Annotated in this window: 45 protein-coding genes, 1 tRNA gene, 1 other RNA gene and 1 riboswitch; of the genes, 32 read left to right on the top strand and 15 right to left on the bottom strand. The window is 62.2% G+C overall.

Features of this window, described 5'->3' with window-relative positions; genetic code table 11:
* Positions 1-16: 16 nt before the first annotated feature.
* Complete coding sequence (locus ACCAA_RS07360) at positions 17-2,923, bottom strand: Ig-like domain-containing domain (RefSeq protein WP_186406584.1); 2,907 nt, start codon at positions 2,921-2,923, stop codon at positions 17-19.
* Between the two features lie 190 nt (positions 2,924-3,113).
* On the opposite strand from ACCAA_RS07360, the gene ACCAA_RS07355 reads away from it, so the two are divergent.
* From ACCAA_RS07355 to ACCAA_RS07335, 5 genes are all read left to right on the top strand, one after another.
* The gene (locus ACCAA_RS07355; protein WP_186406583.1) at positions 3,114-4,244 is read left to right on the top strand and encodes a helix-turn-helix transcriptional regulator; all 1,131 of its coding nucleotides are present in this window, start codon (positions 3,114-3,116) and stop codon (positions 4,242-4,244) included.
* A 208-nt stretch (positions 4,245-4,452) separates the two neighbouring features.
* Positions 4,453-5,595 carry a glutamine-hydrolyzing carbamoyl-phosphate synthase small subunit gene (carA, locus tag ACCAA_RS07350; protein WP_186406590.1) on the top strand — a complete coding sequence of 381 codons (1,143 nt, stop codon included), beginning with the start codon at positions 4,453-4,455 and terminating at the stop codon, positions 5,593-5,595.
* Positions 5,588-8,794, top strand: a complete 3,207-nt coding sequence (gene carB / locus ACCAA_RS07345) for a carbamoyl-phosphate synthase large subunit (protein ID WP_186406582.1) — start codon at positions 5,588-5,590, stop codon at positions 8,792-8,794. The genes carA and carB overlap by 8 nt, the downstream gene beginning before the upstream one ends.
* Before the next feature lie 74 nt (positions 8,795-8,868).
* The gene (greA, locus tag ACCAA_RS07340) at positions 8,869-9,345 is read left to right on the top strand and encodes a transcription elongation factor GreA (RefSeq protein WP_186406581.1); all 477 of its coding nucleotides are present in this window, start codon (positions 8,869-8,871) and stop codon (positions 9,343-9,345) included.
* Between the two features lie 20 nt (positions 9,346-9,365).
* Complete coding sequence (locus ACCAA_RS07335) at positions 9,366-9,830, top strand: DUF4149 domain-containing protein (protein WP_186406580.1); 465 nt, start codon at positions 9,366-9,368, stop codon at positions 9,828-9,830.
* Positions 9,831-9,878: 48 nt separating this feature from the next.
* Here the strand turns inward: ACCAA_RS07335 and ACCAA_RS07330 are convergent, their stop codons facing one another.
* A complete protein-coding gene (locus ACCAA_RS07330; RefSeq protein WP_186406579.1) occupies positions 9,879-10,241 on the bottom strand; it encodes a YhbY family RNA-binding protein in 363 nt (120 codons plus the stop codon).
* Positions 10,242-10,287: 46 nt separating this feature from the next.
* Between ACCAA_RS07330 and ACCAA_RS07325 the strand changes: the two genes are divergently transcribed.
* The 4 genes from ACCAA_RS07325 to glmM all read left to right on the top strand — a co-directional run bounded on the left by ACCAA_RS07325 (position 10,288) and on the right by glmM (position 15,271).
* On the top strand, positions 10,288-10,908 hold the full coding sequence (locus tag ACCAA_RS07325) for an RlmE family RNA methyltransferase (RefSeq protein ID WP_186406578.1): 621 nt from the start codon (positions 10,288-10,290) through the stop codon (positions 10,906-10,908).
* A gap of 121 nt (positions 10,909-11,029) precedes the next feature.
* The gene (gene ftsH, locus ACCAA_RS07320) at positions 11,030-12,913 is read left to right on the top strand and encodes an ATP-dependent zinc metalloprotease FtsH (protein WP_186406577.1); all 1,884 of its coding nucleotides are present in this window, start codon (positions 11,030-11,032) and stop codon (positions 12,911-12,913) included.
* 113 nt (positions 12,914-13,026) lie between these two features.
* Positions 13,027-13,800 (top strand): dihydropteroate synthase, encoded by a 774-nt coding sequence (gene folP / locus ACCAA_RS07315; RefSeq protein WP_245754482.1) that lies wholly within the window; start codon positions 13,027-13,029, stop codon positions 13,798-13,800.
* Positions 13,801-13,903: 103 nt separating this feature from the next.
* Positions 13,904-15,271 carry a phosphoglucosamine mutase gene (glmM, locus tag ACCAA_RS07310; protein ID WP_186406575.1) on the top strand — a complete coding sequence of 456 codons (1,368 nt, stop codon included), beginning with the start codon at positions 13,904-13,906 and terminating at the stop codon, positions 15,269-15,271.
* Between the two features lie 64 nt (positions 15,272-15,335).
* Here the strand turns inward: glmM and ACCAA_RS07305 are convergent, their stop codons facing one another.
* From ACCAA_RS07305 to acs, 5 genes are all read right to left on the bottom strand, one after another.
* A complete protein-coding gene (locus ACCAA_RS07305; RefSeq protein WP_281193175.1) occupies positions 15,336-15,593 on the bottom strand; it encodes a DUF4212 domain-containing protein in 258 nt (85 codons plus the stop codon).
* On the bottom strand, positions 15,590-17,629 hold the full coding sequence (locus ACCAA_RS07300) for a sodium:solute symporter family protein (RefSeq protein ID WP_186406574.1): 2,040 nt from the start codon (positions 17,627-17,629) through the stop codon (positions 15,590-15,592). The genes ACCAA_RS07305 and ACCAA_RS07300 overlap by 4 nt, the downstream gene beginning before the upstream one ends.
* Positions 17,630-17,643: 14 nt before the next feature.
* On the bottom strand, positions 17,644-18,402 hold the full coding sequence (locus tag ACCAA_RS07295) for a PolC-type DNA polymerase III domain-containing protein (protein WP_186406573.1): 759 nt from the start codon (positions 18,400-18,402) through the stop codon (positions 17,644-17,646).
* A 2-nt stretch (positions 18,403-18,404) separates the two neighbouring features.
* Positions 18,405-20,312, bottom strand: a complete 1,908-nt coding sequence (locus ACCAA_RS07290) for a putative nucleotidyltransferase substrate binding domain-containing protein (protein WP_186406572.1) — start codon at positions 20,310-20,312, stop codon at positions 18,405-18,407.
* Positions 20,313-20,500: 188 nt separating this feature from the next.
* Positions 20,501-22,465, bottom strand: coding sequence for an acetate--CoA ligase (acs, locus tag ACCAA_RS07285; protein WP_186406571.1), 1,965 nt, complete (start codon positions 22,463-22,465; stop codon positions 20,501-20,503).
* Positions 22,466-22,726: 261 nt separating this feature from the next.
* Here acs and ACCAA_RS07280 point away from each other — a divergent pair, with 261 nt between their 5' ends.
* From ACCAA_RS07280 to ACCAA_RS07225, 12 genes are all read left to right on the top strand, one after another.
* Positions 22,727-23,284, top strand: a complete 558-nt coding sequence (locus ACCAA_RS07280) for a TIGR00645 family protein (RefSeq protein WP_186406570.1) — start codon at positions 22,727-22,729, stop codon at positions 23,282-23,284.
* A gap of 49 nt (positions 23,285-23,333) precedes the next feature.
* On the top strand, positions 23,334-24,854 hold the full coding sequence (locus ACCAA_RS07275) for a fumarate hydratase (RefSeq protein ID WP_186406569.1): 1,521 nt from the start codon (positions 23,334-23,336) through the stop codon (positions 24,852-24,854).
* A 128-nt stretch (positions 24,855-24,982) separates the two neighbouring features.
* Complete coding sequence (locus tag ACCAA_RS07270; RefSeq protein WP_186406568.1) at positions 24,983-25,327, top strand: RidA family protein; 345 nt, start codon at positions 24,983-24,985, stop codon at positions 25,325-25,327.
* Positions 25,314-26,129, top strand: coding sequence for a glutamate racemase (murI, locus tag ACCAA_RS07265; protein WP_245754481.1), 816 nt, complete (start codon positions 25,314-25,316; stop codon positions 26,127-26,129). Before ACCAA_RS07270 ends, murI begins: the two co-directional genes overlap by 14 nt.
* A gap of 2 nt (positions 26,130-26,131) precedes the next feature.
* A complete protein-coding gene (locus tag ACCAA_RS07260; protein WP_186406567.1) occupies positions 26,132-27,469 on the top strand; it encodes a TIGR03862 family flavoprotein in 1,338 nt (445 codons plus the stop codon).
* Complete coding sequence (locus tag ACCAA_RS07255) at positions 27,466-28,476, top strand: AI-2E family transporter (RefSeq protein ID WP_186406566.1); 1,011 nt, start codon at positions 27,466-27,468, stop codon at positions 28,474-28,476. Before ACCAA_RS07260 ends, ACCAA_RS07255 begins: the two co-directional genes overlap by 4 nt.
* Positions 28,473-29,504 carry a YncE family protein gene (locus tag ACCAA_RS07250; protein ID WP_245754480.1) on the top strand — a complete coding sequence of 344 codons (1,032 nt, stop codon included), beginning with the start codon at positions 28,473-28,475 and terminating at the stop codon, positions 29,502-29,504. The genes ACCAA_RS07255 and ACCAA_RS07250 overlap by 4 nt, the downstream gene beginning before the upstream one ends.
* Positions 29,504-30,265 carry a polysaccharide deacetylase family protein gene (locus ACCAA_RS07245; protein WP_186406586.1) on the top strand — a complete coding sequence of 254 codons (762 nt, stop codon included), beginning with the start codon at positions 29,504-29,506 and terminating at the stop codon, positions 30,263-30,265. The genes ACCAA_RS07250 and ACCAA_RS07245 overlap by 1 nt, the downstream gene beginning before the upstream one ends.
* Entirely contained in the window at positions 30,262-31,233 is a 972-nt protein-coding gene (locus ACCAA_RS07240) for a sterol desaturase family protein (RefSeq protein WP_186406565.1), read from the top strand. The genes ACCAA_RS07245 and ACCAA_RS07240 overlap by 4 nt, the downstream gene beginning before the upstream one ends.
* A gap of 8 nt (positions 31,234-31,241) precedes the next feature.
* Positions 31,242-31,754, top strand: a complete 513-nt coding sequence (locus ACCAA_RS07235) for an HD domain-containing protein (RefSeq protein ID WP_186406564.1) — start codon at positions 31,242-31,244, stop codon at positions 31,752-31,754.
* A gap of 66 nt (positions 31,755-31,820) precedes the next feature.
* Positions 31,821-33,443, top strand: a complete 1,623-nt coding sequence (locus tag ACCAA_RS07230) for an ABC-F family ATPase (RefSeq protein WP_186406563.1) — start codon at positions 31,821-31,823, stop codon at positions 33,441-33,443.
* Between the two features lie 8 nt (positions 33,444-33,451).
* Positions 33,452-34,102: a response regulator gene (locus tag ACCAA_RS07225; protein WP_186406562.1), complete on the top strand. Its 651-nt coding sequence runs from the start codon at positions 33,452-33,454 to the stop codon at positions 34,100-34,102.
* Between the two features lie 33 nt (positions 34,103-34,135).
* Here ACCAA_RS07225 and ACCAA_RS07220 read toward each other — a convergent pair whose 3' ends face one another.
* Positions 34,136-35,947 carry a PAS domain-containing protein gene (locus ACCAA_RS07220; RefSeq protein WP_186406561.1) on the bottom strand — a complete coding sequence of 604 codons (1,812 nt, stop codon included), beginning with the start codon at positions 35,945-35,947 and terminating at the stop codon, positions 34,136-34,138.
* Positions 35,948-36,258: 311 nt separating this feature from the next.
* Here ACCAA_RS07220 and ACCAA_RS07215 point away from each other — a divergent pair, with 311 nt between their 5' ends.
* Positions 36,259-36,897 carry a tetratricopeptide repeat protein gene (locus ACCAA_RS07215; protein WP_186406560.1) on the top strand — a complete coding sequence of 213 codons (639 nt, stop codon included), beginning with the start codon at positions 36,259-36,261 and terminating at the stop codon, positions 36,895-36,897.
* Between the two features lie 41 nt (positions 36,898-36,938).
* Positions 36,939-37,619 (top strand): ankyrin repeat domain-containing protein, encoded by a 681-nt coding sequence (locus ACCAA_RS07210; RefSeq protein ID WP_186406559.1) that lies wholly within the window; start codon positions 36,939-36,941, stop codon positions 37,617-37,619.
* A gap of 72 nt (positions 37,620-37,691) precedes the next feature.
* Here ACCAA_RS07210 and ACCAA_RS07205 read toward each other — a convergent pair whose 3' ends face one another.
* On the bottom strand, positions 37,692-38,282 hold the full coding sequence (locus tag ACCAA_RS07205) for a hypothetical protein (protein ID WP_186406558.1): 591 nt from the start codon (positions 38,280-38,282) through the stop codon (positions 37,692-37,694).
* 225 nt (positions 38,283-38,507) lie between these two features.
* Here ACCAA_RS07205 and thrH point away from each other — a divergent pair, with 225 nt between their 5' ends.
* The 5 genes from thrH to ACCAA_RS07180 all read left to right on the top strand — a co-directional run bounded on the left by thrH (position 38,508) and on the right by ACCAA_RS07180 (position 44,300).
* Positions 38,508-39,128 carry a bifunctional phosphoserine phosphatase/homoserine phosphotransferase ThrH gene (thrH, locus tag ACCAA_RS07200; protein WP_186406585.1) on the top strand — a complete coding sequence of 207 codons (621 nt, stop codon included), beginning with the start codon at positions 38,508-38,510 and terminating at the stop codon, positions 39,126-39,128.
* A gap of 12 nt (positions 39,129-39,140) precedes the next feature.
* Positions 39,141-40,013: a formyltetrahydrofolate deformylase gene (purU, locus tag ACCAA_RS07195; protein WP_186406557.1), complete on the top strand. Its 873-nt coding sequence runs from the start codon at positions 39,141-39,143 to the stop codon at positions 40,011-40,013.
* Between the two features lie 118 nt (positions 40,014-40,131).
* The gene (locus ACCAA_RS07190) at positions 40,132-42,084 is read left to right on the top strand and encodes an ABC-F family ATP-binding cassette domain-containing protein (protein WP_186406556.1); all 1,953 of its coding nucleotides are present in this window, start codon (positions 40,132-40,134) and stop codon (positions 42,082-42,084) included.
* Between the two features lie 39 nt (positions 42,085-42,123).
* Positions 42,124-42,549: a bacteriohemerythrin gene (locus ACCAA_RS07185; RefSeq protein ID WP_186406555.1), complete on the top strand. Its 426-nt coding sequence runs from the start codon at positions 42,124-42,126 to the stop codon at positions 42,547-42,549.
* Positions 42,550-42,578: 29 nt separating this feature from the next.
* Positions 42,579-44,300: a diguanylate cyclase domain-containing protein gene (locus tag ACCAA_RS07180; protein WP_186406554.1), complete on the top strand. Its 1,722-nt coding sequence runs from the start codon at positions 42,579-42,581 to the stop codon at positions 44,298-44,300.
* A 48-nt stretch (positions 44,301-44,348) separates the two neighbouring features.
* Here the strand turns inward: ACCAA_RS07180 and ACCAA_RS07175 are convergent, their stop codons facing one another.
* From ACCAA_RS07175 to ACCAA_RS07165, 3 genes are read right to left on the bottom strand one after another with little or no spacing between them, the layout of a single operon-like run.
* On the bottom strand, positions 44,349-45,128 hold the full coding sequence (locus tag ACCAA_RS07175; RefSeq protein WP_186406553.1) for an ABC transporter ATP-binding protein: 780 nt from the start codon (positions 45,126-45,128) through the stop codon (positions 44,349-44,351).
* A 1-nt stretch (position 45,129) separates the two neighbouring features.
* On the bottom strand, positions 45,130-46,119 hold the full coding sequence (locus ACCAA_RS07170; protein ID WP_186406552.1) for a FecCD family ABC transporter permease: 990 nt from the start codon (positions 46,117-46,119) through the stop codon (positions 45,130-45,132).
* Between the two features lie 8 nt (positions 46,120-46,127).
* Positions 46,128-48,011 carry a TonB-dependent receptor domain-containing protein gene (locus ACCAA_RS07165; RefSeq protein WP_186406551.1) on the bottom strand — a complete coding sequence of 628 codons (1,884 nt, stop codon included), beginning with the start codon at positions 48,009-48,011 and terminating at the stop codon, positions 46,128-46,130.
* A 136-nt stretch (positions 48,012-48,147) separates the two neighbouring features.
* A riboswitch (cobalamin riboswitch) is annotated at positions 48,148-48,352 on the bottom strand.
* Positions 48,353-48,505: 153 nt separating this feature from the next.
* Between ACCAA_RS07165 and ACCAA_RS07160 the strand changes: the two genes are divergently transcribed.
* From ACCAA_RS07160 to ssrS, 3 genes are all read left to right on the top strand, one after another.
* Positions 48,506-48,706 (top strand): hypothetical protein, encoded by a 201-nt coding sequence (locus tag ACCAA_RS07160; protein ID WP_186406550.1) that lies wholly within the window; start codon positions 48,506-48,508, stop codon positions 48,704-48,706.
* 13 nt (positions 48,707-48,719) lie between these two features.
* Positions 48,720-49,052, top strand: coding sequence for a cell division protein ZapA (locus ACCAA_RS07155; RefSeq protein ID WP_186406549.1), 333 nt, complete (start codon positions 48,720-48,722; stop codon positions 49,050-49,052).
* A 45-nt stretch (positions 49,053-49,097) separates the two neighbouring features.
* Positions 49,098-49,280: non-coding RNA, 6S RNA (ssrS, locus tag ACCAA_RS07150), on the top strand.
* A gap of 101 nt (positions 49,281-49,381) precedes the next feature.
* On the opposite strand, the gene ACCAA_RS07145 is transcribed toward ssrS, so the two are convergent.
* Positions 49,382-50,014 (bottom strand): MarC family protein, encoded by a 633-nt coding sequence (locus ACCAA_RS07145; protein ID WP_186406548.1) that lies wholly within the window; start codon positions 50,012-50,014, stop codon positions 49,382-49,384.
* A gap of 125 nt (positions 50,015-50,139) precedes the next feature.
* Here ACCAA_RS07145 and ACCAA_RS07140 point away from each other — a divergent pair, with 125 nt between their 5' ends.
* Complete coding sequence (locus ACCAA_RS07140; protein WP_186406547.1) at positions 50,140-51,024, top strand: DMT family transporter; 885 nt, start codon at positions 50,140-50,142, stop codon at positions 51,022-51,024.
* A 110-nt stretch (positions 51,025-51,134) separates the two neighbouring features.
* Here the strand turns inward: ACCAA_RS07140 and ACCAA_RS07135 are convergent.
* Both ACCAA_RS07135 and ACCAA_RS07130 read right to left on the bottom strand, forming a co-directional pair.
* Positions 51,135-51,208, bottom strand: a tRNA-Gly gene (locus ACCAA_RS07135).
* A gap of 194 nt (positions 51,209-51,402) precedes the next feature.
* Positions 51,403-53,086 (bottom strand): copper-translocating P-type ATPase (locus ACCAA_RS07130; RefSeq protein ID WP_186406546.1); only part of this gene is annotated, 1,684 nt, incomplete at its 5' end.

The following is a 53,086-nucleotide window of genomic DNA, read 5'->3' as shown; positions in this document are numbered from 1 at the left end:
TCTCGTGAAACGCCGGTCACGCTTTGGTGAAATCACCGGTCACGATGGCGTGAAATACGCAGTAGTAGTCGGTTCCTGGCAGCAGGTCGGCTTTGGGGTTGAGGAGTACGCTACTGCCGTTGAAGCTGAGCGAACCGCCTGCCTCCCCCACTCCGGTCGCGACGTTGAAGCTTTCCACCACGGTCCCGTCGGCCTGGTACAGCCGGATGGTGCCGGTGCCGGCGTGGATGTTCTCGGAGAAGTACAATGACAGGCTCTGATCGACCTCCATGGTCCCGTTGTCTGACGGGTTGGACCCGTTGAGCGTTGGTACCGAGTCGACAGCCTTGAAGTTCAGGGTCGTATTGTCGCTAATGCCGGCATAGCTGTGGTCGGTACTATCCTTCAGCGCAGTCGGGTCGATCTGAAGGTAGTAGTCGGTTCCCGGCAGCAGGTCGGCTTGGGGATTAACAGCGACGCTCAAGCCTTGGAACATGACCGAGCCGCCTGCACCTCCAATTCCGGTCGCGACATCGAAGCTTTCTACCACTGTGCCGTCCGCCTGGTACAGCCGGATGGTGCCGGTGCCGGCGTGGATGTTCTCTGAGAAATGCAGGCCGATGTCCCGATTGAACTCCAGGGTCCCGTTGTCTGACGGGTCGGACCAGGAGAGCGTTGGCACCGAGTCGACCGCCTTGAAGTTCAGGGTCGTATTGTCACTGATGCCGGCATAGCTGTGGTCGGTACTGTCCTTCAGCGCAGTCGGGTCGATCTGAAGGTAGTAGTCGGTTCCCGGCAGCAGGTCGCCCTTGGGGTTAATATCGACCGACGAGCCGTTGAAGCTGAGCGAACCGCCTGCCCCTCCCAAACCGGTAGCGACATCGAAGCTTTCTACCGGGGTGCCGTCGGCTTGGTACAGCCGGAGGGTGCCGGTACCCGCGTGGATGTTCTCGGAGAACCACAGCGACAGGTTCCGATCGAACTCCATGGTCCCGTTGTCTGACGGGTCGGACCCGGAGAGCGTTGGTACCGAGTCGACCGCCTTGAAGTTCAGGGTCGTATTGTCACTAATGCCGGCATAGCTGTGGTCGGTACTGTCCTTCAGCGCAGTCGGGTCGATCTGAAGGTAGTAGTCGGTTCCTGGCAGCAAGTCGGCGCCGGGATTCACATAGATGTTCCCGCCTTTCCCAGGGAAGTTCCAGAAGGCGACCGTCCCGCCCGCCCCTCCCATTCCGGTAGCGACATCGAAGCTTTCCACGAGGCTGCCGTTCGCCTGGTACAGCCGGAGGGTTCCGGTGCCGGCGTAGATACTCTCGGAGAACCCCAGCGACAGGCCCTGATCGAACTCCATCGTTCCGTTGTCCGATGGATGGGACCCTGTAAGCGTCGGCGCCGGATCAGGCACAGGTCCCGGCTCGGGCACCGGATCAGGTCCCGGTCCCGGCTCGGGCACGGGATCAGGTCCCGGTCCTGGCTCGGGCACGGGATCAGGTCCCGGTCCTGGCTCGGGCACTGGATCAGGTCCCGGTCCAGGGACCTGCTGTCCGTGAACGATTTCGCCCACTTCCGCTGTGTGGATGGCGTCGGTCAGCGCCTTGCCGGTGAAACTGGCGAGCACGCCCGCCAGGCCCTGGCCACCTTCGATCGCCTGCACCAGCGCGTCCAGTGCGTTTCCTTGCGCGATCACGGCGCTTTGCGCCAGAGTCCGGATGTCGGCGGCCCCCTCGGCCGCGTGGTTGCTGCCGGCGATGAGGCTGGCGATGTCGCTCGCCTGGTCAATCAGGCTACTGGCGCCAGCGGTGGCAATGGCCACCTGAATCCGGTCGGTGAGCAGTGCATGGTCAGCCAGATCGATTGCCTTCCCGCCCGTCATCGCAGCGGCAAGCGCCTGGGTGACGGCGCCGGTGGCGGCCAGCAGGTCGATGTTGGCGCTGCTGGCGTTAATCGCGCTGCCGGCGATGGCGATGATGTTGGCCACCTTCAGCGCGGCCCGCTCGACGAGCAGCGCGGCTGCCTTGTCCTGCGTAGTGGCGTTGGCGTCGGCGAGCACAGCGATGGGGTCGTAGGAAAGCAGGTTGATGTCGACCGGCAAACCGAGCGCCTGCTGAACCGACGCGGCGGCGCCGGCGACGCTCGCGCCGCCCGCCACCAGGTTCTCGATTAGGGTCGTCAGCGGATTCACCACGGTGGAACCCGACGGAGCGGTGAAAGCACCATGGAATTCCTTGCCGGTCAGGATGTCGACGCCGCCATTGGCGATCAGCGTGCCGCCACTAGTCGTCGCAGGCAGGAGGAAGTTGCCGGACGCATCGGTGGTGGTGGAAAACTCGCCAGTGCTGAACTTTCCATCGCCATTGGCATCGACAAACACGGTGGCGCCGGCGATGTACCCATCGACAACCGAGGTTTTGATGCCGCTTGCCGACAGACGGGTAGTCAGCGCTTCCAGACCCTTTTCGCCGGTGGCAAGACTCTGCGCGCTGTCGCTGATTCCCTGAAGTAGATTGTGGACGGCGTCATTGACGGGGGAACCTGTAAAGTAGGCGCTCTTTCCTGCGGTAGACAGGTCGGCCAGGAATTGATGCGCTGCTTCGGCACGGTTGTCGAGCGTTTGGCCGAGCTCATCGGTCCAGTTCATCACGATGACAAAAACGTCCGCCCACTTCATTTGTCCCGAATCAATCAGCGGCGCGAGCCCGGCGGCGTCGCTGTCGCTCAAGGTCAGGCCGAGGCCGTTCAGGGCCAGCGTCTGGAAGGTCGCGGCCGTACCGTGTGCAGCAGCCTGATCAGTCATGTAGGCGTTGACCACGTCGATCAGCGGCGCCCAGTCGCCATTCGAGCCCGACCAGCCGCCCAGCATCTCCATCTCGTTACTGTTTGCACCCCGGCCAGTGGCAAGGATGAAGACTTCCTGAAGCGCTTTCTGTACCGATACGTCAAGCATGGCGGGCCCCCATTTTCCAAGTGAACGGTGAGAACAACAGGCAGCAGATTTCGGCATGGCCTGAAGATTCTTGTGGTCGCAAAAATACTATGCCCAGATACCAGCATGGTCTATCCTACAAAAGTAGTGTTCTTGCGGACGGCCACCGTTATATCAGTGGCCCGGGCGACTCTCTGTAGGGGGAAGAGCGATGAACAGATCGTACGGTCAAGGCGAGCGGCTGCTGCAGATCATCGAGATGGCCTACGCGGCGAGCGACGACGGCGAGATGGTGCGCTCGGTGTTCACGGCGCTGCGCGAATTGATGTCGTTTGCGAGCGGGGTCTTCATGCCGGTGAACCCGGAGACGCTGGAACTGCAGCCGGGGCTGTGCTTCGATTGCAGTGCCGCGGACATGGAAACCTATCTTGCGCACTATGCGCCACTGGATCCCTTCGTGCAGCAGCAGCCGGGCCCGGCACTGCTCAATCGCACCATGCGCTTCTCGGACGTGATCACTACCGGCGATGTCGGGCGCAGCGAGTTCAGTACGTTCTTGCGGCAAGTACCCTACCATCACGCGCTTGGCATACTCACCGGCCTGGCACAACAACCCGTTGCCGTCTTCAGCGTACACCGGCAAAGACACGAGCGCGATTTCAGCGCCGACGAGCAGGCGCTGCTCGACTGCGTCGGCCCGCACCTGGCGCGGGCGATCCACCTGCGTCGCCAGGTGAGCGATCCGACGCGACGCGCCGAAACGGGGATACTGGTGTTTGGCAGCGCAGGACAGGCCCTGTACCTCAATGCCCCAGCCCAGCGCTTTCTGGGCACGACGCCGCCGGCAGCGCTATGCGCAGCGCTGCCGACGCAGGGTGCGGCAGTCATCAAACTCGCGTGGCAATACTTTCGCCTCAGCCGGGTGCCGTGGGCAACGACCAGTCTGCTGTGCCGCTTCGCAGTGGCGGAAGCGGCGAATGGGGTCGATCAGCCTCAGGCGGATGCCGGCCCGGTCGAGCGCTGGTCAGCGGCAATGCGACAGAGGTCGGCCTGGGGGGGAGCGACGGTCGTCGTCCTGCAGCCGTTTCAACAGCGGACCGATTTCGTCCGTCGGCTGGAGGTTTTCGGGCTATCGCCACGCCAGTTGGAAGTCGCGACCTGGGCGCTGCGCGGCCTGGCCAACGACAAGATTGCCGACACCATCTGCCTTGCCGAGCAAACGGTAAAGGACTACCTCCAGGAGATCTATCACCGGATCGGCGTCGGTACGCGACCCGCGTTGTTGGCCAAGGTGCTGGGGACAAGTGCGATTCCGGCCGAGTTGGGCAAGCGACGCCGATAGGAGTGCTCGCCATACGGCTAGTGGCTACAGCACGGTGCAGGGGTTCGTGGGTGCGTGGAATAAGCCCAAAATGAGCTGTGCTCCGGTATAATCCCGCGGTTTGCATGGATCGAAGCGGGACGGCTGCGCGCCCGTCCCGCTTTTTCGTCTCTGAAGCCCTGACCGGCGAGTATTCATCCGCAGCATCCACAGGAGTCTTTTTGTGTCCTTGCTACCCACTCTTCCTCCCGCGATTCTCGCCCTGGCCGATGGCACGATTTTCCGTGGCCAAGCGATCGGCGCTGGAGGCAGTACCAGCGGGGAGGTCGTTTTCAATACCGCAATGACCGGCTACCAGGAGATCCTGACCGATCCTTCGTATTGCCGCCAGATCGTCACTCTCACCTATCCGCACATCGGCAACGTCGGTTGCAATGCCGAAGACTTCGAATCGCGCGGCAATTATGCCGCCGGCCTGGTCATTCGCGACCTGCCGATTCGTGCCGAGAGCTGGCGTCGGCAGGAAACTCTGGCCGAGTATCTGCATCAGCATGGCATCGTGGCCATCGCCGGCATCGATACCCGCAAACTCACCCGCATCCTGCGGGAAAAAGGCGCCCAGGCGGGTTGCCTGATGGCCGTCGAGGTCGATGACCATCGCGCCGTCGCCGAAGCGCGTGCCTTCCCCGGTCTCACCGGAATGGATCTGGCCAAGGTGGTCAGCGTCGCTGCACCCTATGACTGGACCGGCGGTGAATGGACCATCGGCGGATATCGCGCAGCGCCCGCCGCGCGGTGGCATGTAGTGGCCTACGACTTCGGCATCAAACACCACATTCTGCGCATGTTGGCGGCGCGCGGCTGCAAGGTGACCGTCGTGCCGGCCCAGACGAGCGCCGCCGAAGTCCTCGCGCAGCACCCGGACGGTGTCTTTCTGTCGAACGGCCCCGGCGATCCGGAGCCTTGCGGCTACGCCATCAGGGCCATCCGCGAACTGCTTGCTGAAGGAGTGCCGACCTTCGGCATCTGCCTGGGTCACCAGCTCTTGGCACTGGCCTCCGGCGCCCGGACGCTGAAAATGAAGTTCGGCCATCACGGTGCCAACCACCCGGTCAAGGATCTGCAGACCGGCCAGGTGCTGATCACCAGCCAGAACCACGGCTTTGCGGTGGACAGTGAAACCTTGCCCGACAATCTGCTGACGACGCACGTTTCGCTCTTCGACGGCTCACTGCAGGGCGTTGCCCGGCGCGACGTGCCGGCTTTTTCGTTCCAGGGCCACCCGGAAGCGAGCCCGGGGCCGCACGACATCGCCTACCTGTTCGATCGCTTTGTCCAGATGATGCAAGACCAGAAGGCGCCACATGCCTAAGCGCACAGACCTCAAGAGCATCCTCATTATTGGTGCCGGCCCGATCGTCATCGGCCAGGCGTGCGAGTTCGATTACTCCGGTGCGCAAGCCTGCAAGGCACTGCGCGAAGAGGGCTACCGGGTGATCCTGGTGAACTCGAATCCGGCGACGATCATGACCGATCCGGAAATGGCCGATGTGACCTACATCGAGCCGATTACCTGGCGGGTGGTCGAAAAGATCATCAGCCGGGAGCGGCCCGACGCGTTGCTGCCAACCATGGGCGGGCAGACTGCCCTGAACTGTGCGCTCGATCTGGCCAGGCACGGCGTCCTCGAACAGTTTGGCGTCGAGATGATCGGCGCCACCAGGCAAGCCATCGACAAGGCCGAAGACCGCGAGAAGTTCAAGACGGCGATGACCGCCATCGGTCTCGCGTCGGCTCGTTCGGCGGTCGCGCACTCGATGGAGGAAGCCCTCCAGGTGCAAGCGATGATCGGCTATCCGTCGATCATCCGGCCATCGTTCACCATGGGCGGCTCGGGTGGCGGCATCGCCTACAACCAGGAAGAGTTTGTCGACATCTGCAAGCGCGGCCTGGAGGCCAGCCCGACCAGCGAACTACTGATCGAGGAGTCGCTGATCGGCTGGAAGGAATTCGAGATGGAAGTCGTTCGCGACAGGAACGACAACTGCATCATCGTTTGCTCGATCGAAAACCTCGATCCGATGGGCGTCCATACCGGCGACTCGATCACCGTCGCACCGGCGCAGACGCTGACCGACAAGGAATACCAGATCATGCGCGACGCCTCGGTGGCGGTGCTGCGCGAGATCGGCGTCGATACCGGCGGTTCGAACGTGCAGTTCGCGATCTGCCCGACCGACGGGCGAATGATCGTCATCGAGATGAACCCACGCGTCTCGCGCTCGTCAGCGCTGGCCTCGAAAGCGACCGGTTTCCCGATTGCCAAGGTGGCCGCCAAGCTGGCGGTGGGTTATACGCTGGATGAGCTGGCCAACGACATTACCGGTGGCAAGACGCCGGCCTCGTTCGAGCCGTCGATCGACTACGTGGTCACCAAGGTGCCACGTTTCGCGTTCGAGAAGTTCCCGGAAGCTGATTCGCGACTGACCACGCAGATGAAGTCGGTAGGCGAAGTCATGGCCATCGGGCGGACCTTCCAGGAGTCCTTGCAAAAGGCGCTGCGCGGCCTGGAAATCGGTGTTGATGGCTTTGACGAGATCAGCGTTGACCGCGAGGAAATCGAGACGGCCTTGAGCGAAGCACGCCCCGAACGGATCTGGTACATCGCCGACGCCTTCCGTATCGGTCTGCACCTCGAAGAGATTCAGCGCCTGACGGCGATCGACCCCTGGTTCCTCGCGCAGATCGAGGACCTCTACCAGAAGGCCGAACGAATCCGGAGTCGGCCGCTCGCTTCGCTGTCGCGCGACGAAATCCGGCACTTGAAGCGTGCCGGCTTCTCCGACAAACGCCTGGCGACACTGATGAGAACCACGCAGACGGCAGTTCGCGAGCGTCGCCACGCTTTGGCAGTCCGCCCGGTCTACAAGCGTGTTGACACCTGCGCCGCCGAGTTCGCGACCGATACCGCGTACATGTACTCGACCTACGAAGAAGAGTGTGAGGCGAATCCCAGCGAGCGCAGGAAGATCATGGTCCTGGGCGGCGGCCCGAACCGCATCGGCCAGGGAATCGAGTTCGACTACTGCTGCGTGCATGCGGCACTGGCGCTGCGCGAAGACGGTTACGAGACGATCATGGTCAACTGCAATCCGGAAACCGTGTCCACCGACTACGACACCTCGGATCGCCTCTACTTCGAACCGCTGACGCTCGAAGACGTGCTGGAAATCGTCGCCGTCGAGAAACCGATTGGCGTCATCGTCCAGTACGGCGGCCAGACGCCGCTAAAGCTGGCGCGCGACCTCGAAGCCAATGGGGTGACTATCATCGGTACCAGCCCGGACATGATTGACGCCGCCGAGGACCGTGAGCGATTCCAGAAGCTGTTGCAGGATCTCGGTCTCAAGCAGCCGTCGAACCGTACCGCGCGCACCGAGCCTGACGCCTTGCGCCTGGCGGCCGAAATCGGCTATCCGCTGGTCGTTCGTCCATCGTACGTTCTCGGCGGCCGGGCGATGGAGATCGTTCATGACCCGCGCGACCTCGAGCGCTACATGCGCGAGGCGGTCAAGGTGTCCAACGACTCGCCGGTGTTGCTCGACCGCTTCCTGAACGACGCCATTGAAGTGGACGTGGATGCCCTTTGTGACGGCAACGACGTGCTCATCGGCGGCGTGATGGAGCACATCGAACAGGCAGGGGTTCATTCGGGGGACTCGGCGTGTTCGCTGCCGCCGTATTCGCTGTCGTCCGAACTGCAGGACGAACTACGCCGGCAGACGCGGCTGATGGCCAGGGGTTTGAATGTCTGCGGGTTGATGAACGTCCAGTTCGCGATCCAGAACGGCGTCGTCTTTGTCCTGGAAGTCAACCCGCGCGCTTCACGTACGGTCCCCTTTGTCTCGAAGGCGACCGGCCTGCAACTGGCAAAGATTGCCGCTCGCTGCATGGTCGGGCAGTCACTGGCCAGCCAGGGGGTGACCAGGGAAGTCATCCCGCATTATTTTTCGGTCAAGGAAGCCGTTTTTCCGTTCGCCAAGTTCCGCGGGGTCGATACCATTCTCGGCCCCGAAATGAAATCGACCGGCGAGGTGATGGGTATCGGCCTGAGCTTTTCCGAGGCCTTCGTCAAGAGCCAGATGGCGGCCACCGTGCGCCTGCCCAGTTCAGGCCAGGTGTTCATCAGCGTCAAGGAATCGGACAAGCAGAAAGCGGTGGCCATCGCCCGCGATCTGCGCGCCGCCGGCTTCTCGATCCTGGCCACGCGCGGTACCGCCGCGGCCATTGCGGCGGCGGGAATTGCCGTCACGCCGGTCAACAAAGTGACCGAGGGCCGCCCGCATGTGGTCGACATGATCAAGAATAACGAGATTGTCCTGATCATCAACACGGTAGACGAGAAGCGCAAGGCGATCAGCGATTCACGCTCGATACGCACCTCCGGGCTGGCGGCACGGGTAACGATCTACACCACGATCTGGGGTGCGGAAGCCGCCACGGCGGGGATCAAGAACCGCGGCGAGTTGGTTGTGTATTCAATACAGGACCTGCACGCCGAATTGAGTTAGTTAACCATGCAACCGACGGCGCTCGCCGCTCACCTGGTGGCGGTGGCGGCGGCGGGTCGTTGGCAACGAGTGATATGAGCAAAATACCTCTGACCGTCAATGGCGCGGAAAAACTTCGCGCCGAACTGCATTACATGAAGACCGTGGAGCGCCCGCGCACAATCGCGGCGATTGCCGAAGCGCGCTCACACGGCGACCTGTCGGAGAACGCCGAGTACGATGCTGCCAAGGAAAGACAGGGCTTCGTCGAAGGACGCATCAAGGAGGTCGAGAGCAAACTCGCCAATGCCCAGATCATCGACCCCAAGCTGCTCGACGCCGACGGGCGTTGCGTTTTCGGGGCTACGCTGGATCTCGAGGACCAGGAAACGGGTGCCCGCGTGAGCTACCAGATCGTTGGCGAAGATGAAGCCGATATCAAGGCGGGCAAGATTTCGATCAACTCGCCGATCGCTCGCGCCCTGATCGGCAAGTTCGCCGGCGACGTCGCCGAGGTTCAGGCCCCCGGCGGCGTTCGCGAGTACGAAGTGATCGCGGTGTCCTACCAATAGAACACTGAAGCCCCTTGGCCATGCAACGCCTCGCGGACGCACTCTACGACGTGGCGCTGACCCTGTGGGTCGGGGGCTTGTGGGCGATCGGTTATCTCGTCGCGCCGACCTTGTTCCTTGCGCTGAGCAGCGACCGCCAGTTGGCTGGCTTTCTTGCCGGCAGGTTGTTCGAATTGATCGGCTGGGTTGGCCTGGCCTGCGCGACCTATCTGTTGCTCTTCGTGGTGCTGCGCATCGGTTCAGCGGCCCTGCGGCGCCGAAACTTCTGGCTGCTCGTCCTGATGCTGCTGCTCACCGTCGTCGGTCTGTTCGGGATTCAGCCCCTGTTAGCCCAACTGAAAGCCGACGCCTTGCCGCGAGAAGTGATGGAGAGCGTGTTGCGCAGCCGCTTCGCCACCTGGCATGGCGTTTCCAGTATTCTCTACCTGGTTCAAAGCCTGCTCGGCTTGGTGCTGGTGATCGGCCGCGGGCGAGGCACAAAGTAAGCCCGCCTACGGGGAACAGCGGGGAGGGTAGTTGGCGCATCGCCGTGATCAGCGATCGGAACCTCCCTGGAAACTACGCTTGCTGCGCCGCGGCTCAGCGCGTCTCACAAAGCGGTGCCTGGCGCCCTGTGCCTGATCATCGGGCTGCGGACGCCAGATCACCAGTAGCTTGCCGATATGCTGAACCGGCGCCGCATCAAGCCGCTCGCACAGCGAGGTAAGGTACTGTTCGCGGGCTTGCCGGTCGTCGTCATATACACGAATCTTGATCAGTCCGTGGCTGGCGAGGTTGGCATTGATCTCCCTGACGACCGATTCCGAGAGACCGCTCTGGCTGATCGAGACCACGGGATGCAGGGAATGGGCACGTGCGCGCAGGGTACGGCGCTCGTCGGAGCTAAGATTGAGCATGCAGGGCACCTTTTCGTGAGAAACGCATTTTAGCGGGTTTCAGCCAATGAATCGAAGCAGATCGAGCAATGCGTGGTTGCGGGAGCATGTCAACGACGCCTATGTGCAGCGGGCCAGAGCAGAAGGTTATCGTTCGCGTGCATCGTACAAGCTGATGGATATCGACGACCGGGACCATCTGATACGCGCAGGCGACGTTGTCGTTGACCTGGGAGCGACCCCCGGTGGCTGGTCGCAGGTCGCCGCCAGGCGAATGCAGGGCCGCGGAGAGGTCATTGCCGTTGACCTGCTGGCCATGGAACCGCTGCGGGGCGTGACCTTCCTGCAAGGTGACTTTCGTGACCCGGAAGTGCTCCTGCAACTGGAAACATTGCTTGCCGGCCAAAAGGCAGGGCTTGTTCTTTCCGACATGTCGCCCAACCTGTCGGGTATCTCGGTCTGCGACCAGGCCCGGTGCATGCATCTCGCCGAGCTGGGTCTGGCATTTGCCTGCCAGTGGTTGAAACCCGACGGGTCTTTTTTGGTCAAAGTGTTCCAGGGCCAAGGCTTCAATGATTTTCTGCAGGAAATGCGCAAGACCTTCAAAACCGTTGCCTCGCGCAAACCGGATGCCTCGCGTGATCGCAGCCCGGAAATCTATTTATTGGGCAAGACCTTGAAGACTTGATCTGATCTGTGGCATCGTGTTTGATTCAGCAAGTGTGAATCAGTTTAGAATGCTGATTTCGTGGTAAACAGCAAGGCTTCTGGAGGCTTCCCGGGCCAGGCAACGTAGAAGAGGTAAAGCATTGAATAATATGTTCAAGAATCTGGCCATCTGGTTGGTTATTGGTCTCGTCCTGATGACCGTTTTCAACCAGTTCAATACGCGTCAGGTCGCCCAATCGTCGATGGAATACTCGCAATTCATCGAGGAAGTGGGCAAGGGAACAATCGCCAAGGTGGTAATCGAGGGGCGCGTGCTCAAAGCAACGACCACCGACGGGCGCAAGCTGACCAGCTACGCACCCCCTGATCTGTGGATGGTTTCTGATCTTTTGAAACACGGTGTGAAGATCGAAGCCAAGCCCGAGGAAGAGCAGTCGTTTCTAATGAGCATCTTCGTAAGCTGGTTCCCGATGCTGCTCTTGATCGGCGTCTGGGTTTTCTTCATGCGCCAGATGCAGGGAGGTGGCCGCGGCGGTGCTTTCTCGTTCGGCAAGAGCAAGGCACGACTGCTCGACGAATCTACCAATACGATCACCTTTGCCGATGTGGCCGGTTGCGATGAGGCCAAGGAAGAAGTCTCCGAACTGGTCGACTTCCTGCGCGATCCGTCGAAGTTCCAGAAGCTCGGTGGCCGTATCCCGAAAGGCGTTCTGCTCGTCGGCAACCCGGGAACCGGCAAGACGCTGCTGGCCAAGGCGATTGCCGGCGAGGCCAAGGTGCCTTTTTTCTCGATCTCCGGTTCCGACTTTGTCGAGATGTTCGTCGGCGTCGGCGCGGCTCGCGTCCGCGACATGTTCGAGAATGCCAAGAAGCATGCACCATGCATCATTTTCATCGATGAGCTGGATGCGGTCGGTCGTCAGCGCGGAGCCGGCCTTGGCGGCGGCAACGACGAGCGCGAGCAGACGCTCAACCAGATGCTGGTCGAGATGGATGGCTTCGAAGCCAGCGTCGGGGTCATCGTCATCGCAGCGACCAACCGTCCCGATGTGCTCGATCCGGCGCTGATGCGTCCGGGCCGTTTCGACCGCCAGGTCGTCGTGCCGCTGCCGGACATCCGTGGTCGCGAGCAGATTCTGGTGGTGCACATGCGCAAGGTGCCGCTGTCACCTGACGTCAAGGCCGATATCATTGCTCGCGGCACACCCGGATTTTCGGGTGCCGACCTCGCGAATCTGGTTAACGAGGCAGCTTTGTTTGCCGCCCGGGGAAACAAACGCCTGGTCGACATGGAAGACTTCGAGAAGGCCAAAGACAAGATCATGATGGGTGCCGAGCGTCGCAGCATGGTCATGAACGAAGACGAGAGACGAAATACGGCGTTCCACGAGTCCGGGCATGCGGTTGTCGCCAAGCTGATGCCGAAGTCCGATCCGGTACACAAGGTGACCATCATTCCGCGCGGGCGAGCGCTTGGCCTGACCATGCAACTGCCGGAAGAGGATCGCTACGCTTACGATCGTATCTATCTGATGAGCCGGATTGCGGTCCTGTTCGGGGGGCGCATTGCGGAAGAACTTTTCATGAACCAGATGACCACTGGCGCGTCGAATGACTTCGAGCGAGCCACACAAATGGCGCGTGACATGGTCACCCGCTACGGCATGTCCGATGCGCTCGGTCCGATGGTTTATGGGGAAAACGAGGGCGAGGTTTTCCTCGGACGCTCGGTGACAACGCACAAGAACATGTCCGAAGCGACGATGGAGAAAGTTGACGCCGAAATCCGGCGAATCATCGACGAGCAATACGGCTTGGCACGGACGCTCCTCGAAAAGCATCGCGACAAGGTCGAAGCGATGGCGGCTGCGCTCCTTGAACTGGAGACCATCGACAGCGACCAGATCAACGACATCATGGACGGCAAGCCACCTCGCCCGCCGAAGCAACCACAGTCGAAGTCTTCAAGCAAGCTGGACAACAATGGGCCGGATGCGGCGCCCAGTGCCACGGCGCCGGCCTGACGGTACGCGCAGAAGCGTCGGGTCGTAGGCTGCAGGCCCCGTCCGGCGGTCGTAACGCTGAGCCGATGCTTCGTTGCGGGAGGTTTCAACTCTCACTTTCACGCCCATTGATCATGGGCGTCGTCAATCTGACTCCGGATTCGTTCTCGGGTGACGGTCTGGCGAGCGACACCGCTAGGGCGATCCGGCAAGCTCACCGGCAGATCGCCGCGGGTGCTGATCTGCTCGACATCGGCGCCGAGTCGTCCAGGCCGGGCGCTACTCCGACCTCGGTCAGCGAGGAACTGCGCCGCCTGCTGCCGGTACTCGAAGGGCTTGGCGACTGCGGCATACCCATTTCTGTCGATACCTACAAGCCCGAAGCGATGCGCGTGGCGCTGGCCCATGGCGCTTCAATGATCAATGACATCTACGCGCTACGCATTCCTGGTGCCCTCGCGGCGGTGGCGGACAGCGACTGTGCGGTCTGTCTGATGCACATGCAGGGCGAGCCACTGAGCATGCAGAGCAGTCCGACCTACGCGGACGTCGTCGTTGAGGTGCAGGCCTTCCTCCGTGGCCGAGTGGCGATGGCCAGATCGGCGGGGATAGCCAGCGATCGCTTGGTGCTCGATCCAGGTTTCGGCTTCGGCAAAACGCTGGCGCACAACCTGGAGCTTCTCCGGCGGCTCGCACAAGTCTCGGTTGCCGGACTACCCCTGCTGGCCGGGATGTCGAGGAAGTCGATGCTCGGCGCCGTGACCTCGCGTGCGGTCGACCAGCGACTTGCCGCCAGCCTTGCCGCCGCCGTGCTCGCCGTGCAACGCGGTGCGCGTATTGTGCGCGTGCACGATGTCGCAGAGACGCGCGATGCCTTGGCCATCCGGAATGCCGTTGAGCTGGATTGATGGATTTGCAGGGCATCTTGGCTGCGCCGGGGCCGGCGTTTGCGTAGAATAGCGGGGGTTCGACAGACATCCATTGCTCTGCGACTCAGGGGAGAGAGAAATCGTGACAAGAAGGTATTTTGGTACGGACGGCATCCGCGGGAGGGTGGGGGAAGTTCCGATTACCCCCGATTTTGTGATGCGTCTCGGTCATGCCACAGGGAGGGTTCTCGCGGCCCGTGAAGCGGCACGCAGCCATGTCAAGGCGGGCGAGCGTCCAGCCGTCCTGATTGGCAAGGACACGCGAATCTCCGGCTACATGCTGGAGGCAGCGCTCGAAGCGGGTTTTTCGGCAGCAGGAGTCGATGTCTGCCTGGTCGGGCCGATGCCGACGCCAGCCATCGCTTACCTTACGCGTGCCTTGCGCCTGCAGGCGGGAATCGTGATTTCTGCGTCGCATAACCCGTACTACGACAATGGTATCAAATTTTTCTCGGCCCGGGGCACCAAGCTGGCCGATGATCTGGAGTCCGAGATCGAGGCCTCGCTGGACGAGCCGCTGACCTGCGTCCCTTCCGCCGGTCTCGGCCGCGCGCGGCGAATCGACGACGCCGATGGTCGGTATATCGAGTTCTGCAAAAGCACTTTTCCATTCGAACACGATTTGCGTGGGCTGAAGATCGTCGTCGATTGTGCCCACGGAGCCGCATACCACATCGCGCCGCATGTATTCCACGAACTGGGCGCTGAAGTAAGCACCATCGGCACCGATCCCAACGGACTGAACATCAACCAGGACGTCGGTGCGACGGCACCTGGCGCCTTGCGCGAAGCTGTCCTGGCGCAGGGCGCCGACATCGGGATCGCGCTCGATGGCGACGCTGACCGGGTGATGATGGTCGATTCCCAGGGCAACATTTACGATGGCGATCAACTGCTGTTTGCCATCGTCCGCAGTCGTCTTCGACAAGGCGCGGTGGCGGGCGTCGTCGGCACCTTGATGACCAATCTCGCCTTTGAGCACGCGCTCGCCGACTTCAAAGTCCCTTTCGTCCGTGCCGCCGTCGGTGACCGCTACGTGATGGACATGCTGCGGCAGAAAGGCTGGTTGTATGGCGGTGAGAACTCCGGTCACATTCTTTGCCTCGACAGGCACACGACCGGCGATGGCATCGTCTCCGCCCTGCAGGTCCTGTCCGCACTGCGCGAAGCGGGAGGAGATCTGCAACAACTCCTGGGAGATCTGACGCTTTATCCCCAGCGGCTGATCAACGTGGCCCTGAGCAAGGGCTTTCCGTGGCAAGGCCATCCCTTGATCGGCTCTGCCCAGCGTGAAGTGGAAAGCGAACTCAATGGCAGTGGTCGAGTACTGCTGCGGGCTTCAGGGACGGAGCCGCTGCTGCGCGTGATGGTTGAGGGCCAGGACTCGGCGACCGTCGCCAAAGCCGCCGAGAAACTGGCCGCTGCCGTGCGTGAAGCCGTCTCGTCCTGAGTTCACCGAGCCGCAGAGCGCCAAACGCTAACCAGCCCAACTGCTGATCGGGTCGCCCCAGGCGTCAATCGTCACTCTCGCTGTCGTCCACCCCGTACTCCTGGTCGAGATGGTTCATATACCTCGCGTACCACCAGATGATCAGCAGATAGATCAGCGGTGCCCCCTGGGCGCCCATGTAAAAGCCGAGCGGAAAGCCGAGAACAGAGATACCGGCCAGGTCTCGGGCAAAGTAACTGACGATAAACGTAACCACAAACCAGAGGGTTAACAGCAAGGCCGTCATCATGAGGTTGCGCCGCCAGTAGTCCTGCGGCGTCACGAGCCGTCAAGCTCCGGGTAGCGAACACTCTCGACAAAGTCCTGCGTTTCCTTGCTCGGTGGCTGGCCAAGAAGACTGACCACGATGATCGTCACGAACCCGGCGGCAACGCCCCACACCCCGGCCGAAGTAGATTGAATGCCTAGCCATGGCTCCATGCCAACGCCGTGGATGCCAAGCCACGGAATAGTGTCAAACTGGACCCGGACCATGTAGTAGATGGTCACCAAGAGACCGATCGCCATACCACTCACCGCGCCCGCGGCATTCGCTCTCTTCCAGAAGATACCCAGAAACAGGGCTGGAAAGAAAGCCGAGCCGGCGAGCGAGAACGCCCAGGCCACCATGAATAGAATCGTCGCCGGCTTCTGTGCGGCGACGGTAGCCGCGAGTACCGCAACGACCAGCAACAAGGACTTGGAAACCACCAAGCGCCACTGCGTGGTCGCTTGAGGACGGTAGACCTTGTAATAGACGTCATGCGACAAGGCACTGGCAATGGTCAGCAACAGCCCGTCGGCGGTCGACAGGGCAGCAGCGAGCGCACCGGCAGCAACCAGGCCGGAAATGACGTACGGTAGGCCGGCGATTTCAGGCGTGGCGAGCAGAATCACGTCCGGATTGAGCGCCAGTTCAGCGAGCTGGAGAATCCCGTCGCCATTGACATCCTCGATCGACACCAGACCGATCTTGCCCCATGCGCTGACCCAGACCGGCAAGTCAGCTAGCGAAGAACCTACCAGCGTTGAGTAGACCTCGTACTTGACAAAAACGGCATAGGCCGGAGCCGTCAGATAGAGCGCCAGAATGAACAGTAGCGACCAGAAGACGGAACTGCGCGCCTCTCGTACGCTGGGAGTGGTGTAGTAGCGGGTCAGTACGTGTGGCAGTGCCGCTGTACCGACCATCAGACAGAACACCAGGGTGAGGAAATTCAGGCGCGCCGTGTCGCTCACCGCCTCGCCCGGCCCCGGATAGGGCGTCACGTGCTGCTCGGGTTCTGCCCCCCGCTGGGCGGCCTGGCGCATCAGGGTGTCCCAATAGCTGCGGGCGGCTTCGCTGCTCGTTGGCAACTCCCGGCGCTGCCGCTCGATCGCCGCCACCTCACGCATTTGCGCGTTGTCGCTCTTCAGCGTGTTGATCAGCACCGACAGACGCTGCCTTTCATCTTCGAGAGAGCCGGGAAGAGTCACAATGCGTTCGTAATAGCCATCCGCACGTTCGCGAAAAAGACGGCGCGCATTGACCTCGGCGGGGTCGTGGAAGATCTTCTCCTCAAGCAACTGCACCTTCTCCAAGGCCAGGCCGTAGGTCAGTTGAGGCACCGGGATCCCGGTGACCTGGTACGACAGGATGGTCACCGGAACAAGATAGGCGACGATCAGGATCACGTATTGGGCTACCTGCGTCCAGGTTACTGCGCGCATGCCACCGAGGAAGGAGCACACCAGGATGCCGGCCAGGCCGACGAAGACCCCGACCTCGAACTGCAGGCCGACAAAGCGGCTGGTGATCAAGCCCACCGCATAAACCTGCGCAACGACATAGACGAACGATGCCAGCACGGTGGCAAAGACACCGACCAGCCGTGCGGTGTTGCCGCCATAACGAGCGGCGAGGAAATCAGGGATCGTGTATTGCCCGAAACGACGGAGATAGGGGGCCAGCAGCAAGGCAACAAGAACGTAGCCGCCGGTCCATCCCAACACATACGCCAGCCCCTGATAGCCCGACAGGTAGAGTGTCCCGGCCAGGCCCATGAAGGATGCTGAACTCATCCAGTCGGCGCCGGTAGCCATCCCGTTGAATACCGCCGGCACGCGTCGGCCAGCGACGTAGTACTCTGAAACGCTGGCGGTACGCGCCAGGACGCCAATCGTTGCGTAAAGAAAGATGGTCAGAAAAAGAAACGAGTAGCCAATCCAGCGCGGCGGCATGCCGTAACGTTCGAGCACTGCCAGCGCCAGGATGAAAAGGAAGAACCCGGCGGTATAAGCAACGTAATAGCGGCGCAACGAGGCAGTGTAGTCGGCCATCGTGTCTCGCTCCTCTACCCGCTCTGGTGTAGATGGCGACGCGCCTTCTCAAGCTCAAGCAAACTGCCCGGGGAATCGAAACCTTTGCGCGCCGCGCGGGCAATGGCTATCTGTAACAACTTGGCGATGACATAGGCATCCGAAACCGCGTTGTGGCGCTGGATGCTCGCAATTCCGAAGTGCGCCAGCCAGGCGTCCAGGCCTCCTTGCGTAGCGCTGAGATCGCCGACATCGCTGACATCGCGAAACAGATCGGACAGCACCCACGCCAGATCGATGCACGGCTGCGCCGAGACAATGCCGAGGTGTTCGACCAGCGCACGTTCGATCATCGCGCCAACGAGCGGCGAGTGATAGGCGACAAGTGGCGCTTTGCCGGCAAAGCTGAGGAAGGAGATCAGCGCGTCGACCGGCGGTACCCCGGCGATGACCAGCGCCGGGTTCGGTGCAGTCGGCGCATTGGCTTCACTTGCCTCACCAGCGGCGGCATCAGCGCCCGGGGCATCGTGCGCCAGAACAACGTGAAAGGCTTCCTGAAAGTCGATCAGCCCATCAACCAGAGCCAGCGCAGCGATCGACACCAAGCGATCACTCTTCAGACTCCGAGCCGCCGTTTCGACGTCCACCAGCACATAGCGAGATCGATAGTGCGAACGGCTGATGTCCACTTCGGGCAACTGGCGCCAGCCAGCGAGCAACGCCTGCTGGTTGATGGCCAAGGCGCCATCGCGCCCTTCCTGGCCGGTAAAAAGTCTGGAAAACCACGCCGCCATGATCAGAGCTGATAATCGAGTTTCAAGCGCGCCTGCAGCTTGCGCGCCTGTCGGAAGGCCTCTTTGAGCACACGTCGCTCGATCTCGTTCAGTTCGTCCGGTCGGATGAGATTGTCTCCCGCGCGCCCGTGCTCCTGCTCGAAGTGCTGGTGCCGCAAGCGCAGGAGTTGTATGAAGTTGAAGCCCTCGATACTGGCCGAGACATCGTCCGGGGGAAGATGGGTCAAGGCGCTCGCTCGCTTGAGGCGGGTGACCGTGTGCGTCGCCTCGACCTGATTGGCCAGTGCAAAAACACGCGCTGCATCGGTGAACAGGCGGACGCCATACTTCTTGAGGTCGATGGTCCCCGGGTGATCGGGATCAGCGCCGGTCACGAAGTCACGTATCCTGCCCAGCGGCGGAGCAACACTGAGTGCGTTCTGGGCCAGCATGCGCAGGAAGAGCGGGTTGCCCTGCGTTTGCCTGAACAGCGACAGGCGCATCCGGTGCGCCAGATTGAACCTGCCGTATAGCGGCCGAAAATCGAAAAAAATCGTTGCGTTGAGCAACGCCAGCGGTTCTGGTGTGCGAACCCACAGGGCAAATTTTTCCTCCCACTCTTCGAGTGTCAGGCACAACTCAGGGTTACTGGCCATGATGTTGCCCTTGCACAGCGGGAAACCGCACTTGTCGAGATCGTCATTGACATCTCGGGCAAACTCCAGAAAACGCAACTGGGTCAGTTCGCGGTCCATGATGTCGGTACACAGATATACAATGCCGTTGTCCTGATCAGTGGTAAACGTCTGCTCGTCCCGCCCCTCCGAACCGAAGGATAGCCACGCCCAGTCGATCCCGTAGAGATCATGGCGATCCAGATTGAGATCGATGACGCGGCGGGTCACCGTATCGTTCAGGGTCGAGATGAACTGGGTAATCTCCTGCCCGCCGACGCCCTCGGTGAGCATGGTCAGCGACAACTGACGGACATCCTCGCGGGCATGCCGCAGCACGTCGACACTCGTCGCCGCGTCGATCGAGTGGCGGATTTGCCGCAGTCCGGCGCCCTGCAGTTTGAACAGATCGCGTTCGGAAACCACTCCCCTCAGGCGCCCACCCTCGTCTACCGCCAGCACGTGCCGGACGGCATGCATGGCCATGGCTAGCGCCGCATCGTGCGCATTGGCGGCGAGCGGCAAGGTCAGCGGCGACGTCGACATCACCGAGGAAATCGGCTGCTCAAGCGACAGTCCAGGGAGAACGATCCGCTTGAGGACGTCCGAGAGGGTAAAGATACCGATTGGCTGTTGTAAGGGATCGGTGACCACCATCGAACCAAGATGGTTCGCGGCCATCAGTTCAACGACCTCTCGAATCGACGTTTCGGGTGCCACCGCCACCGGCTCGCGCTTGACAATCGTCGCCAGCGGCGAATTCATGGTCTTCTGCTCGGCCGCGCGCTGCGCGAACTGGAGCTGCAACTGCTGTTGCGACTGATTGAGCAGGCCGGCGATGGTCTGCGTGCAGAAAAGATTGAATGCCGTGCTCTTCTGGGTCAGGCTGAAGAAGCAATCGGCTGGCAACTCGTAGCAGAAGACATCGTCGCGTGCCACGTAGGCACTCGACGATGGGCGTTGCGCCATCAGGGCCCCTATCGAAAAACACTGGCCAGGACCCAGCACCGCCGAGTACTCGACATGGCTGTTGCCGCCGCTCGGTCGGGCCCGGACCTTACCGCCCTGAACAATGTAGAGCGCCCGGGCGATGCCCATCTCACTGGCCAGGATCCGGGCGCCTTTGGGGAAATGCGCGAGTTTGACATGCTCGGCGAGAAAGCGCAGCGCCTGGGCCTCCATCCGATCAAAAGGCGAAAAACCCTGGAGAAACTGGATGCATGCCGATACCAGCATCTCCGTCGCGCTGTTGCTCATCCCTGCTCCCGATCGATGCCCTTGAACAAGCCGGCCGTCGCCGGCCTGGAAGCCAGTCCCTGCTCAGCCGCAGTGGCCACCTGCCGCAGTACGAGCACGGCCGAGTACGCTGCAGATCCGCGGGCGACCTGGCTTTGCCTGCCGCCCGGCGCGGCCACAATAACCGAGCGACAGCCCGTCCCGCAGGATCAGCCGCGCAGTTGGTCCAGAATGGCCGGGTTCTCGAGCGTCGACACATCCTGCGCTACGGTTTCCCCCTTGGCCAGGGAACGCAGCAGACGGCGCATGATCTTGCCAGAACGTGTCTTTGGCAGGTTCTCACCAAAGCGCAGATCCTTCGGCTTCGCAATCGGACCGATTTCACGCCCGACGTGGTCCTGCAGCTCCTTGATCATCTTCTTGGCCGCCTCGCCTGTGGGCCGCGGGCCCTTGAGAACCACGAAGGCGCAAATCGCCTCGCCGGTCAGATCATCCGGACGGCCGACCACTGCAGCTTCAGCCACCATCGGGTGGGAAACCAGCGCCGACTCGATTTCCATGGTCCCCATGCGGTGACCGGAGACGTTGAGCACATCGTCGATACGACCGGTGATCGTGAAATAGCCGGTATTGACATCGCGTATCGAGCCATCGCCGGCCAAGTACAGTTGGCCATTGAAATCATCCGGGTAGTAGGACTTCCGGAAACGCTCGGGGTCATTCCAGATATTGCGGATCATCGCCGGCCAGGGCTTCTTGACCACCAGCAGGCCACCCTTGCCCCAGTCGAGTTCGGTACCTGTTTCATCGACAACGGCCGCCTCGATTCCCGGGAAGGGAAGCGTGCACGAACCCGGCACCAGAGGCGTCACTCCGGGTAGCGGCGTGATCATGTGACCGCCGGTCTCGGTTTGCCAGAAGGTGTCGACGATCGGGCAACGACCGCCGCCGACACTGTCGTAATACCACTGCCAGGCAGCCGGATTGATCGGCTCGCCGACGGTCCCCAGCAGACGCAGTGACGACAGGTCGTACTGGGTGGGCGCAACCGCTGGATTCGTGTCGGCGGCCTTGATCAGCGAACGAATTGCGGTCGGCGCCGTGTAGAAGATGTTGACCTTGTGATCCTGAATCATCTTCCAGAAACGACCGGCATCCGGATAAGTCGGAATACCCTCGAAAACGATCTCGGTACCGCCGCAGGCGAGCGGCCCATAGGTGATGTAGGTGTGGCCGGTCACCCAGCCGATGTCCGCCGTGCACCAGAAAAGGTCATCCGGCTTCAGGTCGAAGGTCCACTTCATGGTCACGATGGCGTGCAGCAGATAACCACCTGTCGAGTGCTGCACCCCCTTCGGCTTGCCCGTCGAACCCGAGGTGTACAGCAGGAACAATGGGTGCTCGGCGCCAACCCACTCGGGCTCGCAAACGTCGGATTGACCATCGATCACGTCGTGCCACCAGATGTCACGACCGGCAACCATATTGCACGTCCCGCCCGTGCGCTGGAAAACGATCACGTCCTTGATCGACTCGCAGCCACCGAGAGCGATACCCTCGTCGACGGCTGGCTTGAGCGGGATCTTCTTGCCGCCGCGGCACTGCTCGTCGGCGGTAATCACCGCCACGGCCCCGGCATCGTTGATCCGATCACGCACCGACTGCGCGGAAAAGCCACCGAAGACGACCGAGTGAATTGCGCCGATACGCGCACAGGCCTGCATGGCCACGATCCCCTCGATGCCCATCGACATGTAGATGACCACCCGGTCGCCCTTCTTGATGCCACGCGCCCGCAAGCCATTGGCGAAGCGGCTGACGCGCAACAGGAGATCGTTGTAGGTGATCCGAGTGACTTCGCCGTCATCGGCTTCGAAAACAATTGCCACCTTGTCGCCGAGCCCGGCTTCGACGTTGCGGTCCAGGCAGTTGTACGAGGCATTCAGTGTGCCATCGGCAAACCATTTGAAGAACGGGGCATCCGACTCGTCAAGAACCTGCGTGAACGGCTGCTTCCACGAGACATGTTCGCGCGCCAGGCGCGCCCAGAATCCGGTGTAATCCGTGGTCGCCTCGGCGCACAGGGCCCGGTAGGCATCCATGCCGGAAATCGTGGCCTGTTTGACAAATTCGGCGGAAGGTTCAACAAAATTTACGGCCTCGTTCAGTGACATGTTCCATCTCCTGTGCAGTATTTTGGTAGAGGATTCAAGAATTCGATGCAGCAAGCAGCAAAAAGGAGCAATTGTTTGCAACCACCGCCGAGCGGCAGACAGATATTACCCTTCGAGTGCCGCCTTGTGTCACGCCAACTGGGCAAGATTAAACGCTGCCAATCTTACACACCACTTACGCCATGCTCTGCCAGCACAGCGGAAAGCAGCGTTTCATTGATGCTAGAATCCGTCTTCCGCAACCTTCGTCGCTGAAAACAAATGACATCCCTGAAACCCACCATCGACCGACTCGAGATGGTCATCTTCTGGAGCCGCTGGCTGCAGGCACCGCTTTATCTCGGCCTGATCATTGCCCAGGGCGTCTATGTTTATTTGTTCATGGGCGAGTTGTGGCACCTCATTCACAACCTGTTCTTCAGTAGCACCCGCATCGGCGAAACCGAGGTCATGCTCATTGTGCTCGGTCTGATCGACGTCGTCATGATCGCTAACCTGCTGATCATGGTCATCATCGGTGGCTACGAGACCTTTGTCTCGCGACTCGATCTCGAAGGCCACCCAGACCAGCCCGAGTGGCTCTCGCATGTCAATGCCGGCGTACTCAAGATCAAGCTATCGACGGCGATCATCGGCATTTCCTCGATCCACCTCCTGAAAACCTTCATCAATGCGGAGAACACGAATGAGCACACGATCATGTGGCAGGTCATCATCCACGCGATCTTTCTGCTCTCGGCCCTGGCGATGGTCTGGGTCGACCGAGTGATGACCCAAACGCTCGTGCTCGGCCGGGCGCAGCACGGCGTGCCGCACTGACAGAGACCCCGCAGCGGGCTTCCCCGCCACCCACCCAAGAGAGCCTGAAATGACCCCTATCAAGCAGGAAGACTTTATCCAGAGCGTTGCCGATGCATTCCAGTACATCAGCTACTACCACCCGCTCGACTACATCAAGGCGCTCGGCGCCGCTTACGAGCGCGAGCAGAGTCCTGCGGCGAAGGACGCCATCGCCCAGATTCTCACCAACAGCCGCATGTGTGCGGAAGGCCACCGCCCCATCTGCCAGGACACGGGTATCGCGGTGATCTTCCTCAAGGTCGGCATGGACGTGCGCTGGGAGGCGAACCTGTCGGTGCAGGAGATGTGTGACGAGGGCGTGCGCCGCGCCTACAACGACCCGGACAACAAGCTGCGCGCCTCGGTGCTGCTCGACCCGGCAGGCGCGCGCAAGAACTCGCGCGACAACACTCCGGCCGTCGTCCACTACGAGATCGTTCCCGGCGACCATGTCGAAGTCATCTGCGCCGCCAAGGGAGGGGGGTCGGAAAACAAGTCGAAGTTTTACGCGCTCAACCCATCCGACTCGATCGTCGAATGGGTGTTGAAGACGGTCCCGACGATGGGCGCGGGCTGGTGTCCACCCGGCATCCTTGGCATCGGTATCGGCGGCACTCCCGAGAAAGCGATGCTGCTGGCCAAGGAATCGCTGATGGCACCGGTCGATATCCATGAACTACTCACTCGTGGCCCAAGCAATCGCGTCGAGGAACTGCGCCTCGAGCTCTACGAAAAGGTCAACGCGCTGGGCATCGGCGCGCAGGGCCTCGGTGGACTGACCACCGTCCTCGACGTCAAGATCCTCGACTACCCGACGCATGCGGCAAGCCTGCCGGTGGCGATGATCCCGAACTGTGCCGCGACGCGCCACGCGCACTTCCATCTTGATGGTTCCGGGCCGGCGGTCCTGACCCCGCCCGACCTCGGCGAATGGCCCAAAGTAAACTGGACGCCAAACACCGAGACGTCGACACGCGTGAACCTCGACACGCTGACTGCAGCGGAGGTCGCCGCCTGGAAACCAGGCCAAACGCTGCTGCTCAACGGCAAGATGCTTACCGGCCGCGACGCTGCTCACCAGCGCATCCGGGACATGCTCGCCAAAGGCGAGAATCTGCCGGTGGACTTCACCAACCGGGTCATCTACTACGTCGGCCCGGTTGACCCCGTTCGCGATGAGGCCGTTGGTCCGGCCGGTCCGACGACCGCGACGCGGATGGACAAGTTTACCGAGATGATGCTCGCCCAGACCGGGCTCATCTCGATGGTCGGCAAGGCCGAACGTGGCCCGACCGCCATCGAGGCGATCAGAAAACACCACTCGGCGTATCTGATGGCCGTGGGTGGGGCCGCTTATCTGGTCGCGAAAGCCATCAGAACGGCGCGGGTTGTCGGTTTCGCCGATCTCGGAATGGAAGCGATCTACGAGTTCGACGTCACGGACATGCCGGTCACGGTGGCGGTCGATTCAAGCGGCACATCGGTGCACAACACGGGCCCCAAGGAGTGGCAGTCCAGGATCGGCAAGATCCCGGTCGCCATCGCCTGAGTTCCCCTGCTGACGGTCATGGCGGATGGCGCCACCCCCGATGATGGAATGTTTCACGAGATTGTTCCACGTTTCACATTCACGGGCAGGAAGCCGGCCGCTGTGCCGGCTTCTGTTGGAGAAGACGCATGGCCATAGAGCGGCACGGTACGACACAACGGTATTCTGACACTTGCGCGTACGGTAACACCATCTATCTCGTCGAAACGCCGCAGACACTGGATGCCAACGTCGCGACACAGACACGCGAAGTGCTCGCCGGAGTCGAGAAACTGCTCGACCAGGCAGGCAGCGACAAGACGCGCCTGCTGATGGTCACCATCTACCTGCGAGATATCGAAGACCTGGTGGCGGTGAACGCCGTCTGGGACCGCTGGGTACCACGCGGGACGGCCCCGGCCCGGGTCTGCGTCGAAGCGAAACTGTCCCACCACGACTTCCTCGTTGAAGTCGCGATCATTGCTGCTCGCTAGAGGCGCCCGCGACCGGATGATCGGCGTCTTCGACAGTGGCCTCGGCGGACTCTCGGTACTGGCAGCAATTGCCCGTGCGCTGCCGCGCGCCGATCTGGTCTACCTTGCCGACACGGCTCACCTGCCCTACGGGGACAAGGACGACGCCTTCATCCGCAGTCGCGTGATGAGGATCGGCACCCACCTGGTCGATCGTGGCTGCGCAGTTGTCGTCGTCGCCTGCAATACGGCCACCGCGGCAGCCGTAGCCGCGTTTCGCGAAACTTTCCCCCACCTTCCTGTGGTCGGCGTCGAGCCCGGCATCAAGCCGGCAGCAGCCGCTTCGCGTAGCGGCCGGATCGCCGTCCTGGCAACCCCCTCGACGGCACGCAGCCAGCGTCTGGCAAGCCTCATCCAGCAACATGCCGGCGCGGTACAGGTCGACGTCGAGCCCTGTCCCGGCTGGGCAAGCCGAGTCGAAACACTGCACCTCGATGATCCGACCTTTGTCGAGGACGCGCGTCGACACCTGGCCCCCTTGCTCGCCGCTGGCGTCGACCAGATCGTCCTCGGTTGTACTCACTACGCCTTTCTCTGCCCCGTGCTCGAGCCGATTGTCGCCAACCAGGCCGTGCTGGTCGAAGTCGCCGACGCCGTCGCTCGCCAATGCGTCCGCCTCGCCGGCACAGCCGCACTCGGCCAGGGCCGGCTGACGCTGTTGTCCAGCGCGCAGCCGGAACGACTGCACGCCGCCTTGCCAGCACTCGGTCTGACCTGGCTGGACAAGCGCCTGACCGGCGCCGCGCGACAGGTCCTCGCCTGAGCATGAGCAGCACGCCAGCGCCTCTTGTCGTAGCCATCATCGGCGGTGGGCCAGCCGGCCTGATGGCGGCCGAAACGCTCGTCGGCCGTGGGGTCAGCGTCGACGTCTATGAGGCCATGCCGTCGGTCGGCCGCAAGTTCCTGATGGCCGGAAAGGGAGGGCTGAACATCACCCACTCCGAGCCGGCGGCAGCATTCTGTACGCGTTATGGCGCGCGCCAGGACGACCTCAGACCCCTGCTCGACGCTTTCGGACCCACGGCCGTGCGCGAGTGGGCACGTGGCCTTGGCGTCGACACCTTCATTGGCAGCTCCGGGCGGGTGTTTCCAACCGAAATGAAAGCCGCCCCACTCCTGCGCGCCTGGCTCAAGCGATTGCGAACCGCTGGCGTGCGCTTCCATATGCGCCACCGCTGGTGTGGCTGGACGCACAGCAAGGAAGGCGGCACGAGACTGGATTACTCGACGCCGGCAGGCATGCGACACTGCGCCGCCGAAGCAGTGGTGCTGGCGCTCGGCGGAGGCAGTTGGGCGAGGCTCGGTTCGGACGGGCGCTGGTTTGCACACCTGGCACAAGCCGGGGTTGCGCTGGCGCCGCTGCGCCCGGCCAACTGCGGCTTTGACGTTGGCTGGAGCCGGCACCTTGGCGAGCGCTTTGCCGGCCAGCCGATCAAGCCCGTTGGCGCCTCCTTTGTCAACTCGGCAGGGTTTCAGCAGCAGCGCCAGGGCGAATTCGTGCTCACCGCCAGTGGCGTTGAAGGTAGCCTGATCTATGCGCTGTCTGCCTCCTTGCGCGACGAGATCGAGGCCGGTGGGTCGGCAACACTGAAACTCGACCTGTTGCCCACGCACGAACTGACTGACGTCGTCAGGGAGCTTGCGCGGCCGCGTGGCGCACGTTCGCTGGCCAGCCATTTGCAAAGCCGCTTGCGGCTCAAGGGCGCCAAAGTCGCATTGCTGCGCGAATGCGTATCGGCCGAGGTGTTTGACGACCCCGAGCGTCTCGCCGCAGCCATCAAGTGCTTGCCGCTACGCCTAATCGCGCCACGTCCGCTCGACGAGGCGATCAGCACCGCCGGCGGCGTACGCTTTGAAGCGCTCGACGAGCACCTGATGCTCATTGATCTTCCCGGCGTTTTCTGCGCCGGCGAAATGCTCGACTGGGAAGCGCCGACCGGCGGTTATCTACTCACCGCGTGTCTGGCCAGTGGACGCGCCGCGGGCCTCGGCACGCTGGCATGGCTGAACGATTCATGCCGGCGCAGCGCTGCACCCACCGACTCTCCCACCGAACCACCTGCCGGCCAGCCGCACGCCCTCAGACCATCATTGGCCACATGAATACTCATCAACGAGCCAGCACCCCCGAATACGCCGCCTGGATCATGGCCCTGATGGCTATGGTGTTGATCCTCGAGGTCCACCTGTTGCCGGCGCTCATTGCCGGGCTGCTGGTCTATGAACTGGTCCACTTACTGACACCTTGCTTTGGACGCCTGTCAAACACGCGCGCCAAAGGGCTGGCTGTCGGTCTGGTGGTGGCTCTGGTCGTCGGCGCCGTGACTGCAGCCGTTCTCGGATTGATCGCCTTCATGACCAGCGAGGGGGGCAGCTTCGCCGCGTTGCTGGCCAAGATGGCCGAGATCATCGAGACCTCACGTTCGACCTTGCCAGCGTGGCTGGTCGATTTTCTGCCGAGAGACGGCGAGGCAATGCGCGAAGGCGCCAGCCACTGGCTGCGCGAACATTCGGCTGAACTGCAACTGATCGGCAAGGAAACCGGGCGCATGCTGGCGCACGTGCTGATCGGCATGCTGATCGGCGGAATAGTATCACTGCGTGCAGCCGGTCACGCCGAGAACGTTGGCCCGTTGGCCCGAGCACTGGCCGAAAGAGTCTTTCGCCTGGGCGAAGCCTTTCGCCGGGTCGTCTTTGCCCAGGTGCGTATCGCGGCGCTGAACACCTTGTTCAGCGCGCTCTATCTGGCCGTCGTGCTGCCCTTGTTCGGTGTCCATCTACCCCTCACCAAGACGATGATCGTCGTCACCTTCATCGCCAGCCTGCTACCGGTGGTCGGCAACCTGGTCTCGAACACGGTGATTTTCGTCGTCAGCCTGGCTCACTCGCCGGCTGTGGCCGCCTCCTCGCTTGCCTTCCTGGTCGTCATCCACAAGCTCGAATATTTCCTCAACGCGCACATCGTCGGTGCCCAGATACGTGCCAAGGCCTGGGAGCTGCTGATCGCCATGCTGATCATGGAGAGCACCTTTGGCCTGGCCGGCCTGGTGGCGGCGCCGATCTGTTATGCCTGGCTGAAGGACGAACTCACCAGCCGGCGAATGATATGACCTTTATACTAGGGCATCCCCTTCTGCCACTCCCCGCCGTGATGATCGACTGTCTTTCCACTTCCTTCCGCCGCCTTGCCGCATCCCTGCTGCTTCTCCTGCTCCTCTGTGTCAACGGCACCGCAGATGCCGGACTGGCGATTGCCCTCAATTCGGCTGATGGAACGATCAGCCTGATCGACACCGAAACCTACACCGTCACCGACAAGGTAACCGTCTGCAAGGAGCCTCACCACCTGATTCCGACTCCCGACGAGAAGTCGATCATCGTCGCCTGTGCCGCTGCCAACCAATTGGTCTTCTTCGACCCAAGCACTGGTCGGGAGCAGAAACGCGTCCGCAACATCTCGGATCCCTATCAGTTGGGCTACTCGCCGGATCGCAAATGGTTCGTCGCCACCTCACTGCGTCTTGACCGGGTCGATCTCTATGACCCCACCGACTTCACCCTCAAGGGCCGCCTGCCGGCGCCGCGAGCGCCATCGCACATCGCTTTCGACCACGCCAGCGAGTTCGTCTTCGTGACTCTTCAGGACTCAAACGAAGTGATGGCCATCCACCTCGGTACACAGAAGATTGCCTGGGTGATGCCCGTGGGCCGGACGCCGGCCGGCATTGTCATGTCGCCGGACAACCGTTACCTCCTGGTGGCGAGCATGGGTGAAGGCGTCGTCGAGGTCATCGAATGGCGCTTCCAGAAGAGCGTCAAGAAGGTGGCGACCGACACCGCGACCCACAATTTCCAGCCGAAGGGCGACCGGCGCCATTTCTTCGTATCGAACCGTTCGGTCAATGGCAGTATTTCGCTCTTCGACACGAGGACCATGACGGTTGTTGAAAAATACGATGTGCCCGGCGGACCGGACGACATGCTCGTGCGTGCCGACGGCAAGGAACTCTGGGCAACAGCCCGTTTTGCCCGCAAGGTACAGGTCCTCGACCTCGATAGCAAGACGCTCAAGGTGTCGATCCCGGTCGGCAGTTCGCCACACGGCGTTTTCTTCCTCAACCACGCGGGGCTCAGATGATGGCTCTCCCGGCCCCACTTGCATTGGCGCTGGCGTTGGCGCTGGCGACCACCAGCGTGGCGATCTCGGCGACGCCTGCCGCACCCGCCGCCGGACCCTGCAAGGGCACGCTCTACCTGACCTTTGACACCGGCAACATGCGCCACGCCGAGTTGATCGCCGACACGCTCGCCAGGCACGCGGTCAAGGCGACTTTTTTTCTGGCGCAGGAAAAGACCCTGCGTGGCGACCATGCGCTCGATGCCAGTTGGGCGCCCTATTGGCAAGCGCGCGTCGCGGAAGGCCACGCTTTCGGCAGCCACACCTGGCGTCACGGGAGTTTTCGCGAGGACACCGGCGCGCAGGTCCGCTACCGACTGATGGATGGCCGCAGCGAAACCCTGGACGCGCGCGCCGTCTGCGACGAACTGAAAGGCCCCGATACCCGCTTCCAGGAACTGACCGGCCGTCGACTCGATCCGCTCTGGCGTGCACCCGGCGGCCGCACGACGCCGAACGCGTTGGCGGCGGCGCAGGCCTGTGGTTACCGGCATGTCGGCTGGGCGCCGGCCGGTTTTCTCGGTGACGAACTGCCTTCGCAGACCTACCCCAATGAGTTCCTGCTGCAGCGTGCTCTCGATCGCCTCAAGGATGGCGACATCGTGATGGCCCATCTCGGCATCTGGTCGCGCAAGGATCCCTTCGCGCCGATGCTCGACTCCCTGATCAGCGGCCTGAAGGGAAAAGGCTTCTGTTTCGCGACGCGGCGGACACAGCCATGATAGGCGCATTCACCGACGGATTTGTCCAATTGCAGGGCTGGCTGCTCGATCGCGTCGTGCAGCCCGTGCTGCTGACCTTGGGCCTGGGCAGTTATCTGGAAATGGCTTTCGATGGCCTTGAGTTCTTTCTCTGGGGAATCCTGCAGCTTGCCACCGCCTACGTGCTGCTGCGACCGCTTGAGGCGCTGCTGCCGATCGAGGTGTGGCGGGACCGCAAAGCGGTGCGCGTGGATGTCCTCTATTCCCTGCTCGACCGACTGGGAATCATTCCGCTACTCGTCTTCGCATTGCTGGCGCCGCTTTTCGTCGAGGTGGATAGCTGGCTACGCTTCCACGACATCCTTCCGGCGCAACTGGAGGACCTGTTTCCCGTACTGGAACAGCAACCGCTGCTCAGTTTCGCGACCTATCTCATCATCCTGGACTTCGCCGAGTACTGGCGCCACCGCCTCTCGCACACGCTGCGCTGGTGGTGGGCGCTGCACGCGGTCCACCACAGTCAGCGCAAGATGACGCTGTGGACGGATAGCCGCAACCATCTGCTCGATGACCTCTCCAGCGGCTTCTGGTTCGCCGTCATTGCGCTGCTGATCGGCGTCCCACCGGGCCAATTCATCGGCCTGCTGATGGCCGTGCGAATCGTCGAAAACCTGTCGCACGTCAATGCTCGCTTGTCGTTCGGACACCTTGGCGAACTGCTGCTGGTCAGCCCGCGTTACCATCGCTGGCACCATGCGCTCGATCTTCCCGCCGGTCGGCGATATCGCTTTGGCTGCAATTTTGCGATCCTCTTTCCAGTCTGGGATCAACTCTTCGGTACCCAGTATCGTGGCCAGGCGATGCCCTCCTCAGGTCTCAGCCACGGACCGCTGCCCGAGTCCGCCGCGGAGAGCGGCTTCTGGCGCCAGCAGTGGGAAGGACTGGTCGCCCTGGCAGCCACTTTCCGGCCGCATACCCGCGGGCGCTAGGGACAGGCGTGCTCGATCAAGTTCGCTCCTTTGCCCTGGCTGCTCACGGCAGCCAGATGTATGGCGCCCGGCCTTATTCGTTCCATCTTGACGCGGTCGTCGGCTTGCTGTCCCCTTACGGGAGCGAAGCTCAGATCATCGGCTACCTCCATGACGTCGTCGAAGACACCGCGGTGACCGAAAGCGACATCCGGCAGCACTTCGGACCGCGGATTGCCGAGTGCGTCCGCTTGCTGACCGATGCGCCCGGCGTCAGCCGCGCCGAGCGCAAGGCGCGGACCTACGCCAGGCTCGCGACGGTAGTCGGCCCCAGCGAACTGGCTCTGGTGGTGAAGGTCGCCGACCGCCTGGCAAACGTCAGGGCCTGTGTCATCGACGACCGAAGCGGCCTGCACGAGGTCTATCGCCGCGAGCATCCTGCCTTCCGGCAAGCGGCTTACCGCGAGGGGCTCTGCGAGCCACTGTGGGTCGAACTCGATGCCCTGCTGGCCACGCAGCCTCCATCCACCGACGGTTTCTGAAAAAAACCAGCCCCTGAGGTACAATATCGCCCTTTCGCAACTTGATGATTTTACCGAGGTTTCTTCGTGCTCGTCGCCAACAACATCACCATGCAGTTCGGGGCCAAACCCCTTTTTGAAAACGTCTCGGTCAAGTTCGGCGAGGGCTATCGCTACGGGCTGATCGGCGCCAACGGCTCCGGCAAATCAACCTTCATGAAGATTCTCGACGGCGAACTCGAACCCACTGCTGGCAACGTCGCCAAGGAACAGCACGAACGTATGGCCTACCTGCGTCAGGATCAGTTCGCTTTCGAGCAGCAACGCGTGATCGACGTGGTGATGATGGGCCATGAGGACATGTGGGCCTGCATGCTCGAGAAGGATGCGATCTACGCCAACCTGGAAGCCACCGAGGAGGACTATCTGCACGCCGCAGAGCTGGAAGCCCGCTTTGCCGAGTACGGCGGCTACACTGCCGAGTCGCGTGCGGGCGAACTGCTGCTCGGCGTTGGCATCCCGGCCGAACAGCACTTTGGCCCGATGAGCGATGTTGCACCGGGCTGGAAACTGCGGGTACTTTTGATTCAGGCACTTTTTGCCAACCCGGACATCCTGCTGCTCGACGAGCCGACCAACAACCTCGACATTGCCACCATCCGCTGGCTGGAAAACGTGATCAACGAGCGCAACAGCACGATGATCATCATTTCCCACGATCGACACTTTCTCAACCAGGTGTGCACGCACATGGCTGACCTGGACTACGGCAAGATCACGGTCTATCCCGGCACCTATGACGACTTCATGGAAGCGTCGGCGATGGCCCGCGAGCGGCAACAGAATGCCAACGCCAAAGCCAGGGAACGGATCGCCGAACTGCAAAGCTTCGTTCGCCGTTTCTCGGCCAACGCCTCCAAGGCCAAGCAGGCCACGTCGCGAGTGAAACTGATCGACAAACTGAAACCGGAGGACGTCAAGCCTTCTTCGCGCCAATATCCGTGGATCCGTTTCGAGTTCGAAGACAAGGAAAAGCTCCACCGCCAGGCGGTCGAGATCGAAAACCTGACTTTCGCTTACCAGACGAACGCGCGTAAAGTTGTGAACAAGCTGGACCTGACCATCAACGGCGGTGATCGCCTGGCGATCATTGGTGAGAACGGCGTCGGCAAAACCACTCTGCTGAAGCTGTTGATGGGCGAGCTACAGCCCCAACGAGGCAGCGTCAAGTGGGCAGAGAAAGCGCGTCTGGGTTACTACGCACAGGACCACGCGCAGGATTTTGCCAGCGATACCAACCTGACCGACTGGATCGCCGGCTACGCGCGCGCCAACGCCGCCGATGGCGACGACCTCGAGACCCTGATCCGCGGTACGCTTGGGCGCCTCCTCTTCTCGGGCAACGAAGTCCGCAAGGCCGTGAAGGTGATCTCGGGAGGCGAGCAGGGGCGCATGATCTTCGGCAAGCTGATGCTGACCCGGCCGAACGTGCTGGTGATGGATGAGCCGACCAACCACCTCGACATGGAATCGATCGAGTCGCTCAATACCGCGCTCGAAAAGTTCAAGGGAACGCTAATCTTCGTCTCGCACGACCGCGAGTTCGTCTCGTCGCTCGCCACGCGCATCCTCGAAATCCGCCTCGACGGCAAGGTGGTCAACTACCTGGGCAATTACGAAGAATACCTCGCCAGCCAGGGCATCGCCTGAGTGAATTCGTGAATCCTGCAGCCCAACCCGTGACGGTCATGGTGGTCGACGACCACCCGGCACTGCGCGCCGGCCTGCGCAGCCTGATCGATTCCGATGCCGGGCTGCGCGTGCTGCTGGAAGTCGCCAGTGGTGAGGCGGCGTACGCCGTGTACCGCCCTATCCGCCCGGACGCGGTGGTCATGGATCTAAGCATGGAAGGGTTCGGCGGCATCGAAGCCATCCGGCGCATCCGCGAGCTGGACCCGCGAGCGGCCATCCTGGTCTATACCGTGCATAATTCACAGGTACTGCTCGAGCGGGCGCTGGAGGCCGGTGCTCTTGGCTTCGTCACCAAGAGCAGCAACGCCGATACCTTGCTGCAAGGGATCAGGAAAGTGGCGGGCGGGGAATCCTTCGTCAGCCCGGACATGTTGCCGGCCCTGCTGGACCGCCACCTCCCGTCGGGCGCCAGCCAGTTCAAGCGCCTGACCCAGCGCGAGTTCCAGGTCTTCAAGCTGCTCAGCGAGGGCCACACGCTGCCCCAGTGCGCGAGCATCCTGCACCTGAGCAGCAAGACCGTCAGCAACCATTTCACCCAGATCAGAGCCAAGCTGGGCGTTTCCAGCCCCGCCGAGATGGCGCGTATGGCGATTCGCCAGGGCCTCGTCGAACCCTGACGGCAGCTCCTGAGGGCACTGCCCGAAAGCCGATCAGGCGTTAGGCAGAATCACCCGCACGCGGGTGCCGCCGGCTGGCTCGCTGGTGATCTGGAACCAGCCGCCGAGGGTCAGCACGCGTTCACGCATCCCCAGCAGGCCGAAACCGCGGTGTGGCTTATGGACGTCCATGCCGACGCCGTCGTCGCGAATGACCAGGCGCAACATCTCCCCGTTCGGCCACTGGCGGCCGGCGAGGACGATCCGCACGCGCTGGGCGCTCGCGTGCCGGGCGACATTGCTCAGGCACTCCTGCACGATGCGATAGATGGCGACCCGCAACTGCGCCCCGTGGCAAACCAGGTTCGCATCCAGCGATGCCCGCCATTCGATCTCGGGATGCTGTTCACCCCATCCGTCAAGGAGGCTGGCAAGCGCCTCGACGATGCCGGCCGAGTCGAGGACACTCGGACGCAGACCTTCCATCAGCCGGTGCGACACGGCGTAGATATCGCGCGCAGAGTCGTCGATCGCCCGCGCAAAGACCTGACTTCGTTCGCGGCGATCGGGCGCCTCATGACGCTGGATGGCCCCGGCGAAGGCACGGATCGCGGTCAGGTGCTGCGAGAGTTCATCGTGCAGTTCGCGGGCCAGCGCCGCACGCTCATTCTCCTGCAGGGTGATCATCTGCCGCACCAGGCGCGTGTTCTCGTCGAGCAGGACCTGCGTGGCGAGTTCAGCCTCCTTGCGCTCGGTGACGTCCTGCACGGTACCCAGCAGGCGCAACGCCGTTCCGTCCGTCGAGCGCTCGAACTGACCGAGGCCATGCATCCAGCGCACCGCACCATCGTTGGCCCGCACGATCCGGTACTCCATGTCGAAAGCGCTGCCATTAGCAACCACCTGCCGCAAGCGATCGAGAACTGGCTGACGGTCGTCGGGATGCAGCAGCCGCCGCCAGCCCTCGGCGGTATGTTGGCATTCCGGGCCAATGCCGAAAATCCGGTTGAGCATCGGGCTGCCCACCCACACTCCCGAGGACAGGTCGGTCGTGTAAATGCCCAGCCGACCGACCTCCTGGGCACGCTGCAAGGCCTGCTCGCTGGCCTTGATCGAGGTAACATCCGTGACCTCGACGAAGAAGCCTTGCACCTCGCCATCGACGATATCGGGTGTGTAACGAATCAGCGCATGGCGCACAGAGCGGCCATCGGGCGACGGGATGCCACGCTCGAACTGCTGGGCGTGACCGCGCAAGGCGGCCTCGATATGCGGCAGGTTGAGACGGTAGAGTTCCTCACCGATCACCTCGCGGATATGCTGGCCCGCGATCGTCGCCGGATCGACGCCGAACCAGTCGCTATAGGCGTGGTTGGCGAAGCGGTTGTCCAGGTGACGGTCCCAGTAGCCGATCATTGACGACACGCCGTTCAACAGCGCTTTCAGGTCGCGCGCGTGCTGACGCAACTCGGCGGCATGCTCATCGAGAGCGCGCTGGGCCGACTGGCGCGCGGTGATGTCACGATGACAGACAGCCACCCCCTGGATCGATCCTTCTAGTGGCGTGGCGAAAAACACGAACCAGCGTCCGCCATCCGGGGAATGGCAGGGGTACTCCAGTGTAAACAGCGTCTCCCGCCCCGCCAGGACATCTTCGAGCCCGCGCAAGGCCAGCGCGGCAAGCGCATCGTTGGCTGCCGACCGCCGCACCACCGCCAGGTAGTCGATGCCGACCCCGGCCGCCAGCGCGGCACTACCGCCATGGGTTGCGGCAAAAGTCCGCCAGACCCGGTTAACGCTGATGATCACGCCCCGCTCGTCAAGGATGGCGATCGCATCGCACAGGGAGGCGATCACGGTCTGCATGCAGTTCCGCCAGCGAGGTGAGGCAACAGGTAGCCGACGAGGGTGATGGTGGCGAGCATGACCTATTATTACCGAAAGGGCGGGAAATTTTCCCGCCTATAACGGGAGATTTTCCACTATTCACGGCCTCGGCGGCACGAGAGAATGTCAGGACTGGGATTTTACGGGTCAAGTGATATGCGCAACGACGCGCCACAAGCAGTCGGTCGAGCCAGCCAGGAGTGCTGCCAGACCGTCATGTTGAAGCAGAAGCGGCTGCGGCTGTCATCCTCGCCGCGCGGTGACCGGCTTGCCGCGGATCGGGGCGTGCGGTGATCGACGCACTGTTCGACCTTTTCGGCACCTTTTATCAGCGGGGCGAGCTCCGGCGCGCCGAGTCAATCGCCCGCAGCATCCTGCACACGATTCCCGATGATATCGTCTCCTTGCAGTTGCTTGGTCTGGTTTACTGCCTGACCGGACGCCGCAGCGAGGCCATACAGGCATTCGACAGCGCTGATGGCCCGGCGCACGATAGCAGCACTGCTTTCGGCGTCGATCGAAGCCTGCAGGCTTCGGCGCAATGCCTGCGCGCGGCAAGCGGCCAGGGATCGTCACTGGCCGGCGCGTGGTATGACCTCGGGTTTCTGCTGCTCCGACTGGGACGTTATCGGCAAGCTATGAACGCACTGCAGGCGGCGGTTTCCGCGCGGCCGGATCTTCCGGCGGCACAGCAGGCGATCAAGAGCCTTACGGAGTTTTCAGGTACGCAAAGACCCCACGTGGTCAACCTTAATGCTTGCCCTCCGGCAAGAGCGCGCTTGGCAGGCCATCCTCTCACGGCCCATGGCCGAAGCGCTGGCCAGCTTTCCGTGCGGGAAGAACACGCTACAGAGCGTGCAGGAGATCAGCCTGGCCACGCTCATCGAAGGCGCTCGCCTCAAATAGCGGCAGCAGAAGGCCTCGCTTGAGCGATGTCTAACCGGCAAAATGTTGCGGAAGGAGTGTTCGGATGATCAACCAGAAGCGCACTGAAGCGCAAGACCCGATCGCCGCCTTCGTGGCGACCGCGTGTACGGGCGACACCGCCGCGATCCGGGCTCAGGTCGCGGCGGGGTTCGACTTGAATGCTACGGATCGGCTCGGGGATACGATTCTCGAGCAGGTGATCAGCGAACTGGAGTTCTGCCCGGCCACGCGCAAGTATGACGTGATCCGGGAAATGCTGCGCCTGGGAGCTGATCCACAGGGTCTCGGCGAGGATGGTTCAAGCCCCCTGTTCACGGCTATTCTCAATATGGACACCGAGATGATGCGCATTTTGCTCGACGCAGGGGCCGATCCGAATGAGCTGCTGCGCATCTTGCTGGGCCCCGGCACTGATCCCGCTGGGGTCGGCATTGACTCGATGGAAGAATCGCTGTACGAATGGGCTGAATTCGCTTACCGATACGAGGTCTGGAGCAACAAGTTGCCCGATGGGGCCATTGCCGCCGCCGGGACGAACCGGGACGCCTGGCTTCACTACCTGGACCGCCTTGCCGTAAAGTACGGCAAACGGAGGCCCGATCATCTGCTACTGTTGCGCCAGCGTGGGGCACTATCGATGTCCGAATTACGCCACAGGTCAACCGTCACAGGGTGCACGAGAAGCGACGCACGAAAAGCATCGAGCCTAGTGAACTGGGGCTGAAACGACAAGCGGCGATCGCCGGCACCGGCAGGTCTGTCGAGAACCATGGTCGACAGCGCGGAGAGTTGCGTATCAGTTGGCCGGCAGCGCCCCATCCTTGCTGACTTCCTTGGCCGCTTTTTTCGCCGCCCGCTCGGCATCCTGCCGGGCTCGTTTCTCCAGCTTTGCGTGCCGTTTGGCCTGTTCGGCAGCGATTTTTCGGCGCCCCTCCTCAGCCTTCCTGGTTTTTTCGGACAGCTTCTCCTCACGTTCGGCAAGCTTCGCGGCCTCCTCGGCGCGGTGGGTTTCGGCACGTTCCTTGAGTTCGGCCTCGCGCCGGGGAGAATCAGCCGCGCGTTGCACTTCCTTGGTCTCCAGTTCCTGCCTCTTGGCCTCGCGCTCGAACTCTCGGGCCGGTTGCTCAAGCCGGCGCGCACCCACGATAGCCTCGGTATAGCGCTTCTTGGCCGCGGCGAGACAATCATTGACCAGGAACTTGGTGTAGCACCGGTCCTGGTCCGCCAGGTGGCGACGCTCTGCCTCGGCGCGCATCGCGCTGGCCCGTTGCCGCTGCGCAGCAGCCTGCTCTAGCGTTTGCGGAACGTCCGGCGGCGGCAAAGGTGCCTCAGCCCAGGCCGCAGCACTCAGGTACATCAAAACAGCCAGCACACTGCCACGACGCATTGAATCCTCCTTCGGCAACAGCCAGGCAGTCGCCCTGATGACTTTGCGCCCAGCACGCGCAGGCACTATTGTCCCACACCCTGGCGCACCATGATCGAAACAGGATGATGGCATGGATCGCTGGCGGCGCGCCCCGACCCGGCGATCAGCGGTCTGCGGATTTGACAGGGCGGATTTGGTAGAATGACCGGCTTCCGTCCAAACCTCATCCCCTGGGAGCTCGCCGTGCAAATCGTCTGCCTCGACCTTGAAGGCGTACTGGTCCCCGAAATCTGGATCGAGTTCGCCGCGCGCACCGGTATTCCCGAGCTTCGCCTGACCACGCGCGACGAACCAGACTATGACAAACTGATGGCCTATCGCCTGGCCATCCTGGCCGCGAACAAGCTTGGGCTCCCCGACATCCAGAAAGTCATCGCCGAGATGGGCCCGCTCGCCGGTGCCCGCGCCTTCGTCGATGGGCTGCGCGCCGATTATCAGTTGATCATCCTGTCGGACACTTTCTACGAGTTCGCACACCCGCTGATGCGCCAGTTGGGCTGGCCAACCCTGTTCTGCCACAGTCTTGAGGCCGACGCTGCGGGGAGGGTGGTGAACTACCACCTGCGCATGCCCGATCAGAAACGCGAAGCCGTGCGCCGTTTGAAGGAACTCCGGTTCACCGTTGTCGCCGCGGGTGATTCGTACAACGACACGGCGATGCTGGCTGAAGCGCACGCCGGAATCCTGTTTCATCCGCCAGACAATGTGATCCGCGAATTCCCGCAGTTTCCCGTGACTTACTCCTACGCTGACTTGCGCAGCGAACTCGACAAGGCCTTTGTCGCTCACGCATTATCCGCTTAGGTTGGTCGCGCGATGTATTCCAAACGATTCTACACCCTCTCTGGATCCTGCCCTGATCAGGTTGGCATCATCGCCCGTGTCGCCGGCTTCATTGCCGAGCATGAGGGCTGGATTCTCGAATCCAGCTACCACGCGGATGACGGTAGCGGAGATGATGACGCCCGCTATTTCATGCGTATGGAAGTGAAGGCCGATTCCCTGCCTTTTCACCTCGCCGAATTCCGCGAGCGCTTCCGCCCACTTGCAGAAGATTTGTCGATGAACTGGAAGATCAGCGATTCGGCGGTGAAACGACGCGTGGTGATCATGGTCAGCAAGCAGGAGCACTGCCTTTACGACCTGCTGTCACGCTGGCAATCGAGGGAACTCGACATCGAGATTCCCTGTGTGATCTCCAATCATGACGCCTTCAAGGCCTTTGTCGAGTGGCACGGCATTCCCTTCCACCACGTCCCGGTCAAGCCTGACCACAAGCAGGCGGCCTACGACGAAATCGCTCGCCTCTACGACGAGGTCAAGGGGGATACGATGGTCCTTGCGCGCTACATGCAGATCCTGCCGCCGGAGCTTTGTGAACGCTACCCTGGACAGGTGATCAACATTCACCACTCCTTTCTGCCCAGCTTTGTCGGCGCCCGACCTTACCACCAGGCCTACCAGCGCGGCGTCAAGCTGATCGGCGCCACCTGCCACTACGTCACCAGGGATCTCGATCAGGGGCCGATCATCGAGCAGGATGTGATCCGCATCGACCACTCCGATTCGGTCGAAGACATGGTGCGCTACGGCAAGGATATAGAGAAAGCCGTACTCGCGCGCGGACTGCGTTACCATCTGGAAGACCGGGTACTGGTGCACGCCAACAAGACCGTCGTTTTCCGCTAGTCCCGGCGGCACGGGCCCCGCCCCCTCTAACACGCACGCGGGAGAGGGGAGGTTCGCGAGTCGCTGACGCGACTTTCAGAGTAACGATGCCGGACAATCGGCTGGAGTTCGCACCTGCATGATCACCCTCAATGACGTCACCCTGCGCCGCGGCGCCAAGGCGTTGCTCGACAGCGCTTCAGTGACGGTAAATCCCGGCGAGAGAGTCGGCCTCGTCGGTCGCAATGGCGCCGGCAAGACCACCTTGTTCGCGCTGCTCGATGGCAGCCTGCACGAAGATGCCGGCGAGTTCTCGCGACCAGCGCAGTGGCGCCTGGCGCAGGTCGTACAGGAAATGCCGTCGACCGGCCAAAGCGCGACCGACTTCGTGATCGAAGGCGACACGGCATTGCTGGCCGCCCAGGAGGAAGTACGCCTGGCCGAGGACGACGGCGATGGAGAACGTCTGGCACACGCCTACATGATCCTGCACGACGCCGGCGCACACGATGCCCAGGCGCGCGCCCAGGCGCTGATCCTCGGCCTGGGCTTCAAGCCGACCGAACTCAATCATCCCGTTGACAGCTTCTCGGGTGGCTGGCGGATGCGTCTGCAACTGGCGCGTGCGCTGATGTGCCCCTCCGACCTGTTGCTGCTCGACGAACCGACCAACCACCTCGATCTCGATGCTCTCGTGTGGCTGGAGTCCTGGCTCAAACGCTACGAAGGGACCATGCTGGTAATCAGCCATGATCGGGAGTTTCTCGATGCCGTCAGCACCGTGACGGTGCACCTCGATAATGGCAAGTTAACGCGCTACGGAGGCAACTACAGCGCTTTCGAAGAACTGCGCGCTCAGCAACTGGAACTGCAGCAGAACGCTTACCACAAGCAGCAGGACAAGATTGCCCATTTGCAGAGCTTCATCGCCCGCTTCAAGGCCAAGGCAACCAAGGCCAGACAGGCGCAAAGCCGGGTCAAGGCGCTCGAAAGAATCGAACGACTGGCTCCCATCCTGACCAGCGCTGACTTCAGTTTCGAGTTCAAGGAACCAGCCAACCTGCCGAACCCGATGCTGGTCATGGAAAACGCCTGCTTCGGCTACCCACCACCGGGAGAAGCGCTTGCCGGTACGCCGCCGACGGTGATCGTGCGCCAGGTCAACCGATCGGTGCTGGCCGGCCAGCGGATCGGCATCCTGGGCGCCAACGGTCAGGGCAAGTCCACCCTGGTCAAGACCATCACGCGCGTCCTGGCGTGCACCAGTGGCACCATCAGCGAAGGAAAAGGCCTCAACATCGGTTACTTTGCCCAGCAGGAACTCGATGTCCTGCGTCCGGGCGAAAGCCCTCTGCAACACCTCGTCCGATTGGCGAGAGAAAGCGTGTCAACCGGGCAAAGCGACCGCGAGCAGGATCTGCGCACCTTCCTTGGCACCTTCAACTTCGGCGGCGACATGGTCAGACAAACCGTAGGCACGATGAGCGGTGGCGAGAAGGCACGCCTGGTGCTGTGCATGCTCGTCTGGCAGCGTCCCAATCTCTTGCTGCTCGATGAACCCACCAACCACCTCGACCTCGCCACTCGCGAGGCGCTGTCAATGGCTCTCAACGAATTCGAGGGAACGGTCATGCTGGTCAGCCACGACCGCTCGCTGCTGCGCTCGGTCTGTGACGAGTTCTGGCTGATCGCCCGCGGCGGCGTGCAAGATTTCGCCGGCGATCTGGACGATTACCAGCGCTACCTGCTCGACGAAGCGCGGAGGAATCGAGACAGCCTGCGGGAGTCAGCAAAGAACGCGAAAAATCCGCTCAGGCGGGGCTCTCCGGCAAGCAGCGCGGAAAAGAAATTGCCGCACGGGAACCTGAAGACACTCCAGCGCGACCAAGGGAGCGTCGAACAGCGTCTGCTCGTCCTCCAGGCAGAACAGCACTCTCTCGAAGCACGCTTGTCAGCGTCTGTGCCGCCACAGGAGCGCGGTGACGTAGGCAGACGACTGAACCAGATCGCCGAGGAACTGGTCAATCTGGAAGACCGTTGGCTGGCACTCGCCGATCAGATCGACGCAGCATTGCGGCGGATCGCGTCGTGAGACGGTCCAACCGCCCGAATGGGATACAGGGAGCAAGCAATGGAATTTGAGTTGGTGGAGTGGTCCCCGAAGATACTGGTCGGCCTGCCAAATATCGATGCGCAGCACCGGCAGTTGTTCGAGCTTGCCGCCACCTTCGGCGGCGATGGTGACCAGATCAGGGTGCTGAAGTCGCTGGCCATGCTGACCGAGTACGTCAAGGTCCATTTGCGCGAAGAGGAGGAGATGATGGCCGCTTGCCACTACCCCGGCCTGGCGGCGCATCGGCGACTGCACGCTGAATTCCGCCGGATGCTCTTCGATCTGCTCGAGAACGCCAAGCAAATGACCCTCGATCAGATCGCAGAGGAAGTCAAGTTCCTGATCAACGGTTGGTTTTACAACCACATCCTGGTCGCTGATTTCGATTACGTACCCAGCGTCAAGGCGGCTTCCTGCCGGGCACCGGTACCCGTACCGGATTGAAGTGGTTTCAGTTCCTTTCACTGCGGCAGATGCTCACGCTGCCGTACGTGCTCCTCGTTCTGCTGCTGGCCAGCGCCATTGGCGGCCTTTCCTATTCGGCCGGCCGAGTGGCTGTCGACACGCTTTCGCACCAGTTGCTGTCGGAGATGGTGTACCGGATTGCCCAGGCTGCCGAGCGGCATGTATTTGGTGCCAGTGCAGTGCTCGAGACCGCCTTTCCCGACGGCGTGGCCGCGCCAGCGCGCATCGAGGACGATCTGGGCAATCTGCGCACGCGCTTCTGGCTGGCAACGTCGGTCCATCGGGATCCGAATCACTATGCCTACTACGGCGACCGAAACGGCCAGTTTTTCGGACTCTGGCGCCATTCGGAGTCGCTGGCCGAGTTGCGCTTGCGCACCAGCGGCAGCGGCTCACGAACGATCTATCGTTTTACGGGAATCGCTGGCCAACTGACCGACCCGGTGCGCGAAACGCGCGTCTTCGAACCGCGCGAGCGCCCGTGGTTCAAAGCGGGTCAGAGTTCGCCCCTGCCCACATGGACCTCGGTCTACATCGATTTCCGAAGCGAGGAACTGGTTGCCACACGCGCACGACAGGTCAGCAACGCGCAGGGGGAATTCCAGGGCGTCGTCGCTACCGACCTGTCGCTGAAACAGGTCAACCAGTTCCTGCGTTCCTTGCGACTGACGGCGAACGCCGTCGCCTACGTCGTCGAGCCCGACGGCAACCTGATTGGCACCTCGCGCGGCCCGCACCTGCGCAAGGATGCTGCCGGGGGGAACGTCCGGCTCAATGTTGAAGCCAGCGACGATCCACTGGTGGTGGCCAGCTACCGGGAAATCCGCAAGCTACTGGTCGATTCTGTCGACACATCGCAGCCACGCGCCGCCGTATTCAAGACCGCTGACCAGCAAGCAGTAGAGGCCGCTTATGCCCGTCTCCAGGATGCGGCAGGTCTTGACTGGACCATCGTCGTCGCCGTGCCACGCAGCGACTTCCTGTTCGGCGTGACGGAAAACTTCAAGACGACCGTGCTGCTCGCCCTGCTGGCGTCGTTGCTCACCGTGTTCATCGGCTCATTGGTCCTTTCAGTGGTCGCTGGCGACCTCAAACAACTGGCAGTGGCGGCGCGCAACATCGGCAACGGTGACCTCAACACGCCGCTGGATGTCGCGCGCAGCGATGAGATCGGCGACCTGGCCAAGAGCTTCCGGGCGATGCAACACAGACTGCTCAGCGATCGGCTGACCGGTCTGGCCAACCGCGAAGCCTTCCTGCGACGAGTTGACGATCGCCTGGCCCAGCAGCGCGCACTGCCTGAGCCGCGCCCCTTCGCCATCCTGTTCATCGACCTCAACGATTTCAAGCACATCAATGACCGTTTCGGCCACGATGCGGGCGACAAGGTCCTGCAGGAGATGGCCCAGCGGATGATCACCGGTCTGCGCAGCAGGGATCTCGTGGCGCGCTACGCCGGTGACGAATTCGTCGTCATGCTCGATGCCATCCACAACCATCAGGACGCCGAGAGTGCGCGCAGCAAACTCGAGCAACTCCTGGGCGCGCCGCTGCTGTCGCTTGATCCGCCAGCGGCGGGGGCACAGGCGGGCGCTTCGGTCGGCCTGGCGATTTACCCGGAGGAAGGGCAGGATGTCGAGTCCCTGGTTCAACACGCCGATGCCGACATGTATCGGCGCAAGCACGCCAGGCAGTCTGCGGCGGAGCGTCGGACACCCTCGGCCGAGTAGGCGTCGTCGGGGCTCTCGGCTGGCGAGCAGCAAACCGATCGTCTGTTGCTACGCTGGCATGAACCAGCGCCGCTGGCCATCAGCGACTTCACGCAGCGGATAGCCGTAAAGTCGAGTCAGCGAGTCGCCAGTGATGACTTCGTCGCAAGCGCCCTGTTCGGTCGCGCCGTTGCCGAAGAGCAGCAGCGCACGCGTACAGAAACGCGCCGCCAGGCCAGGTTCGTGGAGGACCATCACACAGGCCGCCTGCTCCTGGCGGGCCAGAGCAGCAAAGAGTTCGAGCGTGGCCATCTGGTGACTCAGATCGAGGTGGGTCAGCGGCTCATCGAGCAGGTACAGTTGCGGTGCCTGGGACAGCAAGGTGGCGATCGCCAGTCGCTGGCGCTCGCCGCCGGAGAGCGTCAGTACATCTCGCTGGGCCAGTTCGCTCAAGCCGACGGCCGCCAGCGCCCGACGGCTGAGGCGGGCGTCATTCTCGGACTCCCAGTCCCAGCGTCCGAGGTGCGGATGACGGCCGACCAGCGCGGTTTCCAGCACCGTCGATGAAAAGCTTTCGCTGCGGCTTTGCGGCAGCCAGCCGCGAATGCGGGCACTCGCGCGTGCGCCAAGAGTGGCGTAGGTCGCACCGGCGACCAGCACCTGACCCGCATCGGGCTCGCGCAGGCCCGCCAGCACCGATAGCAGGGTCGACTTGCCGGCGCCGTTGCGGCCGAGGATGGCCACGCACTCGCCCGCGCCCACAGCGAGAGCCAGATCGTGGCAGAAAAGCTGGCCAGCAATGCCCACGGCCAGGCCATGGGTGCTCAGCAAGGGCAGCGCGTGACTCATCTCAGCGTCGGCCAGGTGAAGCGCGGGTGAGCAGGAAGAGAAAGACCGGGACACCAATCAGAGCGGTCAGCACGCCGACGGGTAATTGTTGCGGTGCAAGCATCGTCCGCGCCAGGGTGTCGGCGATCACCAGCAGGCTGCCACCGGCAAGTACCGAGGCGGGGAGCAGCAAGCGCTGATCGTTGCCTGCCGCCAGACGCACCACGTGCGGCACGATCAAGCCAATGAAGCCGATCGCACCAGCATGCGTGACGGCGACGGCAGTGGCCAGCGAGGCGACGAAGTAGACCCCTCTGCGCAATGGGCGCACGGCCACACCGAGCGCTTGCGCGACGTCGGCCCCGCGTGCCAGCAGGTTGAGTTCACGCGCAAATGGCAGCGCCAGGAGCAGCACCCCGGCGAGGACGATCAGGGCAAGCTGCGGGTCGCCCGTCTGCGACAGGTCGCCCATCAGCCAGAAGAGCATGCCGCGCAGCCTGTCCTCGGGAGCGACCGCCAGCATCAGCGTGACGACTGCGCCGCAGCCGGCGGCAACGATCACACCGGTGAGCAGCAGCCGCGACTGGGTCCAGCCACCATCGCCGTGCGCGAGGCCAAAAACCAGCAGCATCGAGCCAAGCGCACCAGCGAAAGCCAGACCATTGATTCCCGCCACCCCAAGGCCGCCAACGATCGCCAGCAGTGCGCCAATGCCGGCGCCGCCCGAAATCCCGAGTACGTAAGGATCGGCCAGCGGGTTGCGCAGCAAGACCTGCAGCAGCGCACCGGCGAGGGCCAGCAAACCGCCACAGGCGAAGCCTGTCAGCGCCCGCGGCAGGCGCAGGTTGCGGACCACTTCGCCGGCAACGCCAGCGCCCTGGTCGATGAGCGCCGACAGGACCTCGACCGGGCTGATCGGCATGCTGCCGACCATCAGCGCCAGTGCGATGCAGCCCAGCGCCAGCCCGGCGAGAGCGGCGAGAATCAGCAAGGCCCGGCGGCGAGTGGGCATGGAGAGATCTATTTCGGCGCGTAACGGACGCCGACGAAAATGTTTGCACCCGCAGTAGCGAAGTCGGCGGCGGTTTCGTACGCCTTGTCGAAGATGTTGTTGGCCCGGACAAAGAACGCCCAGTCGCGTTGCAAACGGTAATCTGCGTAGACGTTGACCAGACCGTAGCCACCCAGACGCTTGAGATTGGCAGGGTCCTCATAGCGATTGCCGACCAGTTGCCACTCCGCGCGCAATTCCCACTGACCAAGCGTTCGCGTCACGTAGCTGCTCATCTGTTGCTCGGCGCGGCGAGGAAGCCGATTGCCGTTATTGGCTCCTTGTTCCTCGTTGCGCGGATCGAGGAAGTCAAGCACGACGCCCAGCGCCCACGGCGAGAAACGTCCGTCGTAGGTCAGCGTGGCGCCGCGCAGAAGCGCCTGGCTGACATTGACTGGTGCGTAGGTCGGTGGACGAAGCTGGATCAGGTTGGTGAGATCGTTGTTGAACAGAACCGCAGAAAAACGATGACTGCCGCGTTCCCAGTTGACACCCACCTCGGAATTCTTCGCCGTTTCGGGCTTCAGATCGGGATTGCCAAAACCAGGATAGTAAAGGTCATTGAAGGTCGGGGCATGAAATGCCGTGCCATAGGAAACGTGCGCGCGCCATTCGGGCGTGAATTGATAGCCATACGAAGCGGAACCCGTGGTTTCCGCGCCAAACTGTGAGTTGTCATCGCGGCGCACGTTCAATTGCAGTCGGTGTTCGTCGAGGCGCCCGTTCCAGCCGGCAAGCACGGAGCGGATGATGCGCTCGTTGACCTCATAGTCGGTCGTTCCGGACACTTTTTGCTTGAGGTACTCGGCAGCCAACAGCGCTTCGCCGACCGGAAGCTTGATGTCGTTCTGCCAGGAAGCCAGGTCCATATCGGTACGGAAGCGACTGCTCTTGATATTGCCGGCGTAATCGGTGGTGTCGTCTGTACTGCGGCCGACACGCAAGGTGCTGGTCCACGCTTGATTGAGGCGGTTGCGTGAGTACATCGAGAACGAGCCGATGGTCTGGTCGCTGTTGAAGTTCTGCGCCGCGCCGGCAGGGCTGAAGTCATTCGAGTCGTACTGGTTTGTTCCCTGGCTGGCCAGTAGATTGACACCGATTTCCTGGCCAGCTGCCGGACGTACGGCCAGGTTGGCACTGAGGTTCTTGTTGTAATAACCATCCCGGTCCGGGTTGAAATACACGCTCCGCCGGTTGTTAATCGCGCTGAAGCCAGAGGTATCCAGATAACCCGCCTGTACGCTGTAGGAAATCAGATCCGACCCACCAGAGACGCCGATGGTGGTATCGGTCGTGCCGTAACTGCCATAGCCGGTAGTCGCGTTCACCCGGGTCGGCCCCTCGCCACGGCGAGTGAAGATCTGGATCACCCCACCGATGGCATCGGCACCATACAGCGATGACGCCGGACCGCGCAGGATTTCGATACGTTCGATCTGGTCCAGAGGAATGCGCGACAGCGCCGGGCTACCGCTGGTTGCCGAGCCGATGCGTTGCCCATCGATCAGCACGATCGATTGATTGGTGTTGGCGCCGCGGATGAAAATGCCGCTGTTGGTCCCCGCGCCGCCGTTTTCGACGTACTGGATCCCCGGTTGCCGGGCCAGCAATTTGGCAAGAGTCGATTCGCCCGCCTGATCGATCTCGTCGCGCGTGATGACCGACACATCGCTGGTCAACTCGCTGGTACGCGTGGCCTGTCGAGTCGCGGTGACGACAATTGGATCGACTTGAAGATCGTCGGCATAGCCTGCCGCGGGGAATAAGGCTACGAAAACCACGAAAGCCACGACAAGGGTGGCAAAACTGGCAAGTCTCGCGGCACAAGCTGCGTGCACTTTATTCGGCGGCATGATGGGTTCTCCCTTTTGCCGACAAGCGTCCCCGCAAGCCGGCGAGCAAAATACGGAATTGCACAGGGGAGAGCGACAACGACGCACCAGCAGGCGCCAGCGCCGAGCGTTTTGTGTCCGCATCCCCGCGGCACTTCCGTTCACGTGTGCGAAGGCCGGTATCCGGGCTCACGAGTCTTGACATGTCGCCTTCCCAGGATTTCACCCAGTGGCCTATCGACACACCCACACTCGCTTACCGTTGCGGGGACAGCACAGGCATGGCGTTTCACCTACACGCACCTGTTTCCCGTTTAACCGCGGCAGCAAATCTGCGTTGCGGCACCTTGCACGATAGCTTCCGCCACTTGATGTCGGCGGAGGCACGGATTATACAGTGCGGTCGACATCCAGCGACCCCGGATTGCCGCAGGAGGCCGGTGTGCCACAAACTACCTTGAGAGTCGTTCCTTACGCCTTGACCGAACACGGATTTTGAATCTATAGTCTCGCCCATGCTCAATGAACTCAATGCGCTCGAAGGCCGGATTGCCCAGGTCGTATCCCTCTGCCGCACCCTGCGCGCAGAGAACGATGGGCTTCGGGAACAACTCGCCGCCGCCGACACCGACAAGGAGCGCCTGGCCGAGCGCATGGGAGCTGCCTGCGCCCGGCTCGAACACCTTGCCCAGCAACTGCCCGCAGCCAAGGCCTGAACCTTCTGATCCGATGCCCAACGAAGCCAGTTTTATCGACATCACCCTGCTTGGCAAGGGATACCGTGTGGCCTGCCCGCCGGATGAACGTGCCGCACTACTCAATACCGCGGCCTACGTCGACGGCAAGATGCGCGAGATCGCCGAGAAGACCAAGAGCAATCTCGCCGAGAGAATCGCAGTCATGACCGCCCTGAACATCGCCCACGAGCACCTGTGCCAGATTCACGCCAGCCCGGAGCAAAATAAAAAAATTGAATCCGAAATAGGAGTGGACATCGACGCCGTTAGGCGTAGAATTTCTTTCATGGAGGCAGAGCTTGACGCGGTGCTAAAGCCGCAATAGAGGGTCGATTGGCACGGTTTTTACGACCACATCAGCCTCCGAGAGAGTTCCCTGCGGTGTTTGTTAAGGTCATATATTCCTTGGACCAATGCTAATTGGCATCGGTCGCTGACCATAGAAACCGCTGTTGTGTGTGCCCCTCATGTCGGGCATACCTGATGCGGAAGGAAGGCGGCCTATCTGAATCCAGGTTCAGGATGCCGGCCTGACGGCACTCGCGGGGACAGCCATTCAAAAAGCGCGGAACTTCAGGTTCCGCGCTTTTTTGTGCTTTGTTTTGTCGTTTGCGCGCTGAGCGCTGCTGCTGCCCAGTACATCGTCGTCGGAGCTCAACGTCCGAGTACCGGAAAGAGCTTGATCAATCCGTCGGCCATGACCTCGACGGCGATCGCGGCGAGGATCAGTCCCATCAGCCGGGTCATCACATTGATGCCGGTCTGGCCCATGAACTTGCCGATGCGCCCAGCGGCCGACAGCGCCAGCCAGGTGGCCAGGCCGATTGCCAGGCCATAGACGACGAGCACGCCGAGTTCCCAGAAATGCTTGGCTTTCTCGGCGTAGATGACTACCGTCGAGATCGATGCCGGACCGGTGAGCAGTGGAATGGTCAGCGGCACGACGGCAATGCTGGCGCCGGAGTCCGCCCGACTGGCGCCGTCGTCGACGTCCTGTCCGCTCGACTCGGCCGGCTGTGCGTTGAGCATGTTCATCGAGCTGATCAGCAGCAGCATGCCGCCGCCGACCTGAAACGAGGCCAGCGAGATACCGAAGAACTCAAGCACTTTGAGGCCCGCCAGGGCGCTGGTGGCGAGCACGACAAAGACGGAGAACGCGGCGACGCGGGCTGTCTGCGCTCGTTGCGAGAGACTCAGGTTGCGCGTGAAGTGGATGAAGAACGGGATTACGCCGATCGGGTTGACAATTGCCAGCAGCGTGATCAGCGGTTTGATCGGAAAATCCATGGTCTATAGACACGCCCACAGTTGGCCAGGCAAGGGTTGGCAATAACGTAGTCTAGCAGTCTCACAGCCCTCAGTGAGGTGCACGGGAGTAAGATCCGGCGCTTCTCTTCCCGCAAAGCGCCTTGATGCAATCCCTGTGGATGATCCTCGCCAGCCTCCTGTTCGCCTGTATGGGGGTGTGCGTCAAGCTGGCTGCCGCTACCCACTCGGCGTTGGAAATCGTTTTCTACCGCAGCTTCCTCTCGCTGATCCTCATGTTCGCCCTAGTCCGCCTGCGCCGCGTGCCGTTGAAAACGCCCCACTGGCGCTGGCAGGTGAGCCGGGGCGCCGTCGGCTTCTCGGCGCTGTGCGCCTTCTTCTGGGCGATCACCCTGCTGCCATTGGCCACGGCAGTGACGCTCAACTACACTTCGGCGATCTTCCTGGCACTCTACCTGGCGCTGTCCGGCATGCGCCTGACGGTGGGAATTCTCGGCGCGCTGCTCCTGGGACTGGCCGGCGTCGGCCTGCTGCTCAGACCGACGCTGGACTCCGGGCAATGGGTCGGCGGACTGATCGGTCTGGGCTCGGGCGTGCTGGCCGGCATGGCCTATTTCAGCCTCCGCGAACTCGGTTCGCGTGGCGAGCCGGAAACGCGCACCGTCTTCTACTTCTCGCTCGTCTCGTCGATCTGCGCGAGCACCTGGCTGCTGCTTTCCGAAACGCATCCGGTCGACCTGCGCAGCGGGTCGCTGCTGCTCGGTGTCGCCATTTTTGCCACCGGCGCGCAACTGGCCATGACCCGTGCCTACGCCGGCACCAGAACGCTGATGGCGGCAGCCCTGGCTTACAGCACGGTGGTCTTTGCCAGCCTGTTCGGCGTGATCCTGTGGAACGATGCCCACGACGGATGGTCGTGGCTGGCAATTGGGCTGATCGTCGTCTCGGGGCTAGCGGCGACCCGCTTCTCGCCAGCGAGTGCCAATGCAGGGGTTGGGCGAGTTTCGCCACAGTTCCGTAGGTTGAGGTGACGCAGGAACCCCAGCACAATCTCCACCCTGGGGCGCCGAGCTTCGTTCCTCATCCAAACGGACTTCCGATCACACGCCAATTACATCAAATCAGCGTGATGAGCGGGAAGTGGAGCGGGCGAAGGGAATCGAACCCTCGGCTCTAGCTTGGGAAGCTAGGGTATTACCATTATACGACGCCCGCGAAGAACGCTATTCTACGATGCTTGTGGTCGTCTCGACAAATACTGTGATCGCTTCAAGGAACTGTTCCCGCTGCCAGTGACAAAGTTCCAGCAGGAGAACGGCTGCCGGCGTCATTTCGTCGGCCGGGAGTGCCTCTTGCAACGCTTGAAACGGGGTGGACTGGCCAAATTCTCCATTAGCGCTTCGCCTCATTCATAGCTTGACGCGATTCAGACGCAGGGCGTTAGTCACCACGGATACCGAACTGAGCGCCATGGCAGCGCCGGCGAAGACCGGCGACAGGAGCAGGCCGAAAGCCGGGTAGAGCACGCCGGCGGCAATCGGGATGCCGAGCGCGTTGTAGCCGAAGGCGAAAGCGAGGTTCTGGCGGATGTTGCGCATCGTGGCGCGTGACAGAACGGCGGCGCGCGTAATGCCGCGCAGGTCGCCTTTCACCAGCGTCACGCCGGCGCTTTCCATGGCCACGTCGGTGCCGGTGCCCATGGCGATGCCGACGTCGGCCTGCGCCAGCGCCGGCGCGTCGTTGATGCCGTCGCCGGCCATCGCGACCTTGCGCCCTTCGGCCTGCAGGCGCTTCACGTGACCTGCCTTGTCTTCGGGCAGCACTTCGGCGAGCGCTTCGTCGATGCCGAGTCTACGGGCGACCGCTTCGGCGGTGCTGCGCGAATCGCCAGTGAGCATCACGATGCGCACGCCCGCACTCTTGAGCGCCGTAATCGCTTCCTGGGTGCTTTCCTTGATCGGATCGGCGACGGCCGCCATTCCCGCTGCCGCACCGTCAATGGCAAAGAACACCACCGTCTTGGCTTCGGCGCGCCAGGCTTCCGCCCTGCCTTCCCACTGCTGGGTGTCGACGCCGCGCTGCGTGAGAAAGCTGCGGCTACCGACCAGCACAGCCTGGCCATCGATCTCCGCTTGCACGCCAAGACCGTTGACGGCATCGAATGCGCCTGCCGCTCCTGGTGTCAGGCCACGCGACTTGGCGCCCTCGACGATCGCCAACCCGATCGGATGCTCGGAAAGTTGTTCGACACCTGCGATGAGCGCCAGCGCTTCATCTTCTGCAATGCCCTCGGCAACGAAGTCAGTCAGCGACGGACGGCCGAGCGTCAGCGTACCGGTCTTGTCCACCACCAGAGTGTCGATGTCGCGCATCCGCTCGATCGCCTCGGCGTTGCGGAACAGAATGCCGGCGCGCGCGCCTTGCCCCATGGCGACGGTCATCGAGATCGGTGTGGCGAGGCCGACAGCACACGGGCAGGCGATGATCAACACGGCAACGGCGTTTACAAAAGCGTATGCAAGTCTCGGCTCCGGACCAAAAAACCACCACGTGAGTGCCGTTACGACGGCAATCGCCACGACAATCTGGACGAACCAGGCAGCGATGATATCGGCAAGCCGCTGGATCGGGGCTCGCGTGCGCTGCGCTTCACCGACCATGTGAACGATACGTGCCAGCAGCGTGTCCGCACCGACGCGTTCGGCGAGGACAAGCAACGAGCCATTGCCGTTCACCGTTGCGCCGGTCACTTTGTCGCCGGCCGCTTTGGCCACTGGCACGGGCTCGCCGGTGATCATGGATTCGTCTATGCGACTCGTGCCCTCGATTACCGTGCCGTCCACGGGCACCTTCTCGCCCGGCTTGACTCGCAGCCTGTTGCCGACGGCAACCGTTTGCAGCGCAACCTGTTCCTCGGTACCGTCGTCGCGCAAACGCCAGGCCAGGTTGGGTGCGAGCTTCAGCAATTGCTGAATCGCCTGGCTGGTCTGGCCCATCGCTCGCAACTGCAGGAAATCGCCCAGCATCACCGTGTCCTTTCGGCAACGCTGCGAAACCCCGGTCGCGCGGGCCTCAGCCGCGCGGCGGCTGATC

The organism is Candidatus Accumulibacter aalborgensis (genome assembly GCF_900089955.1).
Taxonomy (GTDB): Bacteria; Pseudomonadota; Gammaproteobacteria; order Burkholderiales; family Rhodocyclaceae; genus Accumulibacter; species Accumulibacter aalborgensis.
Note: the sequence above shows the minus strand (reverse complement) of the source record. Positions and strands in the feature narration are given on the sequence as shown.

Excerpts from the sequence above, each read along its gene's own strand:
- ACCAA_RS07360 (WP_186406584.1), bottom strand. The coding sequence starts at position 2,923 with ATGCTTGACGTATCGGTACAGAAAGCGCTTCAGGAAGTCTTCATCCTT.
- ACCAA_RS07355 (WP_186406583.1), top strand. The coding sequence starts at position 3,114 with ATGAACAGATCGTACGGTCAAGGCGAGCGGCTGCTGCAGATCATCGAG.
- carB (WP_186406582.1), top strand. The coding sequence starts at position 5,588 with ATGCCTAAGCGCACAGACCTCAAGAGCATCCTCATTATTGGTGCCGGC.
- greA (WP_186406581.1), top strand. The coding sequence starts at position 8,869 with ATGAGCAAAATACCTCTGACCGTCAATGGCGCGGAAAAACTTCGCGCC.
- ACCAA_RS07335 (WP_186406580.1), top strand. The coding sequence starts at position 9,366 with ATGCAACGCCTCGCGGACGCACTCTACGACGTGGCGCTGACCCTGTGG.
- ACCAA_RS07330 (WP_186406579.1), bottom strand. The coding sequence starts at position 10,241 with ATGCTCAATCTTAGCTCCGACGAGCGCCGTACCCTGCGCGCACGTGCC.
- ACCAA_RS07325 (WP_186406578.1), top strand. The coding sequence starts at position 10,288 with ATGAATCGAAGCAGATCGAGCAATGCGTGGTTGCGGGAGCATGTCAAC.
- folP (WP_245754482.1), top strand. The coding sequence starts at position 13,027 with ATGGGCGTCGTCAATCTGACTCCGGATTCGTTCTCGGGTGACGGTCTG.
- ACCAA_RS07300 (WP_186406574.1), bottom strand. The coding sequence starts at position 17,629 with ATGGCCGACTACACTGCCTCGTTGCGCCGCTATTACGTTGCTTATACC.
- ACCAA_RS07295 (WP_186406573.1), bottom strand. The coding sequence starts at position 18,402 with ATGGCGGCGTGGTTTTCCAGACTTTTTACCGGCCAGGAAGGGCGCGAT.
- ACCAA_RS07290 (WP_186406572.1), bottom strand. The coding sequence starts at position 20,312 with ATGAGCAACAGCGCGACGGAGATGCTGGTATCGGCATGCATCCAGTTT.
- acs (WP_186406571.1), bottom strand. The coding sequence starts at position 22,465 with ATGTCACTGAACGAGGCCGTAAATTTTGTTGAACCTTCCGCCGAATTT.
- ACCAA_RS07280 (WP_186406570.1), top strand. The coding sequence starts at position 22,727 with ATGACATCCCTGAAACCCACCATCGACCGACTCGAGATGGTCATCTTC.
- ACCAA_RS07275 (WP_186406569.1), top strand. The coding sequence starts at position 23,334 with ATGACCCCTATCAAGCAGGAAGACTTTATCCAGAGCGTTGCCGATGCA.
- ACCAA_RS07270 (WP_186406568.1), top strand. The coding sequence starts at position 24,983 with ATGGCCATAGAGCGGCACGGTACGACACAACGGTATTCTGACACTTGC.
- ACCAA_RS07260 (WP_186406567.1), top strand. The coding sequence starts at position 26,132 with ATGAGCAGCACGCCAGCGCCTCTTGTCGTAGCCATCATCGGCGGTGGG.
- ACCAA_RS07255 (WP_186406566.1), top strand. The coding sequence starts at position 27,466 with ATGAATACTCATCAACGAGCCAGCACCCCCGAATACGCCGCCTGGATC.
- ACCAA_RS07250 (WP_245754480.1), top strand. The coding sequence starts at position 28,473 with ATGACCTTTATACTAGGGCATCCCCTTCTGCCACTCCCCGCCGTGATG.
- ACCAA_RS07245 (WP_186406586.1), top strand. The coding sequence starts at position 29,504 with ATGGCTCTCCCGGCCCCACTTGCATTGGCGCTGGCGTTGGCGCTGGCG.
- ACCAA_RS07240 (WP_186406565.1), top strand. The coding sequence starts at position 30,262 with ATGATAGGCGCATTCACCGACGGATTTGTCCAATTGCAGGGCTGGCTG.
- ACCAA_RS07220 (WP_186406561.1), bottom strand. The coding sequence starts at position 35,947 with ATGCAGACCGTGATCGCCTCCCTGTGCGATGCGATCGCCATCCTTGAC.
- ACCAA_RS07210 (WP_186406559.1), top strand. The coding sequence starts at position 36,939 with ATGATCAACCAGAAGCGCACTGAAGCGCAAGACCCGATCGCCGCCTTC.
- ACCAA_RS07205 (WP_186406558.1), bottom strand. The coding sequence starts at position 38,282 with ATGCGTCGTGGCAGTGTGCTGGCTGTTTTGATGTACCTGAGTGCTGCG.
- purU (WP_186406557.1), top strand. The coding sequence starts at position 39,141 with ATGTATTCCAAACGATTCTACACCCTCTCTGGATCCTGCCCTGATCAG.
- ACCAA_RS07190 (WP_186406556.1), top strand. The coding sequence starts at position 40,132 with ATGATCACCCTCAATGACGTCACCCTGCGCCGCGGCGCCAAGGCGTTG.
- ACCAA_RS07185 (WP_186406555.1), top strand. The coding sequence starts at position 42,124 with ATGGAATTTGAGTTGGTGGAGTGGTCCCCGAAGATACTGGTCGGCCTG.
- ACCAA_RS07180 (WP_186406554.1), top strand. The coding sequence starts at position 42,579 with ATGCTCACGCTGCCGTACGTGCTCCTCGTTCTGCTGCTGGCCAGCGCC.
- ACCAA_RS07175 (WP_186406553.1), bottom strand. The coding sequence starts at position 45,128 with ATGAGTCACGCGCTGCCCTTGCTGAGCACCCATGGCCTGGCCGTGGGC.
- ACCAA_RS07170 (WP_186406552.1), bottom strand. The coding sequence starts at position 46,119 with ATGCCCACTCGCCGCCGGGCCTTGCTGATTCTCGCCGCTCTCGCCGGG.
- ACCAA_RS07165 (WP_186406551.1), bottom strand. The coding sequence starts at position 48,011 with ATGCCGCCGAATAAAGTGCACGCAGCTTGTGCCGCGAGACTTGCCAGT.
- ACCAA_RS07160 (WP_186406550.1), top strand. The coding sequence starts at position 48,506 with ATGCTCAATGAACTCAATGCGCTCGAAGGCCGGATTGCCCAGGTCGTA.
- ACCAA_RS07155 (WP_186406549.1), top strand. The coding sequence starts at position 48,720 with ATGCCCAACGAAGCCAGTTTTATCGACATCACCCTGCTTGGCAAGGGA.
- ACCAA_RS07145 (WP_186406548.1), bottom strand. The coding sequence starts at position 50,014 with ATGGATTTTCCGATCAAACCGCTGATCACGCTGCTGGCAATTGTCAAC.
- ACCAA_RS07140 (WP_186406547.1), top strand. The coding sequence starts at position 50,140 with ATGCAATCCCTGTGGATGATCCTCGCCAGCCTCCTGTTCGCCTGTATG.